Origin of the sequence: Brenneria nigrifluens DSM 30175 = ATCC 13028, assembly GCF_005484965.1 — a bacterium.
In the GTDB taxonomy this organism is placed as follows: Bacteria; Pseudomonadota; Gammaproteobacteria; order Enterobacterales; family Enterobacteriaceae; genus Brenneria; species Brenneria nigrifluens.
Genome location: NZ_CP034036.1, coordinates 2,751,599 through 2,809,269 on the forward strand (window position 1 = coordinate 2,751,599; position 57,671 = coordinate 2,809,269).

The following is a 57,671-nucleotide window of genomic DNA, read 5'->3' on the forward strand; positions in this document are numbered from 1 at the left end:
TTAACGCGTTTCCAAGCCATATCGGTGATATGCAGCAGGCCGTCGACGCCGCCCAGATCAACGAACGCACCGTAGTCGGTAAGGTTCTTGACGATACCTTTGACTTCCATGCCTTCCTGCAGGTTTTCCAGCAGTTGATCGCGTTCGGCGCTGTTTTCGGATTCGATAACCGCACGGCGAGAAACCACAACGTTGTTGCGTTTCTGATCCAGCTTGATAACTTTGAACTCAAGCTCTTTGCCTTCCAGATGCAGCGTGTCGCGAACCGGACGCACGTCTACCAGCGAACCCGGCAGGAACGCGCGAATGCCGTTCAGCTCAACGGTGAAACCGCCCTTCACTTTACCGTTGATAACGCCGGTAACGGTCGCCGCTTCTTCGTAAGCTTTTTCCAGCGTCAGCCATGCTTCATGACGTTTGGCTTTCTCACGAGACAGCAGCGTTTCACCGAAGCCGTCTTCAACGGCATCCAGCGCTACGTCTACTTCATCGCCAACCTGAATTTCCAGTTCGCCCTGAGCGTTTTTGAACTGCTCCACCGGAATGGCGGATTCAGATTTCAGTCCGGCGTCAACCAGTACCACGTCTTTATCAATGGCAACCACAACGCCGCGCACGATGGAACCGGGACGGGTTTCGATTTCTTTCAGGGATTCTTCAAAGAGTTGAGCAAAAGATTCAGTCATGTTGATAATCTTAGGAGTCTTCAATTTAACGTCCATCCGGCATCCTGCTCGATGGGGTTGTTTAACATGCCCCGCTGTGCATCCTTACAGCGAGGTAAAAATTCATTTTTAAGCGTGCTTGGCCAGAATTTCGCGGGCATAGGCCAGCGCTCGCGCAATCACTTCGTCGATCGTCATCGCCGTTGAATCCAGCACCAGCGCATCTGCCGCCGGCACCAGCGGCGCAACGGGCCGATTACGGTCGCGATCGTCGCGCTCCCTTATCTCGGATAAAAGACGTTCAAAGTTAACACTAAAGCCCTTCGCCTGCAACTGTAGCATACGTCGCTGGGCGCGTTCCTCCGCGCTGGCATCAAGGAAAATCTTCACCGGCGCATCGGGAAACACCACGGTTCCCATATCACGACCGTCGGCGATCAGCCCCGGCGCCTCGCGAAACGCGCGCTGCCGGCGCAATAACGCTTCGCGAACCCGGGGGAAAGCCGCGGCCTGCGACGCCGTATTGCCGACCTCTTCAGCGCGGATCTCGTTACTGACGTCCTCGCCTTCCAAAACCACTTTCAGTTGCCCGTCTTCAGAGATAAAACGCACATCCAGATGAGAGGCCAGAGGAACCAGCGCTTCTTCTGAATGGATATCCACCTGATGATGTAAGGCCGCCAGCGCCAGAACGCGATAAATCGCTCCCGAATCCAGCAGGTTCCACTGTAAAGCTTCTGCCAGCGCTTTGCACAACGTACCTTTGCCTGCGCCACTCGGTCCGTCAACCGTAATCACCGGTGCAGTCACCGCCATCTTTCTCTCCTTTACACTGGGAAATCCCGTTGATGTCGTTTTTAGACATTACGGTGCTTTATTATACGCATCAATGGCGAGAAAGGTTATATCGACGGGAAAAATAAGACGGCGCCTGATAGCGGGCCGGCGCTGTTGCCGATGGGTAAGGCGGGGTTCAGCCCCGCCTTACCCTCGAAGCCGTTATGCCGGTTCGCTTAAGCTCGCCAACTGGTCGAAATAGTCAGGGAAGGTTTTGGCGGTGCATTTCGGGTCGAGAATGGTGACCGGCGTATCCGACAGGGCCACCAGGGAAAAGCACATCGCCATCCGATGGTCGTTATAGGTTTCGATTTCGGCGGCTTTCAGCTTTGCCGGGGGCGTGATACGAATATAATCCTCACCCTCCTCCACCTGCGCGCCGACTTTACGCAACTCAATCGCCATGGCGGCCAGGCGATCGGTCTCTTTTACCCGCCAGTTATAAATATTGCGCAGCGTGGTGGTTCCGCCGGCGGCGAACAGCGCGGTGGTGGCGATGGTCATGGCGGCATCGGGAATATGGTTCATGTCCATATCTATCGCCCGGAGTTCGCCGCGCCGGCATTCGATGTAGTCATCGCCCCAGCGGATTTTCGCCCCCATCTTCTCCAATACGTCGGCAAAGCGGATATCGCCCTGCACGCTGGCGCGCCCGACGCCGGTAACCCGCACCGTGCCTCCTCTGATGGCCCCCGCCGCCAGGAAATAGGACGCCGACGACGCATCACCCTCCACCAAATAATCCCCCGGAGAGCGGTATTGCTGACCGCCTGAAACGTAAAACCGCTGATAATTCTCGTTACGCACCGCGATACCGAAGGTTTTCATCATATTCAAGGTGATATCGATATAGGGTTTGGAAACCAGATCGCCCTGAATGCGGATACGGGTATCCTGCGCCGCCAAAGGCGCCGCCATCAGCAGCGCGGTCAGAAACTGGCTGGATACGCTGCCGTCAACGCTGATGTCGCCCCCCTGAAACCCGCCGTGCAGGCGCAAGGGCGGGTAGTTTTCCTGCTCCAGGTAATCCACCTTCGCGCCGCCCTGGCGCAGGGAGTCAACCAGATGACCGATGGGACGCTCTTTCATCCGCGGCTCCCCCGTCAGAACGATGTCGCCGTCGGTCAAACATAGCGCCGCGGCCAGCGGGCGCATGGCGGTTCCCGCATTTCCCAGAAACAGTTCGAGCGGTTTCCGCGCCCGCAACGCGCCGCCTACCCCGACGATTTCGCACTGGGTGCGGCTGGAGGAGAGTTGATAACTCACCCCCAGCGTCTGTAGCGCATTAAGCATATGGCGAACGTCATCGCTGTCCAGCAGGTTAGTCAACCGCGTCGTCCCGGCGGATAAGGCCGCCAGCAGGAGCGCCCGGTTCGAGACGCTTTTTGATCCAGGGAGGTTAATGGTGCCGTTAATCAATTTAACCGGCGGTAGGGTCAGGGATTGCTGCATGTGAAACTTATTCTCCAAACGTGAACACAGAAACCCCGGCAAGCACCGGGGTTTTCAGATCGTCGAACCCGTCATTCATGCGCGGCGGGAATGACTGAAGCGGTACGCCTTGCATTACCCGTGGCGGCGCTCAAAATCCGCCATAAATTCCGTCAGCGCCTTGACGCCCGCCAGCGGCATGGCGTTATAGATGGAGGCGCGCATACCACCCACGGCGCGGTGTCCTTTAAGCGAGTGGAGACCGGCGGCCTGAGCTTCTTGCAGAAAAACCTTGTCCAGTTCGGCATTCGCCAACAGGAAAGGCACGTTCATGCGGGAACGATTAGCCGCGGCCACGTCGTTGCTGTAAAAATCGCTGTTATCAATCGCCCCGTAAAGCCAGTCGGCTTTATCCTGGTTGCGTTTTTCCATTTCCAGTAGACCGCCCTGCTCTTTCAGCCACTTGAACACCATGCCGGAAAGATACCAGGCAAAGGTCGGCGGAGTGTTAAACATCGAATCGTTGTCGGCCAGAATCTTGTAATCGAGAATGGAAGGCAGTTCGCGACGCGCCTTGCCCAGCAAATCATCGCGCACAATAACCAGCGTCAGCCCGGCCGGGCCGATGTTTTTCTGCGCGCCGGCATAGATCACGCCATAGCGGCTGACGTCGATAGGGCGGGATAAAATACTGGAAGAAAAGTCGGCCACCACGGTTTTGTCACCGAAATCGGGGGTCTCTTCGATGGCAATCCCGTCTATGGTTTCATTCGGGCAGTAGTGCACGAAAGCGGACTCGTCGGACAACACCCACTCGCTCATCGGCTTCACGCTGCGCAGACCGTCCGCGCGCGTTTTTACATCCACCACGTTCGGGGAGCAGTATTTTTCCGCTTCTTTAACCGCGCTGAGCGCCCAATAGCCGCCGTCGATATAGTCGGCCTGCGTTTTTTCGCCCAGCAGATTGAGCGGCACCGCCGCGAACTGCGCCCGGGCGCCGCCGTGGCAGAAAAGCACTTTATAGTTGGAAGGGATTTTCAGTAAATCGCGCAGATCCTGCTCGGATTCAGCCGAAACCTGCATAAATTCTTTACTGCGATGGCTGATTTCCATTACCGATGTCCCCAGGCCATGCCAGTTGCATAGTTCCTGTTCGGCACGACGTAACACCTCGACCGGCAGCATGGCTGGACCGGCGCTAAAATTAAAAACCTGAGTCATTTCCCCTCACCACATCTTAAAAAATAACGATGATTTTATCACAATGGTTTAAAACACACTGTTTTACCTGCCATCGGTTTTATCACTCGTCAACCGTGGCTGCAATGCTTATTGCGCGTTGCCGTCCAAAACGCAGCCTCGGCGGCGGTGTCCGCATCCCATGTTATCGAGCTGTTAAGAATAAATAGAGTCCGCGGTCAAAAGCCCGTATCATGCCCGTCCCGATCCCACCTGCATAAGTAAAACTATGAGCCAAACCTTTATCCCAGGCAAAGACGCCGCCCTGGAAGACTCCATCGCCCGTTTTCAGCAACAGCTCCAGGATCTGGGGTTCGACATCGAAGAGGCCTCATGGCTCAACCCGGTGCCTCACGTCTGGTCGGTGCACATTCGCGATCGTGATTGTCCGCTCTGCTTCACCAATGGTAAAGGCGCCAGCAAGAAAGCCGCGCTGGCTTCGGCGCTGGGCGAATATTTCGAACGCCTGTCGACAAACTATTTTTTTGCCGATTTTTACCTCGGCAAAACCATTGCCCAGAGCGAATTCGTGCACTATCCCGATGAAAAATGGTTCGCCATTACGCCGGATAATACCCTGCCGGAGGGCATTCTGGATGCGCGCCTGCGCGAATTCTACGATCCTGAGCAGGCGCTCGGCGCCAGCGATCTGATCGACCTGCAATCCGGCAACGCCGGGCGGGGGATCTGCGCGCTGCCGTTTATCCGCCAGCGCGATCTGCAAAAGGTCTACATCCCGATGAACATCATCGGCAACCTGTACGTATCCAACGGCATGTCCGCCGGCAATACCGCCAGCGAGGCCCGCGTGCAGGGATTATCCGAAGTGTTCGAACGCAGTATTAAAAACCGCATTATCGCGCAGTCAATCAGCCTGCCGGCCATTCCCCAGGCGGTGTTAAACCGCTATCCGGGCGTGGTTGAAGCCATTGCCACGCTGGAAAAAGAGGGCTTCCCGATCTTCGCCTACGACGCTTCCCTCGGCGGTCAATACCCGGTTATCTGCGTGGTGCTGTTTAATCCGGCGAACGGAACCTGTTTCGCCTCTTTTGGCGCGCATCCCGATTTTGGCGTGGCGCTGGAGCGCACGGTGACCGAACTGCTGCAAGGGCGCGGGCTGAAAGATTTGGACGTTTTCACCCCGCCGACCTTTGACCTCGACGAAGTCGCCGAGCATGCCAATCTGGAGACCCATTTTATCGACTCCAGCGGTTTGATCTCCTGGGATATGTTTAAGAATCAGGCCGACTATCCGTTTGTCGACTGGAGTTTCAGCGGCACCACGGAAGAGGAGTTCGCCACGCTGATGGCGATTTTCCAGCGGGAGGATAAGGACGTGTATATCGCGGACTACCAGCACCTGTCGGTTTACGCCTGCCGCATTCTGGTTCCCGGCATGTCGGATATTTATCCCGCCGACGATCTGCTGCTGGCCAATAACGCCATGGGCGCGCATCTGCGCGATACGCTGCTGGCGTTGCCGGACAGCCGCTGGGAAAAAGCGGATTATCTCGCCCTGTTGCAGCAGTTGGACGACGAAGGCTTTGACGACTTCACCCGGGTACGCGAACTGCTGGGTATCGCCACCGGTAAGGATAACGCCTGGTTCACGTTGCGTATCGGCGAGTTGAAATCGATGCTGGCCTTGGCCGGCGGCGATCTGGAACAGGCCTTAATCTGGGCGGAATGGACGCAGGATTTCAACGGTTCGGTCTTCCCCGCGCCGCGCGCCAATTACTATCGCTGCCTGCAAACGCTGTTGCAGCTGGCGCTGGAGCCGCAACGCAATCCCGCCGACTATTACCACGCTTTCGTCAGCATGTACGGACGAGAAACCGTGGACGCGGCCGGTGCTGCCATCGCCGGCGAACAGAGTTTCCACGGGCTGTTTACCATTGATGACGCATTCGCCGCCTTGCCGGCGCATCGCTCGCTGCTGGCGGCGTATGAGAAATTGCAACGGGCGAAAAGCCGTTACCGGCAAGTCAATTAATGCCGGCGGCGCAGTAATAGAGTTGCGTCCCTGCCGGCATAAAGTGGCGATAGTCTGTTTTCGGCATAACACACCGGTACTCCTTAAATCCGCGGGGGTACCGTTATTCGAAAAGCAATATTTACCTTAACGCAACCGTCTAAAAAGGGAAGTGTTACGAACCAGTGAATTTTAAATTAAATTTCATCATAAATAGCGCCCCTAAATTATACAAAGCATGATAATCATTAACGCCTAATCGGGGGGCTAAGGTCGGCAAATTCAAATCTTTTTGTAAAGTTTAAAATATTTTTTCTATATTAAAATCAATTAGATAATCAAAAAACAAAGGAGTTTTCCGCGGTCTGTGCGAGTACTAGTTTCGCGCAATATGATCCACATCAAATTTTGCTTTATACTGCTTTGCTAGTATCTCGACGCTGATAAATTTTAAGAGAGAGTTAGTGTGAAAGCTGACAACCCCTTTACTCTACTATTACCGGCCGCGATGGCGAAAGTCGCCGAAGATGCCGGTGTCTATAAAGCAACAAAACAGCCGTGGACCACGTTTTATCTGGCGATCACCGCGGGTGTCTTTATCTCGATTGCATTTGTTTTTTATATTACCTCTACCACCGGCACAGCGACGATCCCCTTTGGTATATCCAAGCTGATTGGCGGTATCTGTTTCTCGCTGGGGTTAATGCTGGTGGTGGTTTGCGGCGCGGATTTATTTACCTCCACCGTGCTGACTGTCATCGCCAAGGCCAGTGGACGTATCACCTGGAAACAACTAGCCTGTAATTGGGTCAATGTCTATATCGGCAACCTGCTTGGCGCTCTGCTCTTTGTGGCGCTGATTTGGTTTTCCGGCGAGCATACGGTCGCCAACGGCGCATGGGGACTCAACGTTCTGCAAACCGCCAATCACAAACTTGAGCACACTTTTATTGAAGCATTGTGCCTGGGAATTCTGGCAAACCTGATGGTATGCCTGGCCGTGTGGATGAGTTATTCCGGCCGAACCCTGACGGACAAGATGTTTGCGATGATTTTACCGGTCGCCATGTTTGTCGCCAGCGGTTTTGAACACAGTATCGCCAATATGTTTATGGTTCCGATGGGGATCGTAATCAAAAATTTTGCCGCCCCCGAATTCTGGCAGGCAATAGAAATGGCGCCCTCTCAATTTGAACACTTAACCGTTAGTCATTTCATCACAAGCAATCTGATCCCTGTCACGATAGGGAATATCATTGGTGGAGGCTTACTGGTGGGTTTAACATATTGGGTAATTTATTTGCGCGGCGGAGACCAGCACTAGGGTGCAATCAGCCGCAACGTCGGGTTTTAAAAAAATCCATATCAAAGGTAGGTGTAAAATGACCGATCTGAATGAAAAATTGGCCAGCGCATGGCAGGGTTTTAGCAAAGGTGAATGGCAGGATGGAGTCAACGTTCGTGACTTCATTCAGAAAAACTACACGCCGTATGAAGGCGACGAATCTTTCCTGGCCGGCGCGACCCAAGCGACCACCGCGCTGTGGGATAAAGTCATGGAAGGCGTCAAACTGGAAAACCGCACCCATGCGCCGGTTGATTTCGATACCACCGTGGCAGCGACCATCACCTCCCACGATGCCGGCTACATCAATAAAAGCCAGGAAAAAATCGTCGGTCTGCAAACCGAAGCTCCGCTGAAACGCGCGCTTATTCCGTTCGGCGGCATCAAGATGATTGAAAGCTCCTGCCAGGCATACGATCGCCAGCTGGATCCGCAGCTGAAAAAAATCTTCACCGAATACCGTAAAACGCATAACCAGGGTGTTTTCGATGTTTATACCCCTGACATTCTGCGCTGTCGTAAATCAGGCGTGCTGACCGGTCTGCCCGACGCCTACGGCCGCGGCCGCATCATCGGCGACTATCGCCGCGTGGCGCTGTACGGTATCGATTACCTGATGAAAGACAAGTTCGCCCAGTTCTCTTCTCTGCAATCCAAACTGGAAAACGGCGAAGACCTGGAAGCGACCATCCGTCTGCGCGAAGAGATCGCCGAACAGCATCGTGCGCTGGGCCAGATCAAGGAAATGGCCGCCAAATACGGCTGCGATATTTCCGGTCCCGCCACCAATGCGCAGGAAGCGGTACAGTGGACCTACTTCGGCTACCTGGCCGCGGTTAAATCGCAGAACGGCGCCGCGATGTCCTTCGGTCGCGTATCCACCTTCCTGGATATCTACTTCGAACGCGATCTGCAGGCCGGTAAAATCACCGAAGAAGAAGCGCAGGAGCTGGTCGACCATCTGGTGATGAAGCTGCGTATGGTTCGTTTCCTGCGTACGCCGGAATATGATGAACTGTTCTCCGGCGACCCGATCTGGGCAACCGAATCCCTGGCGGGCATGGGTCTTGACGGACGTACGCTGGTTACCAAAAACAGCTTCCGTTTCCTGAACACCCTGTACACCATGGGGCCGTCGCCGGAACCGAACATGACCATTCTGTGGTCCGAAAGACTGCCGCTGAACTTCAAGAAATACGCCGCGAAAGTATCCATCGATACCTCTTCCCTGCAGTATGAAAACGACGACCTGATGCGTCCTGACTTCAACAACGATGACTATGCCATCGCCTGTTGCGTCAGCCCGATGGTGGTTGGTAAGCAAATGCAGTTCTTCGGCGCGCGCGCCAACCTGGCGAAAACCATGCTGTATGCCATCAACGGCGGCGTGGATGAAAAAATGAAGATGCAGGTGGGTCCGAAATCCGCTCCGATCAAGAGCGAATACCTGGGCTTCGACGAAGTGATGGAGCGTATGGATCACTTCATGGACTGGCTGGCCAAACAGTACGTCACCGCGCTGAACATCATTCACTACATGCATGATAAGTACAGCTACGAAGCGTCGCTGATGGCGCTGCACGATCGCGACGTTTATCGTACCATGGCCTGCGGTATCGCCGGTCTGTCGGTTGCCGCCGACTCCCTGTCCGCCATCAAATACGCCAAGGTCAAACCCATCCGTGACGAAGACGGTCTGGCCGTCGACTTTGATATCGAAGGCGAATATCCGCAGTTCGGCAACAACGACCCGCGCGTCGATGAACTGGCCTGCGACCTGGTTGAACGCTTTATGAAGAAAATTCAGCGGCTGAATACCTATCGCGGCGCCACGCCGACCCAGTCGGTTCTGACCATCACCTCCAACGTGGTATACGGTAAGAAAACCGGTAATACGCCTGACGGTCGCCGCGCCGGCGCGCCGTTCGGACCGGGCGCCAACCCGATGCACGGACGCGACCAGAAAGGCGCCGTGGCCTCGCTGACCTCGGTGGCGAAACTGCCGTTCGCCTACGCCAAAGACGGTATTTCCTATACTTTCTCCATCGTTCCGAATGCGCTGGGTAAAGATGACGACGTGCGTAAAGCCAACCTTGCCGGCCTGATGGATGGTTACTTCCACCATGAAGCGGCCAGCATTGAAGGCGGCCAGCATCTGAACGTCAACGTGATGAATCGCGAAATGCTGCTTGACGCCATGGAAAACCCGGAAAAATATCCGCAGTTGACCATTCGCGTATCCGGCTATGCAGTGCGTTTCAACTCACTGACCAAAGAACAACAGCAGGATGTCATCACCCGTACTTTCACCCAGTCGATCTGATTTCCCTGACTGTCTGAAAAAGCGTAAAATAAAGGCTCCACTTGAGTGGGGCCTTTTTCTCACGCCAACGCGGAGTGCTAACCTGAGAGTAAACCTGTTTTGCCAGCCCGCCATATCGCCGTGGATGGCTGGCAAAACAGATTCGACGCAGCATCGGCCGGGTGGTGTGCGCTGTCACCGATAGTTGACAGGTATTCCGCCCGTTTTCTTATGACTGCGCTTATAAAGACCGCTATTGTTCGGTCAAACCTGGAGAAAACCTCGCAATGTCAGTAATCGGTCGCATCCACTCTTTCGAATCCTGCGGAACCGTCGACGGTCCGGGGATTCGCTTTATCGTTTTTTTTCAAGGCTGTCTGATGCGCTGCCTGTACTGCCACAATCGAGATACCTGGGACACGCACGGCGGTAAGGAAATTATGGTGGAAGAGTTGATGAAGGAAGTGGTGACCTACCGCCATTTTATGAACGCCTCCGGCGGCGGCGTCACCGCCTCGGGCGGAGAAGCGATTTTACAGGCCGAATTCGTACGCGACTGGTTCCGCGCCTGTCATCAGGAAGGCATCAATACCTGTCTTGATACCAACGGATTTGTGCGCCGTTACGATCCGGTGATTGATGAACTGCTGGACGTGAGCGATCTGGTGATGCTCGATCTGAAGCAGATAAATGATGACGTACACCAGAACCTGGTCGGCGTATCCAATCATCGCACGCTCGACTTTGCCCGCTATCTGGCCAAACGCAACCAGCGCACCTGGATACGCTACGTGGTGGTTCCCGGCTGGTCCGACGATGATAAATCCGCGCATTTGCTCGGCGAGTTCACCAAAGACATGTCGAATATCGAAAAAATCGAACTGCTTCCCTATCACGAACTCGGTAAGCATAAGTGGATAGCCATGGGCGAAGAATACAAACTGGACGGCGTGAAACCGCCAAAAGCGGAGACCATGGATCGCGTGAAGTCCATTCTTGAAGGCTACGGCCATAAAGTGATGTACTGATTCCGCCGGCGGCGCCGCAAGTCCCGGCATACTTACGGGCGGCCGTTACGCCAGCCGCCCCGCCGCTTTTATCTTCACCTGCACCGCGTTTCCCGGCAAGTAAGCCAGCGGGATCTCCTGATAATCAATGATCGCCACGCTGCCCGGCAGCGCGCCCGTCTGCACCGCCAGCGCGACGGTTTGCCGCTGTAGCTCCAACCTTATGCGGTCGCGGTCGCCTTCCGACATTTTAACCACCTTATCGATCTGGGTCCCCACCAGCCCCAGGGCGACGCCGACGGCATTGGCGGCATCAAAGTTGTGCGGACGGATCACCCGGCTGATGCCGGACAAGGTATCCGGCAGCAGAATGCTTCCCCCGCCGACCAAGACGGCCGCAACGCTGCCGGCAGATGATTTCATACGGTCAATGGCGTCTTCGACCCGCTGAATCATTTCCCGGTACGCCCGCCGGCAAAGCGCCGCATCCAGCACCGGCAGCGCCGCGGTAAGCTCCGCGGGCCAGCGGCCGGCATCCAGTTGCATCGCCACGTCGCTTAAGGTCAAGGTGTCGCCGCCAAAGCTCAGCCCCTGCTGTAACAGACGGTAGCCCACGCTATCGGGGCCCAGAGTGATATTGCCGGCGCTATCCTGACGCACGCAGGTGCCGCCGCCGATGCCGATGGAAACAATATCCGGCATTCTGAAGTTGGTGCGGATGTCCCCCACTTCCACCGCAATGGCCGACTCCCGCGGAAAGCCATTCACCAGTACGCCGATATCCGTGGTGGTGCCGCCGACATCAATGATCAAGGCATTGTCCAGCCCCGACAGGTGACAGGCGCCGCGAATAGAGTTGGTCGGGCCGCAGGCCATCGTCAGGATGGGATACTGCTTGACCGTGCTTTCAGACATCAGCGTACCGTCGTTTTGACCGAAAAAGGGCGTGGCCTTGATGCCATAATGGGACAGCGCCTGGATAAAACCATCGACAAAACTCCGGGCGGTGCGCTGTAGCGCGGCGTTGAGAATAGTGGCGTTTTCTCTTTCCAGCAGGCCGATATTGCCGATTCGATGGGACAGCGACAGAGAAACATCCGGCAGGGCGGCGCCTATCCAGTCGGCGACCCTCAGTTCCTGGGCGGCGTTCACCGGAGAGAACACCCCGCAAACGGCGACGCTATCGACCTCCCCGCGCATTTTTTCACAGGCGGCCATCACCTCGTCAAAAATAACGCCATGAATTTCTTTGCCGTCGAACTCATAGCCGCCATGAAGCTGATAGAAATGCGGACCGAGAGTTTGATGCCACTCATCACTCCAGTCAAACAGCGGAGGAACGCCGTCGCTGCTGGGTAAGCTAAGTCTTAGCAGCCCCACCCGGTTCAGCCCTTTTCGCTCGACGATGGCATTGGTGCATTGCGTGGTGCCAAGCATGGCATAACGAATATCCCGCGGACGAACGCCGGACAGCGCCAGCACCCGGGCGATAACCCGTACAATACCGCTGCAGATATCATCGCTGGTGGGGAACTTGGCGGTGGCGATGCACCGAAGGTCCGCATCCAGAATGGCGGCGTCGGTGTTGGTGCCGCCGACGTCAATGCCGAGGCGGTAATCATTTTTCCCAGACATGGCAGACCTCAGCGATTCGCAAGCTGCTCGATTGGCACATAGCGTACCGGATAACCAAAATAACCCGGTCCGACAACCTCCAGCCCTTTAGCCGTGCGCCACTTTTCATTACACGGATAGGCAATAATCGCCACTCGCTGCCCGTAACGTAACTGCTCGGTAATGATGGGACGCCCGGTTTCACCGTCCAGTATGGAGATCAAATCCGGCACCACGGCCAGCAGATTATCCTGGGTGGGCGCGGCGGCCTCGGAGGAGCGATAAGCCAGCAAAAGTTCATTCTGAAAAAGCACGGTAAACCTCTCGCCCCTCGAGTCGCCGATGCCTTCAAGCACTACCTTGCCGCGGGCAAAGCCGCCGGTGGTGCGGCGGTCGACGTCAATGATTTTTCCCGCGGCAATAATGTGCGCATGCAATAGCGGAAGTAAGGCCTGAACCGCGTTGCTTCCCGAGCGGTGAGCCTGACGTACGGTTTTGCCAATATTTTCAGCCAGCGTCAGGGTTCCTTTAATCGCGCTCTGCTTCAGTTGCCTGCCGCTTAACGCGTAGTCGCACATGGCGCAGGCGGCCCCCATCTGCTCGGTGATAGCCCGGGATAAACGCTCGGACCAGATACCGTCGATAGGATTCAGGATCACCGAATTGCCTTTCTCATCGGCCAGCGTATTGGGCGCCGAGGGTAAACCATCGAGAAAAAACGTCACCATCTGCGCTTCCGGAAATGCTCTCCCCATCGCATCGCAGTCAATGACCGGTAAGCCTTTTTTTGCCGCGGCGATAAAGGGTATCAACGAATTAATACCGCCGACTTCAATGGGAAAAGTTGCCGAGATCGGCCGCGCCAGCGTTTTTTCCATGATTTCAATCGCCTGCACAATCTGGCGTGCGGACATGATCTTCTCGACAATGACCGTGGTGGCCCCGATCATGCTACAGGGCACTAACAACTCATCGTCTTTTACTTCGTCCAAACCGAGGATGGCGATATGCTTTGTCTGCTGCATAGCATGTTTCACCATTAACGTGCCGACAAAAGGATCGCCGCCCCCACCGGTCCCGAGCACCGCCGCGCCTAACGCAATATCATCAATCGTTTTAGCGTCAATGTAACGCACCATTATTCACCCTGTAACCACGTCAATAACTCTCCTGCCACAAGCCAGGGATTTGCTTAGCCTGCCAGCCGCGGAAAAATTTTATGCATGATAAGATAAACCGCCATACTGATTATCACGCCATCCAGAGCGGAAATGGAGCTTATGGTAAATGCGTCAAAAAAATCCGGGGACGTTAATACGCTAACCACGCTGCCACACAGCCAAGCTAGAGCCGCAGCCAGGTTAAGTGCCGGAGATTGTGATACATCCTGTCGCAGATGTTCGGAGTCAAAAAAATAGTACTCGGCGAGATAGACGCCAGCGATAGGAGAAATCAATACGCCTAGCAGTGACAGGAATTGCGTAAAGTTATTAATCATGCCGTTGTAGGCCAATAACAACCCGGCAATCGCCAGCAGAACGACCAACACCGGTCGGGACAACACTCTGACCACGACAGACAGTCCCAGGGATGCAGAGATAAGATTAGAACTATTGGTTGTCCACTGGGCAAAAATGAGCACCAGAATAGCTGACAATCCCAGACCGATGCTCAAAAAGACTTCGACCAGATCCTCGCTGCCGATCAGATGAGTCAATACCAATGCCACCAGTATCGTAACGCTATTACCGAAACCAAACCCCAAACCGGCACCAAGAAACGCATCCTTGCGAGTTTTAGCATAACGCGCGATATCCGGGGACATCACCGCGGAAACGATCCAGATGGAGACAACATAGGAGATGGCGGTACCCATCCCGAGAGGGGTTTTGATTATTATTACCGGTGCGGTTGAATGACTGGCGGCAGCCAGCACTATGCCGGTGATAATTAATATCAACATAAGCGGCACGCTGAATGCGCTCAGTTTTCCCAGCGCCCTGACGCCCCAAATAGCGGTAAAGGTCATCAGCGCCATACCGAATAACAGTATGGGTAAGCGGCCGGGTTCTAATTGATAGTGCATCAACGCTTTTTGCAGCATTACACCGAAGAAGTCGAGCTGAAAAGCAAACCATCCCAGCAGGGAAACGGCGGAGAAAATACCAATCAGTTTACCGCCAAGGCGGCCAAATACCGAGATACTAAGTAAGGTGGTGGATAGCCCGCAGCCATATCCGACGTTGGCGCATAATGCCGCCAGTATTCCCAGCAGGGCCGAACCAATTAGCGTGGCGCTGACCGCCGGTATAAAAGGCATCCCGGAGCTTAAAAAAGCGCCGAGAAACAACCCCGAAATATCAATACCAACCGCCAGCCATATCAGGGCAATGACATACCAGCGCTTGCGGGCCTCGGGCGGTACGGCTTCATATTCATAGTCATAAATTTGCCGGGCCTGAGGTTTATCTTCTGGCACGGTTTCCCCTTGAGACATATATCCTCCATTAAATAGTAAGCTAATAATTATTCTGCCTTTATTCTATTTTATAGAGGTTCTGTTGTGTCGTATAGAAAAATGGCACGGTCAAATAATTGACAGTGCCATTTTTATTGGAGAGACCCTGGTGTGGCGCATAAAACCACGCTTTTTCCGTGGCACTCACATTAGTATGTGATGTGGGTATAAGATAAAGAGGAATTATATTGATTAATACAGATATATTATGATGTTAACATTTAGAAATATTATGTATCCGAAGGAGCGACTATGCGCTTGGATAAACTGGAGATTCGTTGGTTAAAACTTTTTTGCAAAATAGTTGAAAAACAAGGAATTACAAATGCCCAAGGAGCGACAGGATTAAGCCAGCCAATACTCAGCCACTATCTTTCACGCCTTGAAGACACGTTGGGGCTGGTGCTCTGTGAACGGGGCCGGGGTGGTTTCTCTTTAACCCCCGAAGGAGAAGTCGTCTATCAGGAAGCCAAGGAGGTTATTGCCACGCTGGATGATTTTGCCAATCGCTTGGCACATATCAAGCATCAACTGATTGGCAAAGTTCGCATTGGCTGTCTGGACAATACCGTAACACACCCGGCACAGGTCACCTCAAACGCCATCGCCAAACTTTATGGCCAAAGTGAGCAAGCGACGATTGAACTGGAGATCGGCGATTATACCCCGCTAATGGAACGACTAAAAAACGGCCAATTAGATATCGTCCTCAGCGTATTACCTGACGATGTTCCGCCTGATATCTTTTTTCAGCCGGTGTTCATTGAACACAGTAATTTTTATACGTCATCAGGAAATGCGGACAGAATCGAGCAGGAATGGCGAAACGGCACACTTGATCCGCGCCGATTACTGATTGGCGGACATGCGCTGCATGAAATCAGCAAACAGTTAGGACCGGTCGCCAAACAGGGATTACAAAATACGGCATGGCATCTTGAAAGCAGCATATTACTGCTATTGGCAGGAACGCATACGGGTTTTCTTCCCGACCACTATGCCGCTCCCTGGGTGGCGCGGGGAAAGCTTACGCCTATTGCACCGGACTCGCTTGGCCTTACCAGTATCTTTTATCTTATCAGAAATGCCAAACAGCGGTTAAGCCCCGTTGCCGAGGCCTTGTGGAATAATATGGTCGAAGCCGGTGAGAGTTCGCTGGCCGGTTTGCAGCCATAACTCAAGCCGCGGCAAATGGCTTGGGATGGTGATCGGCTTTCTTCAGCAACATGACCAGATAGTACAATGAAACCAAGGCGATCAGCACAAACAGCAACCGATCCGAATAGGTCTGCATCAGCACCGCCGCCAGGCCGGGCCCGCACAGGCTGCCGAGCGTGTAACTCAGCAATAGCGCCTGATTCATGGCGATTAATTCATCGGGGCGAACTTTTTCACACGCCCATGACATGGCAACGGGATAGAGCGTAAAACCTGAGCACCCCAACACAAACAACGCCGGCGCCAGCGCATAATTGCTGATGCTTAACATGGCGAGACAGCCGACAATAACGGCGAAAACCAACACCCGCAGCACCAGCAGGCGGCCATACCTGTCGGCCAGGCGTCCGACAGGCCACTGCCCGACAATACCCGCGCTAATCAGCAACGCCATCCAGTATCCCACCCGCCCATCGCTCATTCCCTGATGGGAAAGATAGAGCGGCATTAACCCATACAGCGACCCCAGAATAACCCCGGAGATCACGCAGCCGCGGATGCCTAACCGCGCGCTGCGGTATTTCAGCATCTGCCATACGTTTACTTTTTTCTCCTGGTTCATTGGCGCGGGAATATAAGTAAACAGCAGAGGCAACATCGCCAGAATTACCAACGCGGCGGCCCAGGGTAAAACGCTCGGCAACGCCGTTGGCAAAATACTCAGCAATAACTGTCCTATTACGCTGCCAAAGTAATACGCCATCATATAAGCGGCTAAAAGTTGCCCCCGCTGTGCCGCCGTTCCGGTACACAACAAAGCGCTTTCCACGGTAACCCAGATTAATGCGCAACCCACGCCGGCGAGAAAACGCCAGAATAGCCAGCTCCAGAAATCAACAGAAATCCCCAGGCTAACAGAGGCTATCGCGAATAATATGGCGGCGCAGTAATAGCTGCGATTAAATCCATAGAGCCTGATTAATTTACCTGCCCATAATGTCCCGACCAGGTTGCCGCCGAAATAGGACGACCCGATAAGTCCCACCTGCCAGACCGGAAGCTGCTGATAATTCAGCCAAAGCGGCACCAGCGTATTCAGTACGGCAATGCTGACGGTCAGCAGCAAAAGGCCGCAGAGCAATAACAGCACTGGGCGTGAATAAGCAGACATAGTGAGATGGATAACCAGACAACGGGAAAAGAGTGAGCGCATCATGCCACTGCGTATTTAAAAGTCAATCCGCATAAAATGCGTTAATTCCGTTTATTTCATCATTGATTTAAAGAATTAATCAAACAAAAAACCAAACGGATAAGCCGCTGACGGGGTTAATGTCTACCATAATGATTTTAAATAGATTTTGCCGGGGAAATATCATCAAAACGCCGTCGTAAGGCAGGGAAAAGTATTTTCTTGATGAAAAAATATTACCGTACTAACGCATTAAATTAATGACCCCCACCCCAACCCCTTGCCAGGGGGAGGAGCTAAACGCCCTCCCCTGCGAAAGGGGTTGGGGTGGGGTCAGGCCGCGAAGATCCGTCATTACCTCAAAGCGCCCTCAGGCGCTTTTTACGGTATCAGCCAATAAATTCCACGCCGCCCATATACGGACGCAGAACTTCGGGGATCTCGACGCGGCCGTCCGCCTGCTGATAGTTTTCCAACACCGCCACCAGGGTGCGGCCTACCGCCAGCCCCGAACCATTCAACGTATGGACCAGGCGGGTTTTCTTATCCGCTTTGCTGCGGCAACGGGCCTGCATGCGGCGCGCCTGGAAATCCCACATATTGGAACAGGAGGAGATCTCGCGGTAGGTGTCCTGAGCCGGCAGCCACACTTCCAGATCGTAGGTCTTGCTGGAACCAAATCCCATATCGCCGGTACACAACAGGACTTTGCGGTACGGCAATTTCAGCAATTGCAGTACGGTTTCAGCATGGGTGGTTAACTCCTCCAGCGCCTGCATGGAGTCTTCCGGACGCACAATCTGCACCAGTTCGACCTTGTCAAACTGGTGCATACGGATCAAACCGCGGGTATCGCGGCCGTAAGAGCCCGCTTCCGAACGGAAACATGGGGTATGCGCCGTCATTTTCAGCGGGAGCGCCGCTTCGTCCAGTATTTCGTCGCGTACCAGATTGGTCAGCGGAACCTCTGCGGTAGGGATCAGTGCGTAGTTGCTGGTATCCGCTTCCTCGCTTAGCGGTTTGGTATGAAACAGGTCTTCGCCGAATTTAGGCAGTTGACCGGTGCCGTACAGGGTCGCATGGTTAACCAGATAGGGAACATAGGCCTCCTGGTAGCCGTGCTGCTGGGTATGCAGATCCAGCATAAACTGAGAGAGCGCGCGATGCAGGCGGGCTATCTGCCCTTTCATCACCACAAAACGCGCGCCGGCCAATTTTGCCCCGGCGGCGAAATCAACGCCGTCGGCCATCTCGCCGAGCTCCACATGGTCACGTACCGGGAAATCGAGCCTGCGGGGTTCTCCCCAACGGCTGACCTCCTGGTTGTCGCGTTCATCCTTGCCAAGGGGGACGGAATCATCGGGCAAATTGGGGATCGTCAGCGCCACATCGCGGATTTCATTTTGCAGCCGGTCCAGCTCGGATTTTGCCGCATCCAGTTTCTCGCCCAACGCGTTGACTTCACGGCGCAACGGTTCGATATCCTCACCGCGGGCTTTTGCCGCGCCGATCTCTTTCGATCGGGAATTACGTTCCGCCTGTAGATTTTCGGTTTCTACCTGTAATACCTTACGGCGTTCTTCCTGCTTACGCAGGGTGTCGACATCCAGTGTAAAACCTCTGCGAGCCTGTAGTTTTTCGGCGACTGCGTCTAGCTCATTACGCAGTAAATTGGGATCGAGCATGCTAATCCTGTGCTTATGATTATCAAATGAAATGTTGTCGTACGCGGCCCGCGTTACGCGGCCGGGTGCCGGAAATTATCCCGCTAACCTTACCGCAACGCTTAGTTCAGCGGTAGCGTTTTGTCGGGCTATTTTTATCCTGGGCGGCAAGCCAGGCCAGCTTTTCGCCGATTTTACCTTCAAGTCCGCGCGCCGATGGGATGTAATAGCGCGCAGCGGCCATTTCGGGCGGGAAATAGTTCTCGCCGGCCGCGTAGGCATTGGGCTCATCATGGGCGTAGCGATACTCCGCGCCCAGGCCTATCTCTTTCATCAGGCGGGTCGGGGCATTACGCAGATGTTCGGGAACATCATAATCGGGCTGGTCGCGCGCATCCCGCATGGCGGCCTTAAAGGCGGTGTAAACCGCGTTGCTTTTCGGCGCGCAGGCCAGATAGACGATCGCCTGCGCAATCGCCCGCTCGCCCTCCGCCGGACCGACGCGGGTAAAGCAGTCCCAGGCGGCGATCGCCACCTGCATTCCCCGGGGATCGGCATTGCCGACGTCCTCGGACGCAATCGCCAGCAGACGACGGGCAACGTAGAGCGGATCCCCCCCGGCGGTGATGATGCGCGCATACCAGTACAGCGCGGCATCAGGTGCGGAGCCTCTTACCGACTTGTGCAGCGCCGAAATCAGGTCGTAATAGCGGTCGCCCTTGTTATCAAAGCGCGCGCTGCGTTCGCCGGAGACTTCCTTAAGCAAGGCCGAGGTTAACGTACGTACGCCCTGCGCGTCGACCTCGGCCATGTCCGCCATCATTTCCAGGCTGTTCAGCGCCCGGCGGGCATCCCCGTTGACCAACTCCGCCAGCATGCGCCGGGTATCGTCCGGCAAAACGATATTTTGCCCGCCATATCCGCGCTCGCCGTCATTCATGGCCTGTTGCAGCACCTGTTCGATATCTTCCGCCGTCAGCGCTTTCAGCAAATAGACGCGGGCGCGGGACAACAGCGCCGAGTTAAGTTCGAAAGAAGGGTTTTCGGTGGTCGCGCCGATAAAGGTGATGGTGCCGTCTTCAATGTGCGGCAAAAACGCATCCTGCTGGCTTTTATTGAAGCGGTGGACTTCATCGACGAACAGTATCGTTCGGCGTCCGGCATTGCGGTTTTGTCTCGCCCGCTCTATCGCTTCGCGAATTTCCTTTATTCCCGAGGTAACGGCCGAAATCCGCTCGACGTCGGCCTGCCCGTAATGGCCGATTAATTCCGCCAGCGTGGTTTTCCCGGTTCCCGGCGGCCCCCACAGGATCATGGAGTGGAGTTGCCCGACCTCAATCGCGCGCGGCAAAGGCTTGCCGGCGCCCAGAAGATGCTGCTGGCCGATATACTGCTCCAGCGTCGCCGGCCGCATACGCGCGGCCAGCGGCTGGAATTCGTTACGGGAAAAATCAAGTGACAGATTACTCACCCGGACCTCACTGACGCTGATCGTCCAACGCCACGCCTTGCGGCGGAGTAAAAGTAAATTTTGCTGAATCAACCGCGCCGTTTTGCTGATTTTTCAGCTCATAGGTACTGCGCTGGCCGTCCTGCTCCGTGGCGGTGAACTTCTTGATGGTGCCACTGGCGGTAACGCTGATGGCGAACTGTTTGAGATTGCCGTTGGCGGACTTGGGCGTTAGCTCAAAGTCGTCGCCTTTTTGCCGCACATCATATTGACGCCAGTCGCTGGCGTCGTTGCGGGTAATCAGCATAAACGGCGTATTGCCGGTCGCATCTTTTAGCCAGGTGGCGGTAACCTGCTCGACAAACGGGTTGTAAAACCACAGCGTTTTGCCGTCGGACACCAGCACGCTTTCGTCCGGCGATGTGGTTTGCCAGTTAAATAAATTGGGGCGTTTAAGCCACAGTTCCCCTTCCCCTTCCTGCACCGCCGCGCCATCGGCGCTGGTCACCGTCTGACTGAAGCTGGCATGAAAACTGTTTACTTTGCTGAGCCGGCCCTGCAGATCGCCGGCCGCGTCGGCCCGCGCCGCCGTTGATATTATTCCCGACAGCAAACAACCGGCTACCAACCACTTTTTCATCATACAAAAATCCTTTGAATTTCCTGATATCACAGCCGTTGTTGTGCAAAAAACGAGTTGTGAAAAAACAGAGTCGTGAAAAAATCAGACGCTCCGAATGGTGAATACTGTAGCTGAACCCACTCCGGGAGCGATAGGTGAATTGTCTGCTAATTGCGGCTTTTACGCTTCTTTGCATAAGGGCTGCAATCGCAGCCCTTATCAGGTTACTCCATTGGCGGCGGAGCCAGCACCTCGCGGTTACCGTTATGACCGGGAGAGCTGACGATGCCCTGCGCCTCCATCTGCTCTACGATGCGCGCCGCGCGGTTGTAGCCGATGCGGAACTGGCGCTGCACGCCGGAGATGGAGGCCCGGCGTTTCTCCACCACAAAGGCCACCGCCTGGTCGAACAGCGGATCGAGCTCTTCATCCCCATCCAGACCGAGGCTGCCCCCTTCGCCTTCGTCACCGCCGCTGACAATACTATCAATATATTGGGGCCGCCCGCGGGCTTTCCAATCCTGCACCACGGCATGAACTTCCTGATCGCGGACAAAGGCGCCATGCACCCGCACCGGTATCGACGAGTTGGGCGCCATATACAACATATCCCCCATCCCCAGCAGCGACTCCGCGCCGCCTTGGTCAAGAATGGTGCGCGAGTCGATTTTACTGGATACGGTAAAGGCGATACGCGTCGGAATATTGGCCTTGATCAGGCCGGTAATCACATCCACCGACGGCCGCTGGGTCGCCAATACCAGATGGATGCCGGCGGCGCGCGCTTTCTGCGCCAGACGGGCGATAAGTTCTTCAACCTTCTTGCCCACGGCCATCATCAGATCGGCGAATTCATCCACCAGTACCACGATATAAGGCAGTTTTTCCAGCACCGGCGGCGTCATATCCATACTGTCGCCCGGCTTCCAGAACGGATCGGGGATCGGACGCCCCATCGCATTCGCTTCCATAACCCGTTCGTTATAGCCGGACAGGTTACGCACCCCCAGCGCCGACATCAGCTTATAGCGGCGTTCCATTTCGCCCACGCACCAGCGCAGGGCGTTAGCCGCGTCTTTCATATCGGTGACCACTTCCGTCAGCAGATGCGGAATCCCCTCATAGACGGAGAGCTCCAGCATTTTCGGGTCGATCATGATAAAGCGCACTTCTTCCGGCGTCGCTTTATACAACATGCTGATGATCATGGCGTTGACGCCGACGGATTTACCGGAGCCGGTGGTGCCGGCCACCAGCAGATGGGGCATTTTTGCCAGATCGGCCACCACCGGCTGCCCGGCGATATCCTTACCCAGCACGATGGCCAGCGGCGACGTATTATCGCGGAACTTGGCGCAGTCCAGCACCTCCCGCAGATACACGGTTTGACGGTGTTTATTGGGCAATTCCAGCCCCACATAGGGTTTACCCGGGATCACCTCCACAATACGCACCGCCACCACCGACAGCGAACGCGCCAGATCGCGCGACAGATTGGAGATACGCGCCGCTTTCACCCCCGGCGCCAGATCCAGCTCAAAGCGGGTAATCACCGGTCCGGGAAAATGATCGACCACTTCCGCTTTTACCCGGTAATCGCTCAGACGCGCCTCAATCAGCCGCGCGGTCTGCTCAAGCGCGAAACTATCCACCGGCGCTTCGCTTTCCGGCGGCGGCGTCAATAAATCCAGCGTGGGCAACGGCGTGGTGGGCTTGTGTAGCGGCTGGTCGTTACGCATCAGGAACGGATGAATCAGGCTATCCATAATAGGCTGACGGGCGGCAGGTTCAGTACGCATCTCCTGCGGCGCGGCTTCGGGGCCGTCCGCCGGGGCATTCCGCCGGTACGGGGCGGCATCGGCCGCGTCATCATCATCCGGCGACGGCGCATCGAACAAGGGGACGCGGCCCGGCGCCGGCTGATGCGGCTGCGGAATGCGCTCATCCGGCGTGGCGTAACGGGCCTGCTGCTGCGCGGCAAAATCTTGCGCCAGCTGTGCCTGTATTAGCTGGTTTTCTTCCTCTTCCCGCTCAAGATACTCTTCCCCGTAACGCTGACGCTGCTGTTCGAGATACGCCTGCTGTAGCGCGGCTTCCTGCTGAGCGATATCCTCGTCGCCGGGCGCCATATCCTGGTTAGCCGTATCGCCCTGTTCCTGCGCCCTGGCCTGCTGCTCGGCCAGGCGCTGGGACGGCAGTTTGATGCCGTATGAGGCCAGTTCGCGCCGCGTAGGAATGCGCACCGGATTCGGACGCGGCAACTCCGGCCCGACGCCCTGTTTTACCTGCGGATTGTCGTCGCCGTCGGCGCTGAATGCCGGCGTAAACGTCGTACTGGCCCTGAACGCCGTCTCCGGCGTGGCGGACTGTCCGCCATGGGATGGCCGATCGATGGGATGCGCCACCTGCGGTTGGGCGATCGGCGGCAGGTCGGCGCTGCCGGAGGGATGATACGCGTCGGCGTTGCCGTCACGAGCAGCGCCGACGGAATCCGGAACCTCAAACGAATAGAGCGGCGGGTTGAGCGTTGAAGCCGCGTCGATTTGCTGTGGAGCGGCGGGCTGTTCCGGCACCGCCGGCTGTTCGTCCGTCGCCGGAGCGGACGGCGGCCGATCGTCCCCCTCTCCTGATGAAGCGGTATTGGCGATGGCCTCGGTTATCGCGGGGGCGGAAAACAGTACGTCATCATCGCTCGCCGCCGCGGCCGTTACGGCCGGATGCTGCCGCTCGTCAAAGGCGTCGACCTCAGGCTCGCTATCATTGCGCGAGCGATTAGACATAAACGTCAGGCAGCCCAGCACCGCGGCGCCGATTTTTTCGGCAATGGTCAACCACGACCAGCCGGTAAACAGCGTTAAGCCGGCCGCCCAGACGCACAGCAGGATCAGCGTGGCGCCCATGCTGTTAAAGCGCGGGATCATCGAGCTGCTCAGCAGGCTGCCCAATACGCCGCCGGAGGCAAAGTAGTAGAGGTCGTCGATATTCAACGCCGCCAGGCCGCAGGAGGTCAGAATCAACGCCAGCGTGCCGATCAGGCGCAGAGAAAAGGTGAAATAGTCGATGGCGTTTTGGCTATCGCGATGGCGGAAAGCCGACCAGCACAGGCATAGCATAATCGGGGGAATGGCATAAGCCAGCACGCCGAAAATGAAAAACAGGGTATCCGCCAGCCAGGCTCCCGCCACTCCGCCGACGTTGTGAATGGGTTCATGCCACGCGGTTTGCGACCAACTGGGATCGGAAGGACTAAAACTGAGTATCGCGACGCCGAGATAAACGGCAAAAAGCGCCACCACGATCAAAATCGCTTCTAGCAAACGACGGCTACCGCTGAGTTTTCTCAGGGTAATATCTTTATCTTCTGTATATTCCTGGCTCAAGCGTCTCTCCAGGGCCTGTAAAGGTTTATGACAAAACGCCGAGGATTCCCGGCGCTGAAACTGTATAAATTCACAGGAGTGTAGCTGAATTTATCGGGTTTTGCACCCATGCGTTTATCGGGTCTTAATCACCAGACGATTGCTTTGTTTCACTTCTTCCATCACCACATAGGTGCGGGTATCGTTCACCCCCGGCAGTCGAAGCAGCGTCTCGCCCAGCAGCTTGCGATAGGCGGACATATCCGGCACCCGTGTTTTCAACAGGTAGTCAAAATCGCCGGAAACCAGATGACACTCCTGAATTTCTTCCAGCTTCTGCACCGCCGAATTAAACTGTTCAAACACATCGGGCGCTCCGCGGTTCAGCGTTATTTCAACGAAAACCAGCAGCGAGGCATCCAGATAATGCGGATTGAGCAGTGCGGTATAGCCATTGATGAAACCCTGTCGCTCCAGACGGCGTACCCGTTCCAGACAGGGCGTTGGTGATAATCCCACCCGTTTGGAAAGCTCGACATTGGAAATACGACCGTCTTTTTGCAGTTCGTTCAGGATGTTGCGATCAATACGATCGAGATCTTTTCCTGGCCGTTTTTTAGTATCTACCATTATTATTGTCTCTCTTCACTCTTCCCTGAACCTGCTACACTCCGACCAACTTCAATGTCTCAGAGCCGCCCTAAAGAACACCCGTTGTCTATTTTGCATAGCAAAAATCATGCTCTTTTTCGTCGCTATCCGTCATCGCCCTGCGCAGTGCTAAAAGTGTTACACCAGGCAAAAACGATTTATCCGTGGCGCAACCAGCCAGACAGGCGACGAATAAAAAACCGAGCTTTTGACTATTCACATACAAAAAATTTCCTCTTACCCAGATGTTTTCGCAAAAGCACAGCTGATTGTCAAAGTAAAACAAATAAAATCAGAAGAAAGTACCAGATTAAATCGGCCGGAGCCGGATTCTCAGGCGCTTTCAATCATTTTACTTATCAATGTGGCTGATCTATCAGCAACTTACCGCGGCGATAAACATTGACGATTAAACAAATAGCTAACAACTTCGCCACACGCTTTTTTTACTCAGGTAATTTCCTTACAATCACCCCATATGTCCGTCATCGTGAAATGAGGAACTCATGAGTACCGTTAAACATCATAAGTTATTGATTCTGGGCTCAGGCCCGGCTGGCTACACGGCTGCGGTTTATGCCGCGCGGGCGAATTTACATCCGGTGCTCATTACCGGGATGGAGAAAGGCGGTCAGTTGACCACCACCACCGAAGTGGAAAACTGGCCGGGCGATGCGGAAGGCTTAACCGGGCCGCTGCTGATGGAGCGCATGCAGGCGCACGCGGAAAAATTCAATACCGAGATTGTCTTCGACCATATTCAGCGCGTCGATCTGCAAACCCGCCCGTTCCGTCTTTTCGGCGACAGCGACGAATATACCTGCGATGCGTTGATTATCGCCACCGGCGCGTCCGCGCGCTATCTGGGTCTGCCCTCCGAAGAGGCGTTCAAGGGGAAAGGGGTGTCCGCCTGCGCCACCTGCGACGGTTTCTTCTATCGCAACCAGAAAGTCGCCGTGGTCGGCGGCGGCAATACCGCCGTTGAAGAAGCGCTGTATCTCTCCAACATCGCCGCCGAGGTACATCTGATTCACCGCCGCGACAGTTTCCGTTCGGAGAAAATCCTTATCGACCGGCTGATGGACAAGGTGGAAAACGGCAATATCATTCTGCATACCAACCGTACGCTTGATGAAGTCCTCGGCGACCAGATGGGCGTAACCGGCGTGCGCCTGCGCGATACCCGTACCGACGCCGCCGAAGAGTTGGAGCTGGCCGGCGTATTTATCGCCATCGGCCATAGCCCCAACACCGCGGTTTTCGGCGGTCAGTTGGAGCTGGAGAACGGCTATATCAAGGTACAGTCCGGTATTCACGGCAATGCCACCCAGACCAGCATTCCCGGCGTTTTTGCCGCAGGCGATGTAATGGATCACATTTACCGTCAAGCCATTACCTCCGCCGGAACGGGCTGCATGGCGGCGCTTGACGCCGAACGTTATCTGGACGGGTTAACCGCCGCCAAATAACGCGCCGTCGCCATCCGGGACGCCCCCGCCGTCCCGGATGGCGTTTTTCTCTTTGCACAGCGCAAAAATTGATCGTGCCCCGCCTTTATCGTTTGCACCCTGCTCCCGCCGCGGTAACATGTCGGCATTCTGAGCATGGGAAAAGCATATTGTTAACCACCGGTTATGCCAGCGTTATTTTCCATCGCCCCCCTCCTTACACATTACGGCCTGGTATCTGATGAAACAAACCAGACAGCAAGAACTCACGCATTGGCTGAAGCAACAAAGCAAACGGGCGCAGCGCTGGCTAAGGCTTTCACTGCTGCTCGGTTTCCTCAGCGGGGTACTGATTGTGGCGCAGGCATGGCTGCTGGCCGCCCTGCTGCACGCCTTGATCATCGATCATACGCCGCGCGAAGCCTTGCTCGCGCCGTTTCTGCTGCTGATCGCCGCCTTTGTGCTGCGGGCGTTGAACAGCCTGCTGCGGGAGCGCGTGGGTTTTCTGTGCGGACAGGCGGTGCGCCAGCAAATCCGTAAGCTGGTGCTGGACAGGCTACAGCAGTTGGGCCCGGCCTGGATTCAGGGGAAACCGGCCGGAAGCTGGGCGACCATCATTCTGGAACAGGTTGAAGATATGCAGGACTACTATTCCCGCTATCTTCCTCAGATGTATCTGGCCGCGCTGATCCCGCTGCTTATTCTGATCGCCATCTTCCCGATTAACTGGGCGGCGGGTCTTATTCTGTTGCTGACCGCCCCCCTGATCCCGCTGTTTATGGCGCTGGTCGGCATGGGAGCGGCAGACGCCAATCGGCGTAATTTTCTGGCGCTGGCGCGCCTGAGCGGACATTTTCTCGATCGCCTGCGCGGACTGGAAACCCTGCGCCTGTTTAATCGCGGCCGTGCGGAAACCGACCAAATCAGCAAGGCGTCCGAGGATTTTCGCCGCCGCACCATGGAAGTGTTGCGCATGGCCTTCCTTTCCTCCGGGGTACTGGAATTTTTCGCCTCTATTTCCATCGCCGTGGTGGCGGTTTACTTTGGCTTCTCTTATCTGGGAGAACTCAATTTCGGCCATTACGGCGCGGGCGTGACGCTATTCGCCGGCTTCCTGGTACTGATTCTGGCGCCTGAATTCTTTCAGCCGCTGCGCGATCTCGGCACCTTTTATCACGCCAAGGCCCAGGCCGTCGGCGCGGCGGAATCGCTGGTGGCCTTTCTGACGGCGCAAGGCGAAAGCGTGGGCGGCGGCGAGCGTGAATTCATCGACCAAGGTGCCATCGCCATCCAGGCGGCCGATCTGGTCATTCTGGCGCCCGACGGCACCCCGCTGACCCAGCCGCTGACGTTCAGCGTGGCGGCGGGCAAGCGTATCGCCGTGGTGGGCGTCAGCGGCGCGGGTAAAAGCTCGCTGCTGAATGCGCTGCTTGGTTTCCTGCCCTATCGCGGCTCCCTTACCGTTAACGATATCGAGCTGAATACGCTGTCGCCCGCGTCATGGCGCCGCCGGTTAAGCTGGGTGGGTCAAAACCCCCATCTGCCGGAACACAGCCTGCGGGCCAATATTTTACTGGGGAAACCGCAGGCGACCGATAATGAGTTGCAGCGCGCCGTTGAGCGGGCGCACGTGCATGAATTTCTGCCTCAGCTGCCGCAGGGGCTGGATACGCCCATCGGCGACGGCGCGGCGCGTCTCTCCGTGGGACAGGCGCAGCGAGTGGCGCTTGCCCGGGCGTTAATCAATCCGTGCGGACTGCTGCTGCTCGACGAACCCGCCGCCAGCCTGGATGCGCACAGCGAGCAGCGGGTCATGGCGGCGTTAAACGCCGCATCCCGTCGGCAGACCTCGCTGCTGGTCACCCATCAGTTGAACGACACGCTTGATTACGACGCCATATGGGTGATGCATCAGGGTCGGTTGGTGCAACAGGGGGATTACCGCACGCTCAGCGCGCAATCCGGCGCCTTTGCGCAACTGATGGCGCAACGTCAGGGAGAGCTATAAGATGTCCCGAATAACAACGCTACAGGTGTTAAAACCCTTTCTGCGCCTCTATCGGCGCCATATCTGGCGCCTGAGTCTGGGCATCATTTTAGCCATTGCGACGCTGCTGGCCAGCATCGGGCTGCTGGCGCTGTCCGGGTGGTTTCTGGCCGCCGCTGCGCTGGCGGGCGTCGCCGGATTATACACCTTTAACTATATGCTGCCGGCGGCGGGCGTCAGAGGCGCGGCGATTACCCGCACCGCGGGCCGCTATGCGGAAAGGCTGGTCAGCCACGACGCCACATTCCGCGTGCTGCAACAGCTGCGCGTATTTACCTTTGCGCGTATTCTGCCGCTCTCTCCCGGCGCTATCGCCCGGTTTCGCCAGGCGGAGCTGCTGAACCGGCTGGTGGCCGATGTGGATACGCTCGACCATTTATACCTGCGCGTTATTTCGCCGATGGTCGGCGCCCTGCTGGTTATTCTGATCGTCACCTACGGACTAAGCTGGCTGGACCCGTCGCTGGCGCTGACATTATGCGCCATTATGCTGACGCTGTTACTGCTGTTGCCGGTGGCGTTTTATCGGGCCGGACGGCGCATCGGAGAGGATCTGACGGCGTTACGGGCGCAATATCGCATCCAGTTGACTACCTGGCTACAGGGGCAGGCGGAATTGACCGTCTTCGGCGCGCTGGCGGCGGCGCGTCAGCGGCTGGCGCAGTTGGAAACGCGCTGGCTGACGCGTCAGCGGCAGCAGGCCAATCTCACCGGACTGTCTCAGGCGCTGATGATTTTATGCAGCGGACTGACGGTCACCCTGATGTTATGGCTGGCCGCGGCGGGCATCGGCGGCGATACCCGGCCCGGCGCGCTGATTGCCCTATTCGTCTTCGCCGCTCTGGCCGCCTTTGAAGCGCTGGCGCCGGTGGCCGGGGCGTTCCAGCATATGGGACAGGTTATCGCCTCCGCCGCGCGGGTCGATCAGATTATCCGCCAGCCGGCCGAGGTGATCTTTCCGGATCGGGGACCGTCCACGGCGCCGACGGCGGCGCTGGATTTAACCCGCGTCGGCTTTACCTACCCCGACCAGCCCTTGCCGGTACTGAGCGATATCTCGCTCAATATCCGTGCCGGCGAGCATCTGGCCCTGCTCGGGCGTACCGGATGCGGCAAATCCACCCTGCTGCAACTGCTTACCCGCGCGTGGGACTGCGGCGAGGGGGAGATAACGCTGAACGGATTTCCGCTCGCTTCCTGGCGTGAGGATGAACTGCGCGGCATGATGAGCGTGGTGCCGCAGCGCGTACATATTTTTAGCGCCACGCTGCGCGATAATCTGCTGCTGGCCGCGCCCGACGCCGGCGATGAGCAACTGGTTACAGTGTTACAACAGGTCGGTCTGGATAAGCTGCTGGAGAATGAAGGGCTGAACGCCTGGTTCGGCGAAGGCGGGCGTCAGCTCTCCGGCGGCGAACAGCGCCGCATCGGCCTGGCGCGAGCCTTGCTGCACCCGGCCCCGCTGGTATTGCTGGACGAGCCGACCGAAGGATTGGATGCGGAAACCGAACGGCGTATTTTGCAGTTGCTGCGTCGGCACTGTGGCGGCAAAACGCTGATAGTGATCACCCATCGGCTGTATGAGCTGGCATCGATGGATCGCATTTGCGTGATGGATGGCGGCCGGATCATCGAACAGGGAAGCCATCAGGCGTTGATGGCGCGGCAGGGGCGTTACTGGCAATTTCACCAGCATGTTTAATGATTATTGAACAGCAGGTTGCCGACAAGGTGTTGCCAGCGCCGTTATCCCCGCGCCAGCGGGGAGCTACTTTCAGGTAATACGGGATATTATGCGACTGTATCAACTCTCCCCCGACTCACTGCTCTTCCCCGATCCGATTAATGCTCTGGACGAGCCAAACGGCTTATTGGCGATAGGGGGCGATCTTTCGGTTGAACGCCTCGGCGCGGCGTATCGGCACGGGATATTTCCCTGGTATTCGCCCGGCGAGTCCATTTTATGGTGGTCGCCCAACCCGCGGGCGGTGCTGTTTCCGGAGGGATTTCATCTCAGCCGCAGCATGCGGAGATTTCTGCGTAAGCACGATTTTCAGGTCACCATCAACCACGCATTTGATGAAGTGATCGCCTCCTGTGCCGATGAACGCGGAGGCGGAACCTGGATCAGCGCGGAAATTATTCTGGCTTATGGCGCACTTCATCAGTCAGGACAAGCACATTCCGTCGAAGTGTGGCAGAATGGCACGCTTGTCGGCGGGTTGTATGGCGTTGCGCAAGGCGGATTGTTTTGCGGCGAGTCGATGTTCAGCCGCACCGACAATGCATCCAAATATGCGTTGCTGACATTCCAGCAACATTTTATCCGTCACGGTGGTTACCTGATCGACTGCCAGGTACTGAACGCCCATACCGCTTCATTAGGAGTGTGTGAAATTCCCCGCGATCGTTTTTTGCAATTGCTTTTCCAACTGCGGGACAATCCGGTGGCCGATGGCTGTTGGCGGCCGCAAACGCTGGCTCAGCCGATGCCGTGATAGATAGCTGCCGTTGATAAATAATACCCGGTTTACCAACGCTTCTTTACATAATGCGGGTTTTTCGGCATTATCTTGCCGGTTAAAAACAAAGGTAGTCACACCTAGAGGATTCGATGGCCAAAGAAGACAATATTGAAATGCAAGGCACCGTGCTTGATACGCTGCCCAATACCATGTTCCGCGTTGAATTGGAAAACGGGCACGTGGTTACCGCTCATATCTCCGGTAAAATGCGTAAAAACTATATCCGCATCCTGACGGGTGACAAAGTCACTGTAGAGCTGACCCCGTACGACCTGAGCAAAGGCCGCATTGTCTTCCGCAGCCGTTAACCGGTTCACCCGTCGCTGACCGCAGCGATATCCGAGGATGTTCCACCTCTGCCAGCCCTTTCCGTTACCGGCAAGGGCTTTTGCGTTTGGGGCGGTAATTCGTAAAAAAGGGTGATGCCTGCGCATCACCCTTTTAGCTCCTCCCCCTGACAAGGGGGAGGTCGGAGGGGGTTGCCTAATGGACGGCGCCTTCCGCTTTATGCTTCTGCGCGCTCTGGAAACCGTAGGTCAGCTGCTGCGTCTCCTTATCCAGTTCAACCTTGACCGAGCCGCCGTCGACCAGCAAGCCGAACAGCAGTTCGTTGGCCAGCGGTTTCTTGAGGTTTTCCTGCATAACCCTCGCCATCGGACGGGCCCCCATGGCTTTATCATAGCCTTTGGTTGCCAGCCAATCGCGAGCTTCGTCGCTGACTTCCAGCGATACGCCCTTCGCATCCAGCTGCGCCTGCAACTCAACGATGAATTTATCCACCACCTGCTGAATAACGTCCGTAGAGAGATGGTTGAACCAGATAATGCCGTCGAGACGGTTACGGAACTCCGGCGTAAACACTTTCTTGATCTCTTCCATCGCATCGGTGCTGTTATCCTGCTGGATAATGCCGATAGAGTTACGCTGGGTTTCCCGCACGCCGGCGTTGGTGGTCATCACCACGATCACGTTGCGGAAGTCGGCTTTGCGGCCGTTGTTATCCGTCAGGGTGCCGTTATCCATCACCTGCAGCAGCAGGTTAAACACATCGGGGTGCGCCTTCTCGATTTCATCCAGCAGCAGCACCGAGTGCGGATGCTTAATCACCGCGTCGGTCAGCAGGCCGCCCTGATCGTAGCCGACATAGCCAGGAGGCGCGCCGATCAAACGGCTGACGGTGTGGCGCTCCATGTACTCGGACATATCGAAACGCAGCAGCTCGATATCCAGCGCCTTCGCCAGCTGCAGCGTGACCTCCGTTTTACCCACCCCGGTCGGCCCGGCAAACAGGAAGGAACCGATAGGCTTGCGATCCTGCCCCAATCCGGCGCGGCTCATTTTGATGGATTCCGACAGCGCTTCAATCGCCTTGTCCTGACCGAACACCAGCATCTTCAGGCGCTCGCTCAGGTTTTTCAGCACGTCGCGATCGCTGGACGACACCGTTTTTTCCGGAATACGGGCGATACGCGCCACCACGGATTCGATATCCGCCACATTGACCGTTTTCTTGCGCTTACTGACCGGCACCAGACGGCTGCGGGCGCCGGCTTCGTCAATCACGTCAATCGCCTTGTCGGGCAGATGGCGGTCGTTGATGTATTTCACCGCCAGTTCCACCGCCGCGCGCACCGCTTTCGCCGTATAGCGTACGTCATGATGGGCTTCATACTTCGGCTTCAGGCCGTTGATGATCTGTACCGTTTCTTCCACGCTCGGTTCAGTGATATCGATTTTCTGGAAACGTCGCGCCAGCGCCCGATCCTTTTCAAAAATATTGCTGAATTCCTGATAGGTGGTGGAACCGATAACGCGGATCTTGCCGCTGGATAGCAGCGGTTTGATCAGGTTGGCCGCGTCGACCTGACCGCCGGAGGCGGCACCCGCACCAATAATAGTATGAATTTCATCAATAAAGAGGATGCTGTTCTTATCCTGTTCCAGCTGTTTCAACAGCGCCTTGAAGCGTTTTTCAAAATCGCCGCGATATTTCGTTCCGGCCAGCAGAGAACCGATGTCCAGCGAATAGAGCGTGCAGTCCGCCATCACCTCCGGCACGTCGCCCTGCACAATCCGCCAGGCCAGCCCTTCGGCGATCGCCGTTTTGCCGACGCCGGATTCCCCCACCAGCAAAGGGTTATTTTTACGCCGCCGGCACAATACCTGAATGGTGCGCTCCAGCTCTCTGTCCCGGCCGATAAGCGGGTCGATGCCGCCAACGCGCGCCAGCTGGTTCAGATTGGTGGTGAAGTTTTCCATACGGTCTTCCCCTCCGGCCTGCTCTTCATTGACAGGATTCTCCGGGTTTGGCGCCTGCCCGGACTCTTCTTTACGCGTCCCGTGCGAAATAAAATTCACCACGTCCAGACGGCTGACGTCATGCTTGCGCAGCAGGTACGCCGCCTGAGACTCCTGTTCGCTGAAAATGGCGACCAGCACGTTCGCCCCTGAAACTTCGCTGCGCCCCGATGACTGAACGTGAAAAACCGCCCGCTGCAACACGCGCTGGAAACTCAGCGTCGGCTGCGTTTCACGCTCATCGTCGCTTTGCGGCAGCGTTGGCGTGGTCTGTTCAATAAAGGTTTCCAGTTCCTGGCGCAGCGCGGTCAAATCCACCGTGCAGGCTTCCAGTGCTTCACGTGCGGCCGGATTACTGAGCAGAGCCAACAGCAAATGCTCCACGGTCATAAACTCGTGTCGGTGCTCACGCGCTCTGGCGAAAGCCATGTTGAGACTGAGTTCCAGTTCTTGATTGAGCATATGCCCCTCCCCCAATGAATTGCCTGACTTCAGGCTTTTTCCAGCGTACAGAGCAGCGGGTGCTCATTTTCTCTGGCGTAACGGTTTACCTGTACAACTTTGGTTTCAGCCACTTCGGCGCTGAACACGCCGCATAACGCCTTTCCCTGATAATGAACCGTCAGCATCAGTTGCGTTGCACGTTCAATATCATAAGAAAAGAACTTTTGCAGAACGTCAATAACAAATTCCATCGGCGTGTAATCATCGTTGTTCAATAACACTTTATACATCGATGGCGGTTGCAGTTTTTCTTTATGTTGATCGGCGGTCAGACTCTCTGATTGCGACCACGTTTTATCGTTTCCCATTATCTGTCCAACGTCATCTGAATATCACCGGAGCGAACTGTATTTACAGTAGCACGTCTGGTTTTTGTTTTACCATCCGGGGACCAAAATCGTTGCCAGAAAGCGCGGTCTAGTGTCTCCGATCCCTCGAATTCACTACGCAACGCTGAATCAAAGCCGGCAATAGCGTTATCTGCATCAAACTTTGACACAAAGACCCGGCGCTAAAATGTGGATCGCTTGACGCCGGGATCGATTTCACTACAGTGTAGTGTTGAATTGATGAGGTTTTAATCAATTCGTATTCACTTTAACCAAATAACCTCACCTTACTTAAAAAAATACTCTTGCGAAGGATGTCCAGCATGGAGACGGGTACTGTTAAATGGTTCAATAATGCCAAGGGTTTCGGTTTTATCTGTCCTGAAGGGGGCGGTGAAGATATCTTCGCTCACTACTCGACAATTCAAATGGACGGATACCGAACGCTAAAGGCTGGACAGGTTGTCAGGTTCGACGTTCATCAAGGACCGAAAGGTAATCATGCAAGTCTGATCGTGCCCCTGGTCAGCGAAACTGTCGCCTGATAAACACTAAGCCTTAACTAAAAAATTTCGATTTTTATTCAGGTTAGTACAAAAATGCTGGTCTGATCGTTCGACCGGCATTTTATCTTTACCGCCTTGAAATCAAGTTTGGGGCGCTAAAAAATAAATCAAGCCTCAGGCGCCTCCCCGCTCTCTTTTCCGACGCGCGGCGGTTGAACCGGCATGCAGCCGCCGGTAGTTCAACCGTTAATCGGCGCGCCCGCGCGCCAGCCACAGCACCCGGGAAAACATACCGCGAATCAATGGCGGTATGGCGTCGTCGCCCATGCTTGCGGCTTCCATCGCCACTTCAATGGCCAGGTCCGGCTTCGACGATCGATGAATCGCTTTCATAATGATTTTATGCATGGATAACGGCACTTTTTCCGGCAGTTGCGCCACCCGGTGATAGACATGGGCGAATCCCGCGCGGTACATATAATGTTCCATATCCAGCGCCGGCAAGACGGTCAAGTGGTCGCGCGCTCTTTCTCCCTGCCTCGCCAGCAGGCTTTGCGCCGTGGCGGCATACTTTTTCCCGGCGTCGTCGCCATCGGCCAGCACATGCCATTCAATGCCCATGCGCTGAGCGAATTTCAGCAACGGCCGCAGCCCCGACTGGGCAAACTCAATGACTTTAACGCCTTCGGCGGCAAAGTGATGACCGCACTGCCGGGCCAGCTCATTCAGCATCCAGACTTCGGTTTCCCCCTCCACCAGCAGCCAACAGCGGGCAAACAGCGACGAAGGGCGATTAAAACGAATATGGAAGGCAATACGCCGGCTGTCCTCCGCGCTCATCTCCTGTCGGCCGATGCGATAGGTCGCCACGCGTGATGATTCGCGCACCAGACGGCAAACCTGCTCCATCGGCACCAGCGACAACAGTTCCCCCGAATTGGTGGTGGTAACTTTCTGCAACGGCAACTGCATCAGCAACCCCCACGCTACCGACAGCATGATCGGATGCAGGCGCGTTTCCGGATCTTCGATTAATAACAGGGGAAGGGAATGCGGGTCCAGCGTCACCGCGCCTTTGGCCTGTAATAGCGTGGTAAAGAGTTCCAGCAGGATAATCCGCCGACTGCGGTTGTTCGAATCGGCGATAAGACGGTTGATATTGTCCAGCGCGCGCCAGGATTTACCGTTATGCGCCCGTTCATGGCGATGATGCCGCCGCTCATTCAGCGTGGCGTTTTGTTCGGAAAAATAGTGCTCAAGCAATTGACGCATCGCAGCCAACCCTTGCCGCAGTTCCTTGTCGGTCAATTTCTGCGGGTTTTGCGCCAGTTCGCTCATTAGCTGTTCAAACTGCCGCGCCAGTTTTTCATTACCGTTGTTCGCGGCGACGGCCAGGGTTCCCGAACGCAGACGGCGCATAAACCTGGCATCCCGCAGACGCAACACCGGGTGCAAGCGGATCACTTCGCGGGCCAGTTCGTCGATATCGCTTAGCGGTATCGGGTGCCCTTCGGCATCAAGAAAGCTGCGCCAGGTAAAGACCGACTCGCTTTCGTCGACCTCGCCTTCCAGGCGGTAAAAAATCCGCTTCCGCGATCCCGCGCCTTCCACCCATACTCGCTCAAGCGTGCGGTAACGCGGAGCCAGATGGCGTCCGGGCGCCGCTTCACAGAACGTGAAGATAACCTGCAGGTGGCGCTCGCGGCTGGTTTCATCACCCGGCGTAAAATGAAAATCCTCTCTGTCGAAATGATACAGCGGCAGCGTCGGCGCCAGCAGCAGAGACAGCGCGTCCAGCAGGCTGGACTTGCCCCAGGCGTTCTCGCCGATCAGCACGGTATTATCTTCCAGCGTCAGCGACAGCCGGTTAATCCCCCGGAACCCCAGAATCTCTACGCTTTCCAGATACATCCACGTCTCCTGTTTTCGCCTTGCCGAACCAGACTTAATAATAACACCCGCCGCTGCCTGCGGCAGGCCGCCAGACAAGACTTTACTCACGATGATAATTTGTTTAATTTTAATAGATTATGTCACTTTCCCCTCCAATGACCGGCTTTTCTTCCTAAGGACCTCTATTCTGTGATGTATTCAGGGTTATTAATTATTTTATTGCCGCTTATGCTGGGCTATCTGGTGCCGCTGCGCGCCAAAAAAGTATTACGATCAATTAACCGTCTGCTGAGCTGGATGGTGTATATCATTCTGTTTCTGATGGGCATCAGCCTGGCGTTTCTGGATGATCTCGGCAGCAATCTGCTGCTGATTTTTCGCTATGCCGTCGTCTGCACCCTGTGCATTGTCGCGGCGAATATTGCGGCGCTGTGGTTACTGGAAAAACGCTATCCATGGCGTGGCGCCTACCAACGGCAAGCGCTCCCTTCCCGGCTGCATATGATCCTGGACTCGCTCGGGCTGTGCGGCGTGGTATTCAGCGGGTTTCTGCTGGGGTTAACCCAGTGGTCCGGCCTGAGCCATGCCAGTCAGGGCAGCGAGTACGCGCTGATACTGTTGCTGTTTCTGGTGGGAATACAGCTGCGCAACAGCGGCATGACGCTGCGCCAGATTGTATTGAATCGACGCGGCATGATGGTCGCGCTGGTGGTCGGCGTCAGCGCGCTTGCCGGCGGCGCGCTGGCGGCCTGGGCGCTGGATTTGCCGCTGAAAACCGGTCTGGCGATGGCCTCCGGCTATGGCTGGTACTCGTTGTCCGGTATCCTGCTGACCGACGCGTTAGGCCCGGTTATCGGCAGCGCGGCCTTTTTTAACGATCTGACCCGTGAACTGCTGGCCATTATGCTGATCCCGGCGCTGATCCAGCGCAACCGCGCCTGCGCCCTGGGATTATGCGGCGCCACCTCGATGGATTTCACTTTGCCGGTATTACAGCGCAGCGCGGGGGTGGATATGGTGCCGGCGGCCGTCGTGCACGGTTTTCTGCTGAGCCTGGCCGCGCCGATCCTGATGGCGTTTTTTTCCGCATAGTCGCTTTTGCCTCTCCCTTTGCGGGCAGTGATTGAGAGTCATTTTCATTGCCCGCAGTCAAAATTGCGCTAAATCAACTTTACCTGACGTTGGGTTAAAAAAGCCTTTTTCCTCATGGCGCTTCCCTCTATGCTTCAAAACAAGCATTTAAAATGCAACTTTAAAAAGGAAGTAATTATGTTTTGTGTGCAATGTGAACAAACCATCCGTACCCCGGCTGGCAATGGCTGCTCTTACGCGCAGGGCATGTGTGGTAAAAGCGCGGAAACCTCCGATCTGCAAGACCTGCTGGTCGCCGTATTGCAAGGGCTGTCGGCCTGGGCGCTGCAAGCCCGCGAGCTGGGTATCGTCGATCATGATATCGACAGCTTCGCCCCGCGCGCCTTTTTCTCCACGCTGACCAACGTCAACTTCGACTCGCAGCGGATTATCGGCTACGCCCGGGAAGCCATCGCGCTGCGTCAGTCGCTGGCAACGCGCTGCCGTCTGCTGGAAGCGGGCGTTGCCCTCACCCATCCCCTGGCGGAACTACAACTGGCCGGCGACGATATGCCGACGCTGTTGCGCCAGGCGGCCGACTTCGCGCTGGATCATGACAAAAGCGCCGTGGGCGACGACGTTCACGGTCTGCGCATGCTGTGCCTATACGGCCTGAAAGGCGCCGCCGCCTATATGGAGCATGCGCACGTTCTCGGCCAGTATGATGAGAGTATTTATACGCAATATCATTCCCTTATGGCCTGGCTGGGCACGCAACCCACCGACGTCGATACCCTGCTGAACAATGCTATGGGCATCGGCGCGATGAACTTTAACGTTATGGCGATCCTCGATCGCGGCGAAACCGAGGCTTACGGTCATCCGCAGCCGACCGCCGTTAACGTGCGCCCCGTCGCCGGTAAAGCCATTCTGATCTCCGGCCATGACCTGAAAGATTTGCGTATGCTGCTGGAACAGACCGCAGGCAGCGGCATCAATATCTACACCCACGGCGAAATGCTGCCGGCGCACGGTTATCCCGAACTGCAAAAATTCAAACATCTGGTCGGCAACTACGGCAGCGGCTGGCAGAACCAGCAAACGGAGTTCGCCAAGTTTCCCGGCGCCATCGTCATGACGTCCAACTGCATTATCGATCCCAATGTCGGCAACTACGGCGATCGCATCTGGACGCGCAGCATAGTCGGCTGGCCGGGCGTCAACCATCTGGAAGGGGATGATTTCAGCCCGGTTATCGCCCAGGCGCAGCGGCTGGCAGGGTTCCCTTACAGCGAGATCGAACATCTGATTACCGTCGGTTTCGGCCGGGAAACCCTGCTGAGCGCCGCCGATACCGTTATCGACCTGGTCGCCCAAAAGAAACTTCGACACGTCTTTTTGGTGGGCGGTTGCGACGGCAGCCGCGCGGAGCGCAGCTATTTTACCGACTTTACCGTCAAGGTTCCCGACGACTGCCTGATTATGACGCTGGCCTGCGGTAAATACCGTTTCAACAAGCTGGATTTCGGCACCCTGGAAGGTCTGCCGCGTTTACTGGACGTGGGCCAGTGCAACGACGCTTACTCCGCCATTATTCTGGCGGTCAAACTGGCGGAGAAACTGGGCTGCGGCGTCAACGATCTACCTCTCAGCCTGGTGCTGTCGTGGTTTGAACAGAAGGCTATCGTCATCCTGCTGACCCTGCTGTCCCTCGGCGTGAAGAATATTTATACCGGTCCGACGGCGCCGGGGTTCCTGACCGAAAATCTGCTGGCGATCCTGAATGAGAAGTTCGGCATGCGCGCCATCACCACGGTCGAACAGGATATGAACGCCATTCTGGCCGCCTGAGGGAGATGATGTCATGACCATGCCGACACCACTTTGTCCCAACCGTATGCAAGTGCATTCGATCATTCAGGAAACCCCTGATGTTTGGACAATAGCGCTGATTAATCACGATTTTTATCCGTATCAGCCCGGCCAGTATGCCCTGGTGAGCATCGCCGACAGTCCTGAAACGCTGCGGGCCTATACGCTCTCGTCATCGCCTGGGCTTAGCTGCTTTATCACCCTGACGGTGCGCCGGCTGGATAAGGGGCTCGGTTCGCGCTGGCTGACGCAAAAGCTGAAACCGGGTGATTATCTGTGGCTGTCGGATGCGCAGGGAGAATTTACCTGCGCGCGCGCCGCCGGCGAACGTTATCTGATGATGGCCGCGGGCTGCGGCGTCACCCCCATAATGTCGATGTGCCGCTGGCTGCTCGCCAATCGACCGCACAGCGACCTGCGGGTGATTTTTAACGTGCGCAATCCGCAGCAGGTTATTTTTGCCGACGAGTGGCGGGAACTGGCGCGGCGTTACCCCGACCGTCTGCAACTGACGCTGATGGCGGAAGAGGATGCGGCGCCGGGTTTTCTCGCCGGGCGGATTACCTACGAGCTGCTATTGGAACTGGCGCCGGATATCGCCGGCCGCACCCTGATGACCTGCGGTCCGGCGCCCTATATGAAGCAGGTAGAGAAGTTCTGTCGGCAGTGCGGCGTGCCGGCGCAGCGCTTCTTTAAAGAGCAGTTCCATGTGGCTGACGGCGCCCCGGATGACGACGGCGACCAGCTTACGCTCACCATCAGCCGCCCGTGGCAAAAACTGCGCGTTCCGGTGGGCGTCAGCCTGCTGGCGGCGCTGGAGGCCAATAAGGCGCCGGTGCCAGCCGCCTGCCGCGCGGGCGTATGCGGAAGCTGCAAAACCCGCATTCTCTCCGGCGACTACCACACCGACAGCACCATGACCCTGACCCCGGAGGAGATCGCCCAGGGCTACGTGCTGGCCTGTAGCTGCCGGTTACAGGGGGATACCGTGCTGGCGTGATACAATGCGCGCCGCCGATCAAGGCGGCGTCACCACAGCCGTTATCGTTCACGGCGCGGCGTACTTCTCCAGCAGGGCGTCGGCGATGGCTTCCGTCTGCGTATCCGCCTCTCCCCGGTAATCCCGCGGACGGAAGTGCATCTGAAAGGCGGCGATAACCTGCCGCTTCTGCCGAGCGCTCATATCATCGCGCACCTGGTAGCCGTAGCGCACCAGCTTCGCCAACAGGCGGTCGGCATCAACCGGCCGGGCGGGGTCGCGGCCGTCAAGATGGAACCTCACCCGCTCCGCCTCCGGCCAGGCGCCGATGCCCGCCCGCGCCAGCTGTTCCCAGGGAAACAGCGGTCCGGGATCCTGCTTGCGCAGCGGGGCGATATCGCTGTGGGCCACCACGTTCTGCGGCGCTATCCCATAGCGCTCGACGATCTGCCGGGCCATATCGCTCAGCACGGCGATTTGCGCCGCGGGAAACGGCGTCCATTTTACCCCGGTCAGCGTACGCCGGTAGCCGGCGTTCTCCAGCTCGATACCGATCGACGAATTATTAAGACGCGTGAATCCGCGCCAGCCGCTGGCGCCGGCGTGCCATGCCGCCTGCGATTCCGCCACCAGTTGCCACACCACCGGCTTACCCCGGTCAAGGGGCGGATGCGCGGGAATAAGATAATGCGCGCTGACGTGTTCGTCCGTCAGCGTGCTCAGCGAGGTGGGAAAATCCTCCGCCGTATAGTGGATCACCAGAAAACGGATGCGCGACTCCTGCGCCTGCGCCCGGTGCGCCGCATCGACTTTATAGCGCCCGAAATCCTTCAGGGAGGAGGCAGACTGGCACCCGGCCAGCAATAGCAACATCAGCATAGCGATGCATTTGGTCATGATGTTCCGACGAGCGTCGGTTTTCCGTATGAAGTGATTAAACAGTGACTAGCGACCGACTTTTACCGCGGTCCCGCTGACGGACACCATCAGCATGCTGCTGTCTTTACCCACGGTTTCATAGTCGATATCAATCCCGACCACGGCATTGGCGCCCAAATCCGCCGCCTGTTGCTGCAACTCTTTAAACGCAATCTGCCTTGCCTTGCGCAATTCTTTTTCATAAGCGCCGGAGCGTCCGCCCACGATGTCGCGAATGCCGGCAAAGAAGTCACGGAAAATGTTGGCGCCGAGGATGGCTTCCCCGGTGACGACGCCGCAGTATTCCGTAATGGTAAAACCTTCCAGATTCGGGGTGGTGGACAAATGCATGGTGGACTCCTTGAACTGTTGATAGACGTAATACCCTATATCACCGCTCTGTTACAGGGCAACTGCGGGATTAAAATAGTCCGCTTCCATGCTTGCCGCGCGCTAATTATCCGCGCGGCTTATTTCCTCCCCGACAAACCCGCTCCGCTCACCGTCAAGCCAGTGTTTTATGCTATTATTTAAGCAATAATTCGCTTATCAGCAAATTTTAACCCGCGGCGATTGCATAAGTATTCTGCCGACGTTAACATTCGCGGCATCAATGGCTATTCAATTCTTACGCATGAGTATTCAACTAAACGGCATTAACTGCTTCTACGGCGCATACCAGGCGTTGTTCGACATTACACTGACCTGTCCGGCGGGCGAAACCCTGGTTTTGCTTGGGCCGAGCGGCGCGGGGAAAAGTTCCCTGCTGCGCGTCCTGAACCTGCTGGAAATGCCGAGTTCCGGTAAGCTGGCGATTGCGGGCAATCAGTTTGATTTCGCCCATGCCCCCGGCGACGCCGCCATTCGCGAACTGCGTCAGAACGTGGGCATCGTTTTTCAGCAATATAACCTCTGGCCCCATCTGACGGTGGCGCAAAACCTGATCGAAGCCCCCTGCCGCGTGCTCGGGCTGAATAAAGATCAGGCCAAAGCCCGTGCCGACAAGCTGCTCACCCGGTTGCGTTTAAATGATTTCGCCGATCGCTATCCCCTTCATCTCTCCGGCGGACAGCAACAGCGTGTCGCCATCGCCCGTGCGCTGATGATGGAACCGCAGGTACTGTTATTCGATGAACCCACCGCCGCGCTGGACCCGGAAATTACCGCTCAGGTAGTGAGCATCATCCATGAGCTGACGCAAACCGGCATTACCCAGGTAATCGTCACCCATGAGGTGGAGTTCGCGCGGAAAACGGCCAGCAGAGTGGTATATATGGAGAACGGACGTATTGTGGAGCAAGGGGATGCCGCTCATTTTGCCCAGCCGCGGACGTCAGCATTCGCCAGCTATTTATCACATTGATTAATTTCAGGAAAACCATGATGAAAAAAGCGATCGTCGCACTATTATTCGCCGGCGCCAGCGTTTCCGCCGGCGCGGCGGAAACCATCCGTTTCGCCACCGAAGCTTCTTACCCTCCGTTCGAGTTCGTTGACGCCGGCAATAACATTCAGGGCTTTGATATCGATCTGGCCAATGCGCTGTGCAAAGAGATACAGGCTACCTGCACTTTCAGCAACCAGGCATTCGACAGCCTGATCCCGGGACTGAAATTCCGTCGTTTTGAAGCGGTTATCGCCGGAATGGATATCACCCCGGAACGGCAGAAACAGGTCGCTTTCACCCACCCCTATTATGACAATTCGGCGCTGTTTATTGCCCATAAAGGCAAAATCGCCGACGTTGGCGCGCTGCAAGGGAAACGCGTCGGCGTACAAAACGGCACCACCCACCAGAAATACCTGATGGATAAGCACAGCGAAATTACCACCGTGCCTTACGACAGCTATCAGAATGCGGTGCTGGACCTTAAAAACGGTCGACTGGACGCGGTATTCGGCGATACCGCGGTGGTGAACGAGTGGCTGAAACAGAATGAAAACCTGTCCGCGGTCGGTCAACCGGTGACGGATAAAGGCTATTTCGGCGTCGGTCTGGGGATTGCGGTTCGTCAGAATAACGATGAACTGTTGAAGAAATTCAACGACGCGCTCAGCAAAATCAAGCAGGATGGTACTTATCAGACCATCTATCAAAAATGGTTCCAGCAGTAATCTGACTCTCAATGATTGAATTTCACCCTCTTGCAGGCGCCGCCGGGATGACCGTCGGCCTTGCCGTTTGCGCGCTGGCGCTGGGGCTTGTCCTCGCCATGCTGTTCGCCATCTGGGAAGCCGCCCGCTGGAAAGCGGTCGGCTGGTGCGGCACCGCGCTGGTAACGCTACTACGCGGCCTGCCGGAAATTCTGGTGGTGCTGTTTATCTATTTTGGCTCCTCCCAACTGCTGCTGATGCTGGCGGACGGCTTTACCCTGAATCTGTATCTGGTGCAGATCCCGGTGCAAGCGGATATCGAGATGTTTGAAGTCAGCCCGTTTCTGTGCGGCGTGATCGCACTGGCGCTGCTGTATGCCGCCTACGCCTCGCAAACGCTGCGCGGCGCGCTGAAAGCCGTGCCGCAGGGGCAATGGGAGTCCGGCCAGGCGCTGGGGTTAAGCAAGTCGGCTATCTTTATCCGCCTGATTATGCCGCAGATGTGGCGTCACGCCCTGCCGGGGCTGGGCAACCAGTGGCTGGTACTGCTGAAGGACACCGCGCTGGTTTCGCTGATCAGCGTCAATGACCTGATGCTGCAAACCAAAAGCATCGCCACGCGGACGCAGGAACCCTTTACCTGGTACGTCATCGCCGCCGCCATTTATCTGGTGATCACCCTGTTCAGCCAGTACGTTCTGAAACGGATTGAACTAAGAACCACGCGTTTTGAACGGAGGCCTTCCTGATGCTCGCTTATCTGCCTGAGCTGCTTAAAGGCCTGCATACCAGCCTGACGCTCACCGTGGCGGCGCTTATCGTCTCCCTGGGGCTGTCACTGCTGCTGACCGTGGTGCTGACGTTGAAAACGCCGGTGATATCGACGCTGGCGAAAGGTTATATCACCCTGTTTACCGGCACGCCGCTGCTGGTGCAGATCTTCCTGATCTACTACGGGCCCGGCCAGTTCAGCGCCATTCAGCAAATTCCCTGGTTATGGCACCTGCTGTCTCAGTCGTGGCTGTGCGCCATGATCGCCCTGGCGCTCAACAGCGCCGCCTATACCACCCAGCTGTTTTATGGCGCGGTAAAAGCCATTCCCGCCGGCCAGTGGCAGTCCTGCGCGGCGCTGGGCATGTCGCGGAAACAGACGCTGCGCATCCTGTTGCCCTTCGCCTTTAAACGCGCGCTTTCATCCTATTCGAATGAAGTGGTGCTGGTGTTTAAAAGCACCTCTCTGGCTTACACCATCACCCTGATGGAAGTCATGGGGTACAGCCAGTTGATGTACGGCCGCACTTACGACGTGATGGTTTTCGGCGCGGCGGGGATTATCTATCTCTGCGTCAACGGATTGCTGACCTTGCTGATGCGTCTGATTGAACGGCGCGCGCTGGCGTTTGAACGACGCAACTAGCCTTGAATATCCCAATAACATCCGCACAGACTGGAGTACGTAGATGAAAAAATTATTGCTCGCCGCCTTACTGGCCGGGATGACATGCGGCGCCATGGCCGCGGATACCATCCGCTTCGCCTCATCCGCAACCTATCCGCCGTTTGAATCGCTGGACGCCAATAACGACATCGTCGGTTTCGATATTGATCTGGCGAAAGCGCTGTGCAAGCAGATGCAGGCCACCTGCACTTTTAGCAATCAGGCTTTCGACAGCCTGATCCCCGCGCTGAAATTCCGCCGCTATGACGCGGTGATTTCAGGGATGGACATTACCCCCGAGCGCAGCAAGCAGGTGGCGTTTACCCAGCCCTACTATGCCAACTCGGCCGTGGTGATCGCCCAAAAAGGAAAATTCAGCGATTTCGCCGCGTTGCAGGGCAAACGCATCGGAATGGAGAACGGCACCACGCATCAAAAATATATGCATGACAAGCACCCGGAAGTGCGGACCGTCTCTTACGACAGCTATCAGAATGCGGTGCTGGATCTGAAAAATGGTCGTATTGACGGCGTGTTCGGCGATACCGCCGTGGTGAATGAGTGGATTAAAACCAACCCGGATTTGACAACGGTCGGCGAGCACGTGACCGATCGCGAATACTTCGGCACGGGGCTGGGCATCGCCGTTCGTCCCAACGACCAGGCCCTGCTGGAAAAGCTGAATAAGGCGCTGGACGCCATTAAAGCGGACGGCACCTATCAGGCCATCAACGATAAGTGGTTCCCGCAGTAAAACCGCCCCCTGCTTTACCCGCGCGGCGCTTAACGGCGCCGCGCAGTGCCTTAAACGTCGCGCTAATCGGCCGCGTCTTCTCTTTGCAATAGCGTCAACACTTCGTAATGCGCGGTATGCGGAAACATATCGAATAGCTGCACGCGCGCCACGCGATAGTTTTTCAACTTATCCAGATCCTGCGCCATGCTGGCGGCGTTACAGCTGGAGTAAAGAATATAGTGCGGCGCCATACGGCTCAGGTAGGCGCACAGCTCCGCGCCTATCCCGCGGCGCGGCGGATTCACCAGCACCAGATCCGGGATCTGCTCCCGGGCGGTGGCGAACTGCGTCGAATCCAGCGCCTGAAACTCCACCTGCGTCAATCCCAGCTGTGCGGCGGACAGGCGCGCGCAGGCGATGGCTTCGGCGCTGATCTCGATGCCGGTCAGCCGCATCTGCGGCGTGGCGCAGTGCAGGCCGAAGCCCCCCACGCCGCAGAACAGATCCCACATGCTGCGAATATCCAGCTCCGCCACCCAGGCGCGGGCCGCGGCATAGAGCGCGCCGGCCACCTGCGGGTTGGTCTGGAAAAAACTTTGCGGCCGGATGTACAGCGGCACCTGGTTGAACCGTTCCGCCAGCGTCGCCGCTTCGCTGAGGATGATTTCCGTTTTTCCTTCCATAATCGCCTGATGCACCGGCTGAATATTGGCTGAAATCACCTCAAGCCGGGGCAACTGCCGTTGCAGCCAGGGTAACGCCGCGCGCAGCTGGGCGAGCTTGGTTTCCGAACGCAGCACAAAGCGCAGCATAAAGGCGCCGCGCGAAACGCTTTCCGTCAGCAGCAGGTACTTTAACTCTCCGCGCCGGCGGGCGACGTTATAGGGGGTCAGCCCTGCCCTGGCGATAAATATTTTTAGCGCCGCAAATACCGGCGCGAAGCTATCCGGGTAGAGCGGGCAGTCACACAGATCGACCGCCGTCCCGTCACGATGCAACATCCCCAGCAGCGGCCGCTCAACGCTGCCGCTGACCACCATTTTCGCCTTGTTGCGAAACGCGGACGGCGCCGAAGGGCGAACCGGCAGCCATTGCTGAACCGCGCGTGAGCGGAGCAAATCGGCAAGGTGTTGCTGTTTGTCGGCCAACTGCTGTGGATAGCCTTTTCCCAGCCACTGGCAGGAACGGCAGGTTCCCGCGCTGTACTGCGCACAATGCATAGAGAGAATCTAACGATTAAGAGTGAAAACAGAATGGCGCGGATTGTACCACCGCCGCGCCGTTATTTCCGCCGCGGTAAAAAAATGTCGCTTGCGGCGGCCTAAAGGGCGAGTCTTATGGATGAAACGAGTAAAAAAACGTCGGGACCTGGGAAATCCCCAGAAATTGAAATATGTAACGCCGGAGAATATTTCGTGCGCGATAAAGCCGCCATTTCTTTGCTACATCGTAGCACGCGCCCGACGCAGGGTGGTTCAAACGCCACCACCCTACGGACCCGGGCTTGTGGCTGAAATCACGCCGCTAACGCGGTGCCTTCGGCGGTCGCCCCCTTTTCCGAACCGCCAGTGACGCGTTCCCGACGCGGCACTGGCTTGAGCAGCATCCATGCTGCTCATTCGCGGGGTCGTCCACCTCAGCGTAATTTCTTACGCCATAGGGTGAACGATGTAAATACTGAGTTCTTTAATATCAGTATGTTAAATACAAAGATACAAACAAGCCCCCCGTGTCGGGCGCGTGCTGCTACGGTTGTAGAAATCAACTGAGGTAAGTGCGCACGAAACCCTCACTACGCTCACAGAGATCTTTTCCCAAATGTGTAGAGAGCATTTTTATCGCCCTTTGCCGCGCCCCGCAGGGCGAGTCTCAGGGATGAGACGAGTAAAAAACCGCCGGCTGCGGCGCGGAAAAAACAGCAGAAAAATCACCAGCAAATCCGGTATTTTCTGTAATAACAGCTGATGCAGCACCGCTGTATGGCTATCGCCGGAGATATGAAATATCGCCGGGAAATACTCGCTCACCGACGCCAGCAGCATATACAGCGCCACCAGGCACTGGCAGATAACGTATCCCCAGCGCCCCCAGTTGGCCCCCGTCAGCACCGCAAATCCGCAGCGCACCTCGGCGCAAACAATCACCAGGGACAACAGCAAAACCAGCGTAGCGTCCCATGACTGGGCGCTGCTGCCTATCCATCCCCCCAGTTCGCTCAGGCCCGGTTCCCAGGCCAACAGCAACACGCCCAGCAAACGGGTGGCGATAATAGCGATGCCCGCCACCATAACCGGGACCGGCGCATAGGCTTTTCGCTGGGCGATCTCCTTTTTCCTGTACCGCATTTACCCTCTCGTCCATACAGAACGACAACGCCACCAGAAGATGGCGGCGTTGTCGTTCACTCAAGGCGCATAAAGCACGACCGGCGACGAATCAAGCTCGCCGCGCTTTTTGCATATCGCGCTGGCGTTGCTTCTCAGCCCGGGCCATAAACCACCAGGCGATAAAGCCAATAATCCCTACCACCAAGAGTATCAAAGAAGCCAGCGCGTTAATCTGCGGATTAACCCCCATCCTTACGCTGGAGAAGACCAGCATCGGCAGCGTGGTGGAACCCGGCCCGGCGACGAAGCTGGCGATCACCAGATCGTCCAGCGACAGGGTAAACGCCAGCAGCCAGCCGGAGATCAACGCCGGGGCAATCATCGGCACCGTAATGATAAAGAAGACTTTTAACGGCGTGGCGCCCAGATCCATCGCCGCCTCTTCGATGGATCGGTCCAGCTCCCGCAGGCGCGCGCTAATCACTACCGTGACATAAGCGGTGCAGAATGTCACATGCGCCAGCCAGATGGTGAGCATTCCGCGCTCCGTGGGCCAGCCGATGGCGTGCCCCAGCGCCACAAACAGCAGCAGCAGGGAAAGCCCGGTGATCACGTCCGGCATCACCAAGGGCGCGGTCAGCATAAACGCAAAGCCGTTTGAGCCGCGAAAACTGCCAAAGCGCACCATCACCAGCGCCGCCAACGTACCCAGCACCACGGCCATGGTGGCGGAAGCCGCGGCGATCGTCAGGCTGAGGGCCACGGCGCTAATCATGGCGGAATTATGAAACAGCTCGACATACCAGCGCGTCGACCACCCCGCCCATACCGTTACCAGTTTGGAACTGTTGAAGGAGTAGATCACCAGCATCAGCATCGGCGCATACAGAAACGTAAAGCACAGCACCAGAATCACGATGCGCCACGGTGAGCGCACCACCGGCAGATTGTTCATGCTTCCCCCTCCGCCGCTTTGCTCTGATGTTTGTGGAACCAGATAATCGGCATAATCAACAACAGCAGCATGATAATCGCCACGGCCGAAGCAACCGGCCAGTCTCGATTGTTAAAGAATTCCTGCCACAGGATACGGCCAATCATAATGCTGTCCGGGCCGCCCAGCAGTTCAGGGATCACGTACTCGCCCACGGTGGGGATAAATACCAGCATCGAACCGGCGATAACCCCGCCCTTGGTCAGCGGCACGATAACGCTGAAAAAGGTTTTCAGCGGCCGCGCCCCCAAATCAAGGGAGGCTTCCACCAGCGAGTAGTCCAGCCGGGTCAGCGCGGTATAGATCGGCAACACCATAAAGGGCAGATAGGAGTACACCACGCCGATATATACCGCCAGATTGGTATGCAGGATCACCAGCGGCTGATCGATAACTCCCAGCCACAGCAGGAAATTGTTAAGAATACCGTTGTTTTTCAGGATCCCCATCCAGGCATAGACGCGGATAAGAAACGATGTCCAGGAGGGCAGAATCACCAGCAACAGCAGGATATTACGGGTGGAAGGCCGGCTGTGCGCCACGGCCCAGGCCAGCGGATAGCCAATCAGCAGGCAGCACAGGGTCGACACCGCCGCCACCTGCAAAGATTGCAGATAGGCCTCGACGTACAGCGGGTCGCCCAGCAGGTGCAGGTAGTTCGCCAGATTTAACGAAATATCCAGCCTGTCATCCACCCAGGTCACCAGGTCGGTGTAGGGGGGCACGGCGCGCGCCATTTCCGCCAGGCTGATCTTGAAAACAATCAGGAACGGCAGCAGAAACAGCAGCAGCAGCCAAAAATAGGGCAGCGCGATAACCAGCTTACGTCCGTGATCCTGGCGCCAACGCGCCATCAGCATGGCCAAGCGCCCCCTTTCCTGCCGCGGCGACGCCGCGGTGCGGTGTTCGGGAAACATTGTCATTGGGTTTTTCCTCGCTACACCGTCAACACGACGCAGCTGTCGGCGTCCCAGCACAACCGCACTTCGTCGCCCCAGGTGGGCGCGCCCTTGCGGTAGCGGTAGGCGTTCTGCAACTGCGCGCTGATAATCTGCCCGCTGTTCAGTCGGACGTGGTAAATCGATAAATCACCCAGATAGGCGATGTGCACCACTTCCCCGACGGCAAAATTACAGCCGTCGGCCGGCACCTCGTCACAAAGCACGATCTTTTCCGGCCGCAGGGCGATATAGACCGGCACGCCGTCCACCACCGAGACGTCCGAATCCACCTTCAACGGATGCACCAGCCCCGGACTACGTATAATCAGGGCGTCATCCCGGCGCTCGGTCAGCACCCCTTCAAACATATTGACGGAGCCGATAAATTCGGCGCTGAAGCGGGTGTTGGGGTGTTCGTATATCTCTTCCGGTTCGCCGATCTGCACGAATTTGCCGCGGTTCATAATGGCGATGCGGCCCGCCATCGTCATGGCTTCCTCCTGATCGTGCGTCACCATGACGCAGGTCACGCCGACGCGTTCCAGAATATCGACCACCTCAAGCTGCATACGGTCGCGCAGTTTTTTATCCAGCGCCCCCATCGGCTCATCCAGCAGCAGCAGCTTGGGGCGCTTCGCCAGGCTGCGGGCCAGCGCCACCCGCTGCCGCTGGCCGCCGGAAAGCTGATGCGGTTTGCGGTTGGCGAACTCCTGCATATGCACCAGCGCCAGCATTTCCTCCACGCGCTCCTTGATCTCGGAACGGGACAGGCGGTCCTGCTTCAGACCGAAAGCGATATTCTTTTCCACCGTCATATGCGGAAAAAGCGCATACGACTGAAACATCATGTTGATTGGGCGCTGGTAGGGCGGAACCAGCGAAAGATCCTGCCCATCCAGAACTATCTGCCCCTGGGTGGGGTGTTCGAAACCCGCCAGCATACGCAGCAGCGTGGACTTGCCGCAGCCGGAGGCGCCCAGCAGGGCGAATATCTCGCCTTTGTAAATAGTCAGGCTGACATCATCGACGGCGGCCTGCCCGTCGAACGATTTGGTCAGGTTACGCACTTCCAGCAACGGCGTTACCGCTTTTTGGGGCTTGGGCTGGGGACGGGGAATCGCTTCATTCACTTCGCATTGCTCTCCGGCAAAAGCAGAACAGGTCACCGCCCGGTCACGCCAGTATATGGCTTTGACGCAGAGCGAGTCGGTGACGCATATATAGAACAGACAGGCGGATCAACCGCCTGTCTGTTATCGTAACACCAGGATAAAAAACCTTTACTTACCGCTTTTTACCTTGGTCCATGCACGAGTACGGGTACGGTCAATCTGTGGCGATTGCACCTTGAGCGTAAACAGTTTGGCGCGTACGTCCGCGGGCGGATAGATGCCGGGATCGTTACGAATCTCTTCGTTGACCAACGGCACCGCTTCTTTATTGGCGCTGGCATAATACACATGGTTGCTGATATTGGCGATAACGTCCGGCTTCAGCAGGTAATTCAAAAACTCATAGGCGGCGTCAATATTTTTAGCGTCGGCCGGCACGGCGAATACGTCAAAGAAAGCCAGCGCCCCCTCTTTCGGAATGCTGTAATGAACGTTGACGCCGTTTTTCGCTTCTTTGGCGCGGTTGGCGGCCTGCATCACATCACCGGCCCAACCGATAGCTACGCAAATGTCGCCGTTGGCCAGGTCGTTGATATATTGGGATGAATGGAAATAGCGAATGCTGGGGCGCAGTTTTAACAACAGCTCCGTCGCCGACCCGTTGTAGTCCGCCGCCTTGCTGCTGTTGGCGTCTTTGCCCTGATAGTTCAGCACGGTGGCGAAAATCTCCTCGGGCGCATCCAGGAAAGAGACGCCGCAGCTTTTCAGTTTTTCCAGATTTTCCGGCTTCAGCACCAGATCCCAGCTGTCCAGCGGCGCGTCCGCGCCCAGCGCGGCTTTGACTTTATCGACGTTGTAGCCGATCCCGGTGGTCGCCCATAAATAGGGCAGCGCATACTTGTTATCCGGATCGTGCTGGGCAATCAGTTTCAACAGCTCGGGATCGAGATTTTTATAATTCGGCAGCCTGCTTTTATCCAATGGCTGGAATACCCCCGCGGCAAGCTGGCGCTCGAGAAAACTGGCCGAGGGCACCACCAAATCAAATCCGGTGCTGCCGGCCATCAGTTTGCCTTCCAATACTTCGTTGGAATCAAACACGTCATAAACCACTTTGGTGCCCGTTTCCTGCTGGAAGTTTTGCAGCGTATCCGGCGCAATATAGTCAGACCAGTTGTAAACATGCAGCGTTTTCTGTTCCGCAGATGCGGTGACGGACGCGGCCATCAGCAAGCCGGCAACAACACCCGATAACAATTTTTTACGTTGGGTGAACATCCGTTCCTTCCTCCATGCCAGGGGGTAATTTATGGGGGTAAACTTGTATCCGGTCAGATACAAAACTCGTCCTGCGCCAGCGTGGCCGCGATAAAAATCAATGAATGGCTATGCACTGGATTCAGCATAGTAGACACCGAAATAAATACGACTCTATCGTGTGGCTGTTACAGGAATTAAGCATAACCGCACTGCATCACTCACACCATAGCCGAAGCTAAAAAATGGTTTTTATCGATTATTTATGCACGTTTTATTTATGTCGTCCGGCCATTTGGCGATAAACATCGATGAATATTCGGCAATAGAGCTATAAATGCAGAATAAACGATGGCTAACCGTAAATAAGAGAAACTGATTGCTGCCGTTGACAGCAATAGCATTAATGAAGGAACGATGTGGTTACCCTGCCAGCAGAGGTATCTTCTTCATCACCGATAAACAGCAGATTATTGGCCCCGGCCTCTAAAATCACCATCGAAATTTGCTCTTCGGACTGCCGCATAAAATGCCTGAACTGTTCCAGCGTCATCCCCGCCGCCACGCTGAACGACTGGCAAACAATCAGCTTCGGCAGATTATCATCCTGCACGTCAATAAAGGCTTTTACCGTCAAGGAGCTGGCGTTGATCTGACTCAGGTCGCCAACCAGCGGGATCAGGGCGCTGGGCTTCACCTCCGCCAGCGCGGAGAACAACACCACGTTGTCCACCAGATCGACTTTGGCGTCAAATACCCCGTCAAAATTCTGCATGTGAGGTAAATGCAGCGCCTGACAGGAGTCGCATTCAAAAAACACGATATTTAATTGATCCAGCCACCGCCGTAGCATAGTCAAATCCGGGACGATGAGTGAATCCATCATTTTGCCTCATACCGACTGTTGTTAAAAAAGGGGTCCATAGCTTACGGAATATCAGCTTTGGATGCCACGGTTAACGCGCTTTAAATCGCATTAAGCCGCAATATGCCGCGCCCGACCGGTTTGCCATTTTACGACGCTGAGCGGCGTTCGGAAAACTAACTTTTATGCACCGATAACGCCCGAACATGCTGCTCGATAAATTCTATCATCATACCGGCGATATCCACCCCGGTGGCGGTTTCGATACCTTCCAGCCCCGGCGAGGCGTTCACTTCCATCACCAGAGGGCCGCGCGCGGCGCGCAGAATATCCACCCCGGCCACGTTCAGCCCCAGCGTTTTGGCCGCTTTAAGCGCAACGGCCCGTTCACGGGCGGTGATCTGCACCTTGCGCGCCGAACCGCCGCGATGCAGATTGGAACGGAATTCGCCCGGTTTGGCCTGGCGCTCGATGGCCGCCACAACCCGGTTGCCGATAACCAGGCAGCGAATATCCCTGCCCTGCGCTTCCCGCACATACTCTTGCACCAGGATATGGGCGTTCAGCCCCCGAAAAGCGTCAATAACGCTTTCGGCGGCCTGCCGGGTTTCAGCCAGCACCACGCCGATCCCCTGCGTCCCTTCCACCAGCTTGACCACCAGCGGCGCGCCGCCGACCATTTCGATCAGGTCGCCGGTATCATCGGGGGAATGGGCAAACCCGGTCACCGGCAAATCGATTCCCGCACTGGCCAATAACTGCAGCGAATGCAACTTGTCGCGGGCGCGGATAACCGCCACCGAGTTGTTCAGAGCAAAACCACCCAGCATTTCAAACTGGCGCAGCACCGCCGTGCCGTAAAAGGTGATAAGCGCGCCAATACGCGGGATGACCGCATCATATTTCACCAGCCTGCGGCCGCGGTAATGCACCGAAGGCGCCGCCGAATTGATATTCATGTAGCAGGACAAGGGATCGATAATATCAATCTGATGCCCGCGCTGCTGCGCGGCTTCGCGCAGACGCCGGCAGGAATATAACGAACCGTCGCGAGATAGAATCGCTATCTTCATAAATGTCCTAACGCAGCGCCCATCCTTGCTGGTGCAAGTAATCCAGTATAAACGGACGCAGTTCCTTTTTCAGCGTGTGCGCCACATGCTCGCTCCAGCTATCGCGGCGACGGCCGGTGCGTTGCAGATAATACTCCGCCAGTTGCCGATCGTATTGCGCCAGTTTATCGCCATCGAGCGGCTGATACGTATTCTCGTGAAGCAGTAATTCGGGCGGCAGGCGGGGTTTTGGCAGCGGATCGGCGTCCGGGTATCCCAGACAGAGCCCGAAAAGCGGCAATACCTGGCGCGGCAGTTTCAGTATGGCGGTGACATCGGCGATATTATTGCGAACCCCGCCGATAAACACGCCGCCCAGCCCTAATGATTCCGCGGCGACCAGCGCATTTTGCGCCATAAGCGCCGTATCAACGCAGCCTATCAGCAACTGTTCCGCCAGACCGGTTTCAGCCTGCGGAAATATTTGCAGGTGACGCTGAAAATCGGCGCAGAAAACCCAGAATTCAGCCGCCTGGGCGACATATGCCTGATCGCCGCTGTAATGCGCCAACGTCTGTCGAATCGCCGGGTCGGTAATGCGGATAATGGAGCTGCACTGCAGGAAACTGGAGCTTGAGGCGCTCTGCGCGGCGGCGATAATCGCGCTGCGCTGTTCATCCGTCACCGGCTGTGAAGTAAAAGCGCGGATGGAACGGTGGCGTAGTAGTAAATCAATGGTGGGCGTCACGCGGTATCCCTCTGGTATAGAAAAAATAGCGATGAATGCCTTTATCATGCGTATCGCACAGCGGTTGATTATATGCCAGCCGCCCCGTCAGACCAATGCCCCTTTACACCCCGCCGCATACCATAGGCGAGGCGAATCGTTGTAACAGGTAATTACCGCTTTTTTTCATGGGGCATTGCGAGCATAGTAACCGCATATGACTTCAGGCATCATGCCCAGCGTTTAGAAAAATACCGTTTCCCCAATTTTACCCAAGGAGTTTACATGCTGGCTGTTATTTTCGGGCGTCCCGGCTGTCCTTACTGCGTGCGCGCTATAGCGCTGGCGGAAAAACTGGCGCAACAACGCGATGATTTCACATTCCGCTATGTGGATATTCGCGAGGAAGGCATCACCAAAGAAGATTTATCCAAAACGGTAGGTAAACCCGTTGAAACCGTGCCGCAGATATTCCTGGATGAAAAGCATATCGGCGGCTGCACCGATTTTGAAGCTTACGCCAAACAACACCTGAGTTTGTTCCAGTCATAACCGATGCAACTATAAGAAAAAGGCGCATCCCGCGTCTTTTTTTATCGGTAATCCATAAGGGAAACCGCCGCTCAGCGAAAGTATCGCCGGTAGATCGCATGCAGAAAGATAAAACCCAAGGCTCCCAGCACACTCCAGAAAACGGCGCTCAGCACATAGGCCAGCTCCTGCCAGAAAGAGTGATGCGACGTACGCCAAAAGTGCAGCACCAACAGGCACACCGGCATTGCCAGCAATGAACCGATCAGCGGGTAAAGCAGCCGCCCGCGCGCGGACAGGAAACTGGCCACCACGCCGGGCAATAAAAAAAGCAGCATTCCGGGGTCGCCATGCAGCCCGTCCGCGTCGGACACATTCATTTTCTGGCTTAAAAACACCACGGTAAACAATAAAAAACAGCAGGTCGCGCCAACCCAACCTTTATCGCTTGCCATACGCCTCCTCTCTATATGCCTTCCACGCCATACTTTCCGAATCCTTGACCGGCACGGTAAATATGCGTAGCTGAATATCCCCGATATGACACAAAGTGAGGTACCACCACCTGTTATTGGTTGTACGACCGATAAACCGAAAATAACCACGACACAATAATTACACTGAACAATTGGCGCCGAATAATTTATACTGTCCGAGACTGATTCCTTTCAGCCGACGGCTATTTATGATGTCAATGGAATCTTTGTGCTTAATGACTAAATCTAGTCTTTATAGCTATTTATATCAAGAACTTACTGGTAAACAACAAGTTACACCCCATGAATATAAACGTCGCTGATTTGTTAAACGGGAATTACATTCTGCTGTTATTCGTGGTTCTTTCTTTAGGTCTCTGTCTGGGAAAATTGCGTCTGGGGCCGGTACAACTCGGTAATTCTATTGGTGTTTTAGTTGTATCGTTATTACTCGGGCAGCAACACTTTTCGATTAATACTGAAGCGCTCAGCCTGGGCTTTATGCTATTTATTTTTTGTGTCGGCGTTGAAGCCGGGCCTAATTTCTTTTCCATTTTTTTCCGCGACGGCAAAAATTATTTAATGCTGGCGCTGGTGATGGTCGGCAGCGCGCTGCTTCTGGCGTTGGGATTAGGGAAGCTCTTCGGCTGGGGCATCGGGCTGACCGCCGGTATGCTCGCCGGCTCCATGACCTCGACGCCCGTGCTGGTGGGCGCCGGCGATACCTTACGCAACCTGTCCAGCATCGGCCCACCGCTCGGCATCGAACAGGACAACCTCAGCCTGGGCTACGCGCTCACCTATCTGATTGGTTTGGTCAGCCTGATTTTCGGCGCCCGCTATCTGCCCAAATTGCAGCATCAGGACTTACCGACCAGCGCCCAGCAAATCGCCCGTGAGCGCGGACTGGATACCGACAGCCAGAGAAAGGTCTATCTGCCTGTCATCCGCGCCTACCGCGTCGGCCCGGAACTGGTCGCCTGGGCCGACGGCAAGAATCTGCGCGAACTGGGCATTTACCGCCAGACGGGCTGCTACATCGAGCGCATTCGCCGCAACGGCATTCTGGCCAATCCCGATGGCGACGCCGTGCTGCAAATCGGCGATGAGATCTCCCTGGTCGGCTACCCGGACGCGCACGCCCGCCTCAACCCCAACTTTCGCGACGGCAAGGAAGTTTTCGATCGCGACCTGCTGGATATGCGCATCGTCACCGAAGAGATTGTGGTGAAAAACCACAATGCCGTCGGTAAACGCCTCAGTCAGTTAAAACTGACCGACCACGGCTGTTTTCTTAACCGCATCATTCGCAGCCAAATTGAAATGCCGATTGATGACGGCGTGGTGCTGAATAAAGGCGACGTGTTGCAGGTGAGCGGCGATGCCCGGCGGGTAAAAAGCATCGCCGACAGAATCGGGTTTATTTCCATCCACAGCCAGGTGACCGACCTGCTGGCCTTCTGCGCTTTCTTTATCATCGGCATCATGGTCGGCCTGATCACCTTCCAGTTCAGTAATTTCACCTTCGGCGTCGGCAATGCCGCCGGCCTGCTGTTTGCCGGCATCATGCTGGGTTTTCTGCGCGCCAACCACCCGACTTTCGGTTATATACCGCAAGGCGCGCTGAATATGGTGAAAGAGTTCGGCCTGATGGTGTTTATGGCCGGAGTAGGGCTAAGCGCCGGCAGCAGCATCGGCCGCAGTT

Annotated in this window: 50 protein-coding genes (2 of these 50 running past the window's edge); 21 read left to right on the forward strand and 29 right to left on the reverse strand. The window is 56.2% G+C overall.

Annotated elements, in window-relative coordinates; all coding sequences use genetic code 11:
- The 4 genes from rpsA to serC all read right to left on the reverse strand — a co-directional run.
- Positions 1-686, reverse strand: the 5' portion of a protein-coding gene (rpsA, locus tag EH206_RS12935) for a 30S ribosomal protein S1 (protein WP_040343910.1). Its footprint begins 988 nt before the window's first position; the window shows 686 of its 1,674 coding nt (coding positions 1-686); its start codon is at positions 684-686; the stop codon falls past the left edge of the window.
- Positions 687-794: 108 nt separating this feature from the next.
- Positions 795-1,481 carry a (d)CMP kinase gene (gene cmk / locus EH206_RS12940; RefSeq protein ID WP_009113217.1) on the reverse strand — a complete coding sequence of 229 codons (687 nt, stop codon included), beginning with the start codon at positions 1,479-1,481 and terminating at the stop codon, positions 795-797.
- Between the two features lie 183 nt (positions 1,482-1,664).
- Positions 1,665-2,954: a 3-phosphoshikimate 1-carboxyvinyltransferase gene (gene aroA, locus EH206_RS12945; RefSeq protein ID WP_009113218.1), complete on the reverse strand. Its 1,290-nt coding sequence runs from the start codon at positions 2,952-2,954 to the stop codon at positions 1,665-1,667.
- A gap of 114 nt (positions 2,955-3,068) precedes the next feature.
- Positions 3,069-4,154 (reverse strand): 3-phosphoserine/phosphohydroxythreonine transaminase, encoded by a 1,086-nt coding sequence (gene serC, locus EH206_RS12950; RefSeq protein ID WP_009113220.1) that lies wholly within the window; start codon positions 4,152-4,154, stop codon positions 3,069-3,071.
- Between the two features lie 247 nt (positions 4,155-4,401).
- Here serC and ycaO point away from each other — a divergent pair, with 247 nt between their 5' ends.
- From ycaO to pflA, 4 genes are all read left to right on the forward strand, one after another.
- On the forward strand, positions 4,402-6,165 hold the full coding sequence (ycaO, locus tag EH206_RS12955) for a 30S ribosomal protein S12 methylthiotransferase accessory factor YcaO (protein WP_009113221.1): 1,764 nt from the start codon (positions 4,402-4,404) through the stop codon (positions 6,163-6,165).
- A 445-nt stretch (positions 6,166-6,610) separates the two neighbouring features.
- The gene (gene focA, locus EH206_RS12960; protein WP_009113222.1) at positions 6,611-7,468 is read left to right on the forward strand and encodes a formate transporter FocA; all 858 of its coding nucleotides are present in this window, start codon (positions 6,611-6,613) and stop codon (positions 7,466-7,468) included.
- 58 nt (positions 7,469-7,526) lie between these two features.
- Positions 7,527-9,812, forward strand: coding sequence for a formate C-acetyltransferase (gene pflB, locus EH206_RS12965; protein ID WP_009113223.1), 2,286 nt, complete (start codon positions 7,527-7,529; stop codon positions 9,810-9,812).
- A 266-nt stretch (positions 9,813-10,078) separates the two neighbouring features.
- Positions 10,079-10,819 (forward strand): pyruvate formate lyase 1-activating protein, encoded by a 741-nt coding sequence (gene pflA, locus EH206_RS12970; protein ID WP_009113224.1) that lies wholly within the window; start codon positions 10,079-10,081, stop codon positions 10,817-10,819.
- A gap of 45 nt (positions 10,820-10,864) precedes the next feature.
- On the opposite strand, the gene EH206_RS12975 is transcribed toward pflA, so the two are convergent.
- From EH206_RS12975 to EH206_RS12985, 3 genes are read right to left on the reverse strand one after another with little or no spacing between them, the layout of a single operon-like run.
- Positions 10,865-12,433 carry a hydantoinase/oxoprolinase N-terminal domain-containing protein gene (locus EH206_RS12975; protein ID WP_009113225.1) on the reverse strand — a complete coding sequence of 523 codons (1,569 nt, stop codon included), beginning with the start codon at positions 12,431-12,433 and terminating at the stop codon, positions 10,865-10,867.
- 8 nt (positions 12,434-12,441) lie between these two features.
- Entirely contained in the window at positions 12,442-13,551 is a 1,110-nt protein-coding gene (locus EH206_RS12980) for an S-methyl thiohydantoin desulfurase family protein (RefSeq protein WP_009113226.1), read from the reverse strand.
- 53 nt (positions 13,552-13,604) lie between these two features.
- Positions 13,605-14,909, reverse strand: a complete 1,305-nt coding sequence (locus EH206_RS12985) for a cytosine permease (protein ID WP_009113227.1) — start codon at positions 14,907-14,909, stop codon at positions 13,605-13,607.
- Positions 14,910-15,182: 273 nt separating this feature from the next.
- Here EH206_RS12985 and EH206_RS12990 point away from each other — a divergent pair, with 273 nt between their 5' ends.
- A complete protein-coding gene (locus tag EH206_RS12990; RefSeq protein ID WP_009113228.1) occupies positions 15,183-16,106 on the forward strand; it encodes a LysR family transcriptional regulator in 924 nt (307 codons plus the stop codon).
- A gap of 1 nt (position 16,107) precedes the next feature.
- Here EH206_RS12990 and EH206_RS12995 read toward each other — a convergent pair whose 3' ends face one another.
- The 7 genes from EH206_RS12995 to EH206_RS23065 form a co-directional block, all read right to left on the reverse strand.
- The gene (locus tag EH206_RS12995; protein WP_040343247.1) at positions 16,108-17,259 is read right to left on the reverse strand and encodes an MFS transporter; all 1,152 of its coding nucleotides are present in this window, start codon (positions 17,257-17,259) and stop codon (positions 16,108-16,110) included.
- A 410-nt stretch (positions 17,260-17,669) separates the two neighbouring features.
- Positions 17,670-18,965: a serine--tRNA ligase gene (gene serS, locus EH206_RS13000; RefSeq protein WP_009113230.1), complete on the reverse strand. Its 1,296-nt coding sequence runs from the start codon at positions 18,963-18,965 to the stop codon at positions 17,670-17,672.
- 106 nt (positions 18,966-19,071) lie between these two features.
- Positions 19,072-20,415 (reverse strand): replication-associated recombination protein A, encoded by a 1,344-nt coding sequence (locus tag EH206_RS13005; protein ID WP_009113231.1) that lies wholly within the window; start codon positions 20,413-20,415, stop codon positions 19,072-19,074.
- Between the two features lie 7 nt (positions 20,416-20,422).
- Positions 20,423-21,034 (reverse strand): outer membrane lipoprotein periplasmic chaperone LolA, encoded by a 612-nt coding sequence (lolA, locus tag EH206_RS13010; RefSeq protein ID WP_009113232.1) that lies wholly within the window; start codon positions 21,032-21,034, stop codon positions 20,423-20,425.
- 206 nt (positions 21,035-21,240) lie between these two features.
- On the reverse strand, positions 21,241-24,396 hold the full coding sequence (locus EH206_RS13015; protein ID WP_009113233.1) for a DNA translocase FtsK: 3,156 nt from the start codon (positions 24,394-24,396) through the stop codon (positions 21,241-21,243).
- Positions 24,397-24,510: 114 nt separating this feature from the next.
- Positions 24,511-25,005, reverse strand: a complete 495-nt coding sequence (gene lrp / locus EH206_RS13020; RefSeq protein ID WP_005967536.1) for a leucine-responsive transcriptional regulator Lrp — start codon at positions 25,003-25,005, stop codon at positions 24,511-24,513.
- An 88-nt stretch (positions 25,006-25,093) separates the two neighbouring features.
- The gene (locus EH206_RS23065) at positions 25,094-25,246 is read right to left on the reverse strand and encodes a hypothetical protein (protein ID WP_156803277.1); all 153 of its coding nucleotides are present in this window, start codon (positions 25,244-25,246) and stop codon (positions 25,094-25,096) included.
- A gap of 286 nt (positions 25,247-25,532) precedes the next feature.
- Between EH206_RS23065 and trxB the strand changes: the two genes are divergently transcribed.
- The 5 genes from trxB (at position 25,533) to infA (ending at position 31,354) form a co-directional block, all read left to right on the forward strand.
- Entirely contained in the window at positions 25,533-26,495 is a 963-nt protein-coding gene (trxB, locus tag EH206_RS13025) for a thioredoxin-disulfide reductase (RefSeq protein ID WP_009113234.1), read from the forward strand.
- Between the two features lie 220 nt (positions 26,496-26,715).
- The gene (gene cydD, locus EH206_RS13030) at positions 26,716-28,482 is read left to right on the forward strand and encodes a heme ABC transporter permease/ATP-binding protein CydD (protein WP_009113235.1); all 1,767 of its coding nucleotides are present in this window, start codon (positions 26,716-26,718) and stop codon (positions 28,480-28,482) included.
- 1 nt (position 28,483) lies between these two features.
- Positions 28,484-30,223 carry a heme ABC transporter ATP-binding protein/permease CydC gene (gene cydC / locus EH206_RS13035; RefSeq protein WP_009113236.1) on the forward strand — a complete coding sequence of 580 codons (1,740 nt, stop codon included), beginning with the start codon at positions 28,484-28,486 and terminating at the stop codon, positions 30,221-30,223.
- 91 nt (positions 30,224-30,314) lie between these two features.
- The gene (gene aat / locus EH206_RS13040) at positions 30,315-31,019 is read left to right on the forward strand and encodes a leucyl/phenylalanyl-tRNA--protein transferase (RefSeq protein WP_009113237.1); all 705 of its coding nucleotides are present in this window, start codon (positions 30,315-30,317) and stop codon (positions 31,017-31,019) included.
- A 116-nt stretch (positions 31,020-31,135) separates the two neighbouring features.
- Positions 31,136-31,354, forward strand: a complete 219-nt coding sequence (gene infA / locus EH206_RS13045) for a translation initiation factor IF-1 (RefSeq protein WP_002211347.1) — start codon at positions 31,136-31,138, stop codon at positions 31,352-31,354.
- A gap of 175 nt (positions 31,355-31,529) precedes the next feature.
- Here infA and clpA read toward each other — a convergent pair whose 3' ends face one another.
- Positions 31,530-33,806: an ATP-dependent Clp protease ATP-binding subunit ClpA gene (clpA, locus tag EH206_RS13050; RefSeq protein WP_009113238.1), complete on the reverse strand. Its 2,277-nt coding sequence runs from the start codon at positions 33,804-33,806 to the stop codon at positions 31,530-31,532.
- A 29-nt stretch (positions 33,807-33,835) separates the two neighbouring features.
- On the reverse strand, positions 33,836-34,156 hold the full coding sequence (clpS, locus tag EH206_RS13055) for an ATP-dependent Clp protease adapter ClpS (protein ID WP_009113239.1): 321 nt from the start codon (positions 34,154-34,156) through the stop codon (positions 33,836-33,838).
- A gap of 344 nt (positions 34,157-34,500) precedes the next feature.
- Between clpS and cspD the strand changes: the two genes are divergently transcribed.
- Positions 34,501-34,722 carry a cold shock-like protein CspD gene (cspD, locus tag EH206_RS13060; RefSeq protein WP_009113240.1) on the forward strand — a complete coding sequence of 74 codons (222 nt, stop codon included), beginning with the start codon at positions 34,501-34,503 and terminating at the stop codon, positions 34,720-34,722.
- 207 nt (positions 34,723-34,929) lie between these two features.
- Here the strand turns inward: cspD and EH206_RS13065 are convergent, their stop codons facing one another.
- Entirely contained in the window at positions 34,930-36,594 is a 1,665-nt protein-coding gene (locus EH206_RS13065) for an ATP-dependent endonuclease (RefSeq protein WP_009113241.1), read from the reverse strand.
- Between the two features lie 174 nt (positions 36,595-36,768).
- Here EH206_RS13065 and EH206_RS13070 point away from each other — a divergent pair, with 174 nt between their 5' ends.
- The 3 genes from EH206_RS13070 to hcr all read left to right on the forward strand — a co-directional run bounded on the left by EH206_RS13070 (position 36,769) and on the right by hcr (position 40,519).
- The gene (locus EH206_RS13070; RefSeq protein ID WP_040343251.1) at positions 36,769-37,668 is read left to right on the forward strand and encodes a LysO family transporter; all 900 of its coding nucleotides are present in this window, start codon (positions 36,769-36,771) and stop codon (positions 37,666-37,668) included.
- 177 nt (positions 37,669-37,845) lie between these two features.
- A complete protein-coding gene (gene hcp, locus EH206_RS13075) occupies positions 37,846-39,498 on the forward strand; it encodes a hydroxylamine reductase (RefSeq protein WP_009113243.1) in 1,653 nt (550 codons plus the stop codon).
- 13 nt (positions 39,499-39,511) lie between these two features.
- Positions 39,512-40,519 (forward strand): NADH oxidoreductase, encoded by a 1,008-nt coding sequence (gene hcr, locus EH206_RS13080; RefSeq protein WP_009113244.1) that lies wholly within the window; start codon positions 39,512-39,514, stop codon positions 40,517-40,519.
- A gap of 48 nt (positions 40,520-40,567) precedes the next feature.
- Here the strand turns inward: hcr and EH206_RS13085 are convergent, their stop codons facing one another.
- Together EH206_RS13085 and EH206_RS13090 are read right to left on the reverse strand one after the other, a co-directional pair.
- A complete protein-coding gene (locus tag EH206_RS13085) occupies positions 40,568-41,395 on the reverse strand; it encodes an N-acetylmuramoyl-L-alanine amidase (protein WP_009113245.1) in 828 nt (275 codons plus the stop codon).
- A 48-nt stretch (positions 41,396-41,443) separates the two neighbouring features.
- Entirely contained in the window at positions 41,444-41,767 is a 324-nt protein-coding gene (locus EH206_RS13090) for a heavy metal-binding domain-containing protein (protein WP_009113246.1), read from the reverse strand.
- Between the two features lie 283 nt (positions 41,768-42,050).
- Here EH206_RS13090 and artP point away from each other — a divergent pair, with 283 nt between their 5' ends.
- Genes artP through EH206_RS13115 form a run of 5 tightly spaced genes read left to right on the forward strand, consistent with a single transcriptional unit; the run spans position 42,051 to position 45,702 of the window.
- Positions 42,051-42,779 carry an arginine ABC transporter ATP-binding protein ArtP gene (gene artP / locus EH206_RS13095; protein ID WP_168709094.1) on the forward strand — a complete coding sequence of 243 codons (729 nt, stop codon included), beginning with the start codon at positions 42,051-42,053 and terminating at the stop codon, positions 42,777-42,779.
- 20 nt (positions 42,780-42,799) lie between these two features.
- Positions 42,800-43,531, forward strand: coding sequence for an arginine ABC transporter substrate-binding protein (gene artJ, locus EH206_RS13100; protein ID WP_040343255.1), 732 nt, complete (start codon positions 42,800-42,802; stop codon positions 43,529-43,531).
- Positions 43,532-43,542: 11 nt separating this feature from the next.
- Complete coding sequence (gene artQ / locus EH206_RS13105; RefSeq protein ID WP_040343257.1) at positions 43,543-44,259, forward strand: arginine ABC transporter permease ArtQ; 717 nt, start codon at positions 43,543-43,545, stop codon at positions 44,257-44,259.
- The gene (gene artM / locus EH206_RS13110) at positions 44,259-44,927 is read left to right on the forward strand and encodes an arginine ABC transporter permease ArtM (protein WP_009113250.1); all 669 of its coding nucleotides are present in this window, start codon (positions 44,259-44,261) and stop codon (positions 44,925-44,927) included. The genes artQ and artM overlap by 1 nt, the downstream gene beginning before the upstream one ends.
- Positions 44,928-44,970: 43 nt before the next feature.
- Positions 44,971-45,702: an arginine ABC transporter substrate-binding protein gene (locus tag EH206_RS13115; protein WP_009113251.1), complete on the forward strand. Its 732-nt coding sequence runs from the start codon at positions 44,971-44,973 to the stop codon at positions 45,700-45,702.
- A 62-nt stretch (positions 45,703-45,764) separates the two neighbouring features.
- Here the strand turns inward: EH206_RS13115 and rlmC are convergent, their stop codons facing one another.
- The 9 genes from rlmC to nfsA form a co-directional block, all read right to left on the reverse strand.
- On the reverse strand, positions 45,765-46,904 hold the full coding sequence (rlmC, locus tag EH206_RS13120) for a 23S rRNA (uracil(747)-C(5))-methyltransferase RlmC (RefSeq protein WP_009113252.1): 1,140 nt from the start codon (positions 46,902-46,904) through the stop codon (positions 45,765-45,767).
- Positions 46,905-47,519: 615 nt separating this feature from the next.
- A complete protein-coding gene (locus EH206_RS13125) occupies positions 47,520-48,029 on the reverse strand; it encodes a YbjO family protein (RefSeq protein ID WP_009113253.1) in 510 nt (169 codons plus the stop codon).
- A gap of 91 nt (positions 48,030-48,120) precedes the next feature.
- Positions 48,121-48,966, reverse strand: coding sequence for a putrescine ABC transporter permease PotI (gene potI, locus EH206_RS13130; protein ID WP_009113254.1), 846 nt, complete (start codon positions 48,964-48,966; stop codon positions 48,121-48,123).
- A complete protein-coding gene (potH, locus tag EH206_RS13135; protein ID WP_232216605.1) occupies positions 48,963-49,922 on the reverse strand; it encodes a putrescine ABC transporter permease PotH in 960 nt (319 codons plus the stop codon). The genes potI and potH overlap by 4 nt, the downstream gene beginning before the upstream one ends.
- 20 nt (positions 49,923-49,942) lie before the next feature.
- Positions 49,943-51,076, reverse strand: coding sequence for a putrescine ABC transporter ATP-binding subunit PotG (potG, locus tag EH206_RS13140; protein ID WP_009113256.1), 1,134 nt, complete (start codon positions 51,074-51,076; stop codon positions 49,943-49,945).
- A gap of 150 nt (positions 51,077-51,226) precedes the next feature.
- The gene (gene potF / locus EH206_RS13145; RefSeq protein WP_009113257.1) at positions 51,227-52,336 is read right to left on the reverse strand and encodes a spermidine/putrescine ABC transporter substrate-binding protein PotF; all 1,110 of its coding nucleotides are present in this window, start codon (positions 52,334-52,336) and stop codon (positions 51,227-51,229) included.
- A gap of 382 nt (positions 52,337-52,718) precedes the next feature.
- Positions 52,719-53,198: a type III secretion system chaperone family protein gene (locus tag EH206_RS13150; protein ID WP_009113258.1), complete on the reverse strand. Its 480-nt coding sequence runs from the start codon at positions 53,196-53,198 to the stop codon at positions 52,719-52,721.
- Between the two features lie 158 nt (positions 53,199-53,356).
- Complete coding sequence (rimK, locus tag EH206_RS13155; RefSeq protein ID WP_009113259.1) at positions 53,357-54,253, reverse strand: 30S ribosomal protein S6--L-glutamate ligase; 897 nt, start codon at positions 54,251-54,253, stop codon at positions 53,357-53,359.
- 7 nt (positions 54,254-54,260) lie between these two features.
- Positions 54,261-54,980, reverse strand: coding sequence for an oxygen-insensitive NADPH nitroreductase (nfsA, locus tag EH206_RS13160; protein WP_009113260.1), 720 nt, complete (start codon positions 54,978-54,980; stop codon positions 54,261-54,263).
- A 264-nt stretch (positions 54,981-55,244) separates the two neighbouring features.
- On the opposite strand from nfsA, the gene EH206_RS13165 reads away from it, so the two are divergent.
- The gene (locus EH206_RS13165) at positions 55,245-55,511 is read left to right on the forward strand and encodes a GrxA family glutaredoxin (protein ID WP_009113261.1); all 267 of its coding nucleotides are present in this window, start codon (positions 55,245-55,247) and stop codon (positions 55,509-55,511) included.
- Positions 55,512-55,582: 71 nt separating this feature from the next.
- Here EH206_RS13165 and EH206_RS13170 read toward each other — a convergent pair whose 3' ends face one another.
- The gene (locus tag EH206_RS13170; protein ID WP_009113262.1) at positions 55,583-55,945 is read right to left on the reverse strand and encodes an inner membrane protein YbjM; all 363 of its coding nucleotides are present in this window, start codon (positions 55,943-55,945) and stop codon (positions 55,583-55,585) included.
- A 324-nt stretch (positions 55,946-56,269) separates the two neighbouring features.
- Between EH206_RS13170 and EH206_RS13175 the strand changes: the two genes are divergently transcribed.
- Positions 56,270-57,671 carry the 5' portion of an aspartate:alanine antiporter gene (locus tag EH206_RS13175; protein ID WP_009113263.1) on the forward strand. 287 nt of this gene lie beyond the right edge of the window, so only the first 1,402 of its 1,689 coding nucleotides appear in the window; the start codon lies at positions 56,270-56,272; its stop codon lies beyond the right edge, outside the window.

Excerpts from the sequence above, each read along its gene's own strand:
- cmk (WP_009113217.1), bottom strand. The coding sequence starts at position 1,481 with ATGGCGGTGACTGCACCGGTGATTACGGTTGACGGACCGAGTGGCGCA.
- aroA (WP_009113218.1), bottom strand. The coding sequence starts at position 2,954 with ATGCAGCAATCCCTGACCCTACCGCCGGTTAAATTGATTAACGGCACC.
- serC (WP_009113220.1), bottom strand. The coding sequence starts at position 4,154 with ATGACTCAGGTTTTTAATTTTAGCGCCGGTCCAGCCATGCTGCCGGTC.
- ycaO (WP_009113221.1), top strand. The coding sequence starts at position 4,402 with ATGAGCCAAACCTTTATCCCAGGCAAAGACGCCGCCCTGGAAGACTCC.
- pflB (WP_009113223.1), top strand. The coding sequence starts at position 7,527 with ATGACCGATCTGAATGAAAAATTGGCCAGCGCATGGCAGGGTTTTAGC.
- pflA (WP_009113224.1), top strand. The coding sequence starts at position 10,079 with ATGTCAGTAATCGGTCGCATCCACTCTTTCGAATCCTGCGGAACCGTC.
- EH206_RS12975 (WP_009113225.1), bottom strand. The coding sequence starts at position 12,433 with ATGTCTGGGAAAAATGATTACCGCCTCGGCATTGACGTCGGCGGCACC.
- EH206_RS12980 (WP_009113226.1), bottom strand. The coding sequence starts at position 13,551 with ATGGTGCGTTACATTGACGCTAAAACGATTGATGATATTGCGTTAGGC.
- EH206_RS12985 (WP_009113227.1), bottom strand. The coding sequence starts at position 14,909 with ATGTCTCAAGGGGAAACCGTGCCAGAAGATAAACCTCAGGCCCGGCAA.
- EH206_RS12990 (WP_009113228.1), top strand. The coding sequence starts at position 15,183 with ATGCGCTTGGATAAACTGGAGATTCGTTGGTTAAAACTTTTTTGCAAA.
- EH206_RS12995 (WP_040343247.1), bottom strand. The coding sequence starts at position 17,259 with ATGTCTGCTTATTCACGCCCAGTGCTGTTATTGCTCTGCGGCCTTTTG.
- serS (WP_009113230.1), bottom strand. The coding sequence starts at position 18,965 with ATGCTCGATCCCAATTTACTGCGTAATGAGCTAGACGCAGTCGCCGAA.
- lolA (WP_009113232.1), bottom strand. The coding sequence starts at position 21,034 with ATGAAAAAGTGGTTGGTAGCCGGTTGTTTGCTGTCGGGAATAATATCA.
- lrp (WP_005967536.1), bottom strand. The coding sequence starts at position 25,005 with ATGGTAGATACTAAAAAACGGCCAGGAAAAGATCTCGATCGTATTGAT.
- trxB (WP_009113234.1), top strand. The coding sequence starts at position 25,533 with ATGAGTACCGTTAAACATCATAAGTTATTGATTCTGGGCTCAGGCCCG.
- cydD (WP_009113235.1), top strand. The coding sequence starts at position 26,716 with ATGAAACAAACCAGACAGCAAGAACTCACGCATTGGCTGAAGCAACAA.
- cydC (WP_009113236.1), top strand. The coding sequence starts at position 28,484 with ATGTCCCGAATAACAACGCTACAGGTGTTAAAACCCTTTCTGCGCCTC.
- aat (WP_009113237.1), top strand. The coding sequence starts at position 30,315 with ATGCGACTGTATCAACTCTCCCCCGACTCACTGCTCTTCCCCGATCCG.
- infA (WP_002211347.1), top strand. The coding sequence starts at position 31,136 with ATGGCCAAAGAAGACAATATTGAAATGCAAGGCACCGTGCTTGATACG.
- clpA (WP_009113238.1), bottom strand. The coding sequence starts at position 33,806 with ATGCTCAATCAAGAACTGGAACTCAGTCTCAACATGGCTTTCGCCAGA.
- clpS (WP_009113239.1), bottom strand. The coding sequence starts at position 34,156 with ATGGGAAACGATAAAACGTGGTCGCAATCAGAGAGTCTGACCGCCGAT.
- cspD (WP_009113240.1), top strand. The coding sequence starts at position 34,501 with ATGGAGACGGGTACTGTTAAATGGTTCAATAATGCCAAGGGTTTCGGT.
- EH206_RS13065 (WP_009113241.1), bottom strand. The coding sequence starts at position 36,594 with ATGTATCTGGAAAGCGTAGAGATTCTGGGGTTCCGGGGGATTAACCGG.
- EH206_RS13070 (WP_040343251.1), top strand. The coding sequence starts at position 36,769 with ATGTATTCAGGGTTATTAATTATTTTATTGCCGCTTATGCTGGGCTAT.
- hcp (WP_009113243.1), top strand. The coding sequence starts at position 37,846 with ATGTTTTGTGTGCAATGTGAACAAACCATCCGTACCCCGGCTGGCAAT.
- hcr (WP_009113244.1), top strand. The coding sequence starts at position 39,512 with ATGACCATGCCGACACCACTTTGTCCCAACCGTATGCAAGTGCATTCG.
- EH206_RS13085 (WP_009113245.1), bottom strand. The coding sequence starts at position 41,395 with ATGACCAAATGCATCGCTATGCTGATGTTGCTATTGCTGGCCGGGTGC.
- EH206_RS13090 (WP_009113246.1), bottom strand. The coding sequence starts at position 41,767 with ATGCATTTGTCCACCACCCCGAATCTGGAAGGTTTTACCATTACGGAA.
- artP (WP_168709094.1), top strand. The coding sequence starts at position 42,051 with ATGAGTATTCAACTAAACGGCATTAACTGCTTCTACGGCGCATACCAG.
- artJ (WP_040343255.1), top strand. The coding sequence starts at position 42,800 with ATGAAAAAAGCGATCGTCGCACTATTATTCGCCGGCGCCAGCGTTTCC.
- artQ (WP_040343257.1), top strand. The coding sequence starts at position 43,543 with ATGATTGAATTTCACCCTCTTGCAGGCGCCGCCGGGATGACCGTCGGC.
- artM (WP_009113250.1), top strand. The coding sequence starts at position 44,259 with ATGCTCGCTTATCTGCCTGAGCTGCTTAAAGGCCTGCATACCAGCCTG.
- EH206_RS13115 (WP_009113251.1), top strand. The coding sequence starts at position 44,971 with ATGAAAAAATTATTGCTCGCCGCCTTACTGGCCGGGATGACATGCGGC.
- rlmC (WP_009113252.1), bottom strand. The coding sequence starts at position 46,904 with ATGCATTGTGCGCAGTACAGCGCGGGAACCTGCCGTTCCTGCCAGTGG.
- EH206_RS13125 (WP_009113253.1), bottom strand. The coding sequence starts at position 48,029 with ATGCGGTACAGGAAAAAGGAGATCGCCCAGCGAAAAGCCTATGCGCCG.
- potI (WP_009113254.1), bottom strand. The coding sequence starts at position 48,966 with ATGAACAATCTGCCGGTGGTGCGCTCACCGTGGCGCATCGTGATTCTG.
- potH (WP_232216605.1), bottom strand. The coding sequence starts at position 49,922 with ATGTTTCCCGAACACCGCACCGCGGCGTCGCCGCGGCAGGAAAGGGGG.
- potF (WP_009113257.1), bottom strand. The coding sequence starts at position 52,336 with ATGTTCACCCAACGTAAAAAATTGTTATCGGGTGTTGTTGCCGGCTTG.
- EH206_RS13150 (WP_009113258.1), bottom strand. The coding sequence starts at position 53,198 with ATGGATTCACTCATCGTCCCGGATTTGACTATGCTACGGCGGTGGCTG.
- rimK (WP_009113259.1), bottom strand. The coding sequence starts at position 54,253 with ATGAAGATAGCGATTCTATCTCGCGACGGTTCGTTATATTCCTGCCGG.
- EH206_RS13165 (WP_009113261.1), top strand. The coding sequence starts at position 55,245 with ATGCTGGCTGTTATTTTCGGGCGTCCCGGCTGTCCTTACTGCGTGCGC.
- EH206_RS13170 (WP_009113262.1), bottom strand. The coding sequence starts at position 55,945 with ATGGCAAGCGATAAAGGTTGGGTTGGCGCGACCTGCTGTTTTTTATTG.